Raw genomic sequence first — 57,671 nt, 5'->3', positions numbered from 1 at the left:
TATGGTTGGCAACAATTTGACATCTCATATTAAACACCTTGAAAAATTAATGCATGAAGCGGCTGCTGATCTCAACTTTGAAGAAGCAGCGCGACTTCGCGATGAAATCAAACAATTACAAAAGATAGAACTAGAAATCGCTGAGAGCCCCTTAACACATCATAGCGAACAATCCACCCATGAGCCCGTGTTACAACCAAGCCTTTTCTCCAAACCAGACCTTGCACATATGGGACCAACCATAGACACTGGTATTTTGGAAAATCGAAAAGGAAAATCTGGTAAAAACACCCCTAATCAAGCAACAATAAAACGAAAAAAACACAATCAATAAAGGAGCAAAAAATTTCAAACCGCCTAAAATAATCTTCAGCTCTTCTAAAAAACGACTAAAGCTCAAAAGCAAACAGCACTATCCGCAAAACAGACGACCTCAAACATCAAGGAAGCTCCAATTTATCTAAAACACCATGAGAGAGAACATTTTTTCTTGTTAAACCGCGTTATAAAAAATCCCTAAAAATGTAAAAAACTTCTAAACTCTAAAAAAGCAGACAAATTTAAAGAAAATGTTTTATATATATCAAAAAAATCATAAAATGTATTATCTTTATAAAGTTATACTCTGATATCGAACTCAAATATTATTTAGCATCAAAAGAGAATATTCAAACAGGACACTGTTCTATAACACAAATAAAGTAAAACAAGACTTTATCATAGCACCATAAGCTTATGATAAAAAATGATAATTTTTATTCATACGCCTATTATTCAATTCATATTGTATCAAGTGATACAAAAAGTATCCCTAAATAAAGAGTTTATATTCCATAGTAAAAAATCGGGTACTCTCAATACAAACTTATTAATTAACCTCAAGCAGAGTACATTAATTGAAATCAAAATTCTGTCATGATTTTATTTTATCGTATCTTTGATAGGTTTAACTAAATGAATTTTCATTTGTTTTGTCACAATAAAGTCCAAAATTATTCAGGCTCTATTCAGTTTGAAACGTGTAGGATGTGAAAAATACGAATTTACACAAGGAGCATCATTATGAAAAAGGTGATCAGGTTAGCGGTATTATCAGCAATGTCAACTGCAACCGTTTTCATGCCACTAAATGCAACGCTTGCGGATATGGCACGGTATCATAGTTACTATGATACCATGCGTGAAATGAAGAGGGGGGCTGGTTTACCGTCTCGCAATTTTAGCTCCCATTCTTTTCATAGTGAACATCACTCTTTTGATGATCCCCACAAGCGTCATTATTTCAGCCAGACATGGAGAGAACAACATCAGCATCACGTTGAAAGCAAGACATATCATTATGTCGAACGCAAAAAGACAAAACACAGTAATATTCAAGGAAATGCTTTAGCATTGGGCATTCTTGCTCTTGCAGCAGGTGCAGTTCTTAGTAAAGTTTTTAAAAAACCAGAACAGCCACAAATTGTCTATCAAGACGCACCACAAAATCAGGTGATTTATCAAGTGCAGCAAACGGTGGAATATGAGCCAGTACAACAATCATCAGAATCTGATTGGCTTCAATATTGCAAGAAAAAATACCGTTCCTTCAACCCTAAAACAGGGACTTTTCGAGGCAGTGATGGCTTAAATCATGTCTGCTATGCTCCAGTAAATTGAATTAACATTGAGAAAAGCCCGCTCTAAAGCGGGTTTTTGATGCCCACCCCCTTAGATCTTTTGAAGAAAAGGATTCCATTGGCGTTCATAGCCTATGCTACTTTTGGGACCATACCCACAGATAAAATAAACGTCGTCGCCTAAGGGAAAAACCTTTTCTCGAAGGGATTGCATCAATTTTTCATCGAAATAGAATGGGATGCCATGCGCCCACAAACTATTGCCGTCTCTGCAACACCAGGACGCTGGGAAATAGAACAATCTCATGGCACTTTTGCAGAACAAATTATTCGTCCAACAGGGCTCATTGATCCACCAACAGAGGTTCGTCCAGCCAGCAATCAAGTCGATGATGTTGTGAATGAAATTCGTAAAACAATTCAAAAAGGCTACCGTACATTGGTGACAGTTCTCACAAAGCGTATGGCCGAGGACTTAACTGAATATCTCCACGAACAAGATATTCGCGTACGCTATATGCATTCTGACATTGATACATTAGAACGCATTGAAATTCTACGCGATCTGCGGCTTGGCACCTTTGATGTCCTCATCGGTATCAACTTGCTCCGAGAAGGCTTAGATATTCCAGAATGTGGTTTTGTTGCCATTCTAGATGCCGATAAAGAGAGCTTTTTGCGCTCTGAAACTTCCCTCATACAAACAATCGGACGTGCTGCACGTAATGTAGATGGCCACGTTATCCTCTATGCAGATACAATCACAGGCTCCATAGAACGAGCCTTACAGGAAACACAAAGACGTCGACAAAAACAAATAGCCTATAATGAAGAACACCATATCACACCCAAAAGTATCAAAAAAAATATGGTTGGCAACAATTTAGCATCTCATATTAAACACCTCGAAAAATTAATGCATGAAGCTGCTGCTGATCTTAATTTTGAAGAAGCAGCACAACTTCGCGATGAAATCAAACAATTACAAAAGATAGAATTAGAAATCGCTGAGAACCCCTTAACACATCATAACGAACAATCCACCCATGAGCCCGTGTTACAACCAAATCTTTTCTCCAAACCAGACCTTGCACACATGGGACCAACCATGGACACTGGTATTTTGGAAAATCGAAAAGGAAAATCTGGTAAAAACACCCCTAATCAAGCAACAATAAAACGAAAAAAACACAATCAATAAAGGAGCAAAAAATTTCAAACCGCCTAAAATAATCTTCAGCTCTTCTAAAAAACGACTAAAGCTCAAAAGCAAACAGCACTATCCGCAAAACAGACGACCTCAAACATCAAGGAAGCTCCAATTTATCTAAAACACCATGAGAGAGAACATTTTTTCTTGTTAAACCGCGTTATAAAAAATCCCTAAAAATGTAAAAAACTTCTAAACTTTAAAAAAGAAGACAAATTTAAAGAAAATATTTTATATATATATCAAAAAAATCATAAAATGTATTATCTTTATAAAGTTATACTATGATATAGAACTCAAATATTATTTAGCCTTACAAGAGAATATTCAAACAGGATACTGTTCTATAACACAAATAAAGTAAAACAAGAATTTATCATAGCACCATAAGCTTATGATAAAAAATGATATAACTTTTATTCATACACCTATTATTCAATTTATATTGTATCAAGTGATACAAAAAGTATCCCTAAATAAAGAGTTTATATTCCATAGTAAAAAATCGTGGACTCTTAATACAAACTTATTAATTAACCTCAAGCAGAGTACATTAATTGAAATCAAAATTCTGTCATGATTTTATTTTACTGTATCTCCGATAGGTTTAACTAAATGAATTTTCATTTGTTTTGCCACAATAAAGTCCAAAATTATTCAGGCTCTATTCAGTTTGAAACGTGTAGGATGTGAAAAATACGAATTTACACAAGGAGCATCATTATGAAAAAGGTGATCAAGCTAGCGGTATTATCAGCAATGTCAACTGCAACCGTTTTCATGCCGCTAAATGCAACGCTTGCGGATATGGCATGGGACTTTACTCACCCTCTCACGAGAGAAATAGATGATATGAAGAGGAAGATGCGTAAAGAAAGAGATGATGCGACAAGGGAAATTGATAAGAAAATTGATGATATCTGGCGTTCCCGTTTTTCTAGCTCCCATTGTTCTGATAGCAAAAATGTCTGTCATTCTGATGATTTCCAAAAGTTTGTTGATGATTTCCGCAAGCTTTCTGAAGAAAACTCTAGAAGATTTAAAGCCAAACATAATAGGACGGAACAACAACATCAACATCATCATCAACATCATCATCAACATCATCATTATTATCATCATGTTGAAAACAAAACATATCATCACATTGAGCGTAAAAAGACAAAACACAGTAATATTCATATAGACAACTCAGGAGATGCTTTAGCGGTGGGTATTCTTGGTACAATTTTAAAAAAACCAGAACAGCCACAAGTGGTTTATCAAATAGTACCACAAAATCAGGTAATTTATCAAAAAGTTCCGCAAAATCAAAGAGTTTATCAGGTGCAGCAAACGGTGGAATATGAGCCACTCCAGCAATCATTAGAATCTGATTGGCTTAACTATTGCAAGAAAAAATACCGTTCCTTCAACCCTAAAACAGGGACTTTTCGAGACCGTAATGGTTTGGAACACATTTGTTATGCCCCAATAAATTAACTTCTGTTCTACTAAAAAAGTCTTAAATGGCACAAAAAAACGCTTCAAAGCGTTTTTTTGTTTGCTCATATATTAAAATCTTGAAGAAAAGAATTATTTTGGCGCTCATAGCCTATGCTACTTTTAGGACCATGCCCACAGATAAAACAAACATCATCGCCTAAGGGTAAAACTTTTTCTCGAAGAGAGTGCATCAATTTTTCATGAGAACAGAAGGGGAAATCAGTGCGTCCAATAGAACCACGAAAGAGCACATCACCCAAGAGAGCTAAGCGTTCTTTTTCATTGAAATAAATAACATGACCAGGAGAATGTCCTGGGGTGTGAAAAACCTTAAACACATGTCCAGCAAAATGAACGCACTCACCATCTTCTAACCATTGGTCAGGAATACAGATGCACGCATCAGTGATGCCGTAATTTCTTGCGCTTTCGCTCACGGCATCCATCACAGGCTTATCATCGCGATGTGAACCGATAATTTTTACATTAAGCGCCTCTTTCGCTTGCATTGCTGCTCCCACATGATCAAAATGACCATGTGTTATCCAAATAGCCTCAACGATAACGCCATTCTTTTCGATTACGTCTTGAATCCGCGGCCAATCACCACCGGGATCAACGAGAACCCCCGTTTTACATTCACTATCAAAAAGCAAAGTGCAATTTTGTTGGAATGTCGTAACTGGAATAATATGTGCACTAAGATTCCCCATGACGTCCTTTTCAAAAGTAAAATTTTACTAAGTTTATAAGGAGCATTCCTCTCCCTCTACAAAAAATAGTCTGCTCGACAGCTTTATACAACTTATGTAAACTTGCATTTTATGTAAACTAAATTTTTATCAAGGTTTTTAAGAATGTCCGATCATGTTCAAGTTTTGTGTGATGACGCACCTCACCTTCTTGTGATTGATGACGACACTCGTATCCGCAATCTTTTATTTCAGTTTCTCATTAAAAATGGATTTCGTGTTTCAGTTTCAGCCAATGCTAATGAAGCAAGACGACTGTTGGCAAGTTTAGATTTTGATCTTCTTATTGTTGATGTCATGATGCCTGGTGAAAACGGTATTGATCTTACTCATTCACTCCGCCAAACAAAGGATGTTCCTATCTTCATGCTAACAGCTTTATCAGAAATAGACAATCGTATCCGTGGCTTAGAAGCGGGTGCAGATGATTATCTTGCTAAGCCTTTTGACCCTCGTGAGCTTCTCCTTCGTATCAATGCCATTTTACGGCGTGGCTTTCCCCCTCACCAACCCAAAATTGAGCAGATCGTTTTTGGACCTTATATATTTTCAATTTCACGACGCGAACTCAAAAAAGGAGGAGAAATTATTAAATTAACAGATAAAGAACAAGAAATGATGGTCATTTTTGCCGAAAATGCAGGCGATACAATTCCGCGCCATAAATTCGCGGCCGATGACAGCAATATAAGTGAACGTGCCATTGATGTACAGATCAACCGCCTTCGTCGTAAAATCGAAAAAAACCCAGCACTGCCTATATGGCTCCAAACCGTGCGAGGAATAGGGTACAAACTCTCTATTGAATAGGCACAAGAATGATCAAACCTTTAAGATTTTTTCTTCGATGGTTAACGAAAAAAATGCCTAAACGGCTTTATGCTCGCTCTTTGATCATTATTATCGCTCCAATGGTACTGCTGCAAACAGTCATTGCTTATGTCTTTATGGAACGCCATTGGCAAATGGTAACCGAGCGTCTTTCAATGGCTGTCGTGCATGACATTTCAGCCATTATTGATATTCTTGAAACATATCCACAACAAGATAACTATGGAGATATCAAGCGTATTGCACAACAACGCATGGGATTAAACATTTCTATTCTATCTCCTACCTCCTTACCCCCTCCAGGACCTAAGCCATTTTTTGCAATTCTTGACTATTTTTTAAGTGAAGAAATCACCCGCCAAATTAACCGTCCCTTCTGGATCGATACCGTAGGAGATTCTGATCTTGTTGAAATCCGTATCCACCTTGGTCACAATATCTTACGCGTCTTTGCTCCACGCAGCCAAGCCTACGCTTCCAATACTGCTATTTTTTTAAGCTGGATGGTAGGAACAGCTCTTGTTTTATTACTGATAGCAATTTACTTTTTGCGCAATCAAATTAAACCTATTCAACAATTGGCTGAAGCAGCAGAAAGCTTTGGACGCGGTCGTCCTTTACCAAAAGGATTTCAACCACAAGGAGCTGATGAAGTCCGTCGTGCTGGCATTGCTTTTTTACGTATGCGAGAACGTATTGAACGCCAAATCGAACAACGCACCATGATGCTCTCAGGAGTAAGCCATGATTTAAGAACCATTCTTACACGCTTTAAACTTCAGCTAGCATTAGTAAATACTGACTTTGATACTAAACCGCTTGAGCAAGATGTAAGTGACATGCAAAATATATTAGAAGATTATCTTGCTTTTGCTCGTGGTGAAGGAAGTGAAAGTGTCAAGACTTTTGATTTAAATGCTCTTATGCAAAAATTCTCCGCCGATGCTCATCTTCACAAACGTCAATTTTTTTACACCATTGAAGGTCCTACAGAAATACAAGTACGTCCCCGTGCTTTCACACGCTTGGTCAGCAATCTTGTATCAAATGCATTTTGTTACGGCACAACCGTTAAACTAACAGCTAACTCTCAACAAGAATCTTTTATATTGATAATCGATGATAATGGACCTGGAATTCATGAAAATATGCGTACAGAAGTTTTTAAGCCATTCTTTCGACTTGATAAAGCACGAAATCAAGATGCAAGTGGAACAGGACTTGGTCTTTCTATTGCTCAAGACATAGCACGCAGCCATGGTGGCAATATACAATTAGATGAAAGCCCACTTGGGGGATTACGCGCTATTCTTGATATCCCCCTATGAGCAATATTTCAGCAAACCATCTGTAAAAATAACAGACTGTGTATTTTAGGCATTCCCTACAGTTTCAAACAAAGTGTACTGCAGTGCCTTGTAAGCACTTTCTCCCGACAAAGCAACCATCTGAAATGCAACATAATGGCTTTCACAGACTTTAAGTGCATGTATCAACAATGTTTCAACCTGTATATGAGATGGATGCATCCCACCAGCCAAAAGAAGACCTTGCCGATAAATAACTGAATTATTCCTTTGCCAGTAATCAAAATGTCCCAACAACAACTTTTCATTAATTGCTAGCAATAAGCGCTGTATTTCAGCTGTTCGAGCATTTTTAATAGAGAGATCAAACGAACAAGCCAAATGAAGTGCTTCATGCTCTTCCATCCATGAAAAAGCAAGACGATAATTTGCGCGCTTTCCTTCCACACAAACGCTAATTTCATCTTGCGCATCCCGCTCAAACGACCAATCATATTCACAGGCAATCTGTTCGATAAAGTCAACAGGGTGCTCTTTTCTCTCTGTGGCGCAAAATGCAAGCCTCATCACAATCCTCAATCATCTTAAAAACATTGTCAACAGAATATAAACCGCCTAAACTGTAACAATATTTTGCTACAATCAGAACCTTTACACCAAACAAATACACATAAAAACATCGACAGTACACAAACACCCAGAACACAATCGCGCTGTTTAGGGCAACCTGATAGTCATAAAACGAATCATCAAGTCTTTTCAGTGTATTGATACAATTTCATAGCGCCAGCCCCCCTGATTCAAAAAAATGTATTTTACCCAAAAAAAAATCAAAAATAAACAAATGCTCCACTCTAACAGACTCAAGATTAAGCATTTTTTAGTTTCACGCATCATATTGAAAAATTGGGGATATTTTTTTGAAGATTCTTTTTTTTAAGAAACTATCTTACTTTTTTGTGTCTGCGTTTTTTAAATCATCTTTTTTTAAATCATCAAGGCGCCTTTTCAAATCAGCATTATCAGCATGGATTTTCAGCACCATCTCCTTAAAAGTCTCAAACTCTTCGCGAGAAACAAGATCAAGTTTGTTTGCTATCTTTTCAGCCTGCACACGAAAAGCTGTTCCAGCTTCACGTCGTATACCTTGCGCGACGTCAGCAGCATCTGTTGCTAATTTTGCTAATTCATCAAGAATACGATTTGATCCATTACGCATAACATTTTTCCTTAAATTTTAATTATTGACGCACGCATTATAGCGTATTCTCATAACATTTAGATACTGTAATTTGTTCCTTTTACCCTATATTTTACATACTGTGCAGATTTTTCGTGACGATCTTTTTAAGATTTTTTAATATTTCTTTTATCACCATTTTTTTTACCGCGATAAACCAGTGGAAATCTATCCCCCTTTCTGACTAGCCTCCCTACTGACTTGACCATTGCGCATTCATCTGTCATTTCTGACCATTAGAGTCACTTCATATTCATCTCGTATAATGTAAGATGCTTAATTCATGAATAATCTGTCTTGTCCAGCCATTGCTTTTCCGTCTTTTCTTGATCCTGTCATTATCCAGCTAGGTCCCATAGCACTTCATTGGTATGGACTTGGTTACGTGGTGGGTATTCTTTTTGCTTGGTGGTATGCGCAAAAATTATTAAAAAAAACATCTCTATGGTATAGAGACCACCCTCCTATGGATAAAGAAAAGATCGGAGATTTTGTTGTCTGGTCTGCCATAAGTGTTGTTGTCGGAGGGCGTTTAGGACAAGTTCTTGTATGGGATCCCATTTACTATTTTAACCATCCAAGTGCTATCATTGCCGTATGGGATGGGGGAATGTCCTTTCATGGCGGACTTATTGGTATTATCATTGCTATGATCTGGTTTGCCCGTAAAAATCATATTAACATACGAGCCATGTTTGATATCATTGCTGCAGGTGCTCCTATCGGTATCGGCATTGTACGAATTTGCAACTTCATTAACCAAGAGTTATGGGGCAATATTACTACACGTCCTTGGGCTGTTTGTTTTCCTCTCGATCCTCACTATCTACCGCGCCATCCAAGCCAACTTTACGAAGCTTTCATGGAAGGATTTCTTCTCTTCATCATCTTATGCCTTATCATTTTTGCCTTTAAAGCATTAAAGCGCCCTGGAGCTGTTGCAGGAACATTTATTATAGGCTACGCAGTAGCGCGCAGCATTTCTGAAGTTTACCGTGCGCCTCAAGAAGATCCAGAATGGTTTTCAACTCTTTTCCATTCTACTGGTTTTACCTATGGCATGGCTTTATCTCTTCCCATGCTTCTTTTAGGGTTTTATCTTCTTCTCCATGCCTTTAAATATAAATCGACAGAAAATGGCCAATCTAAAAGAAAAAATTAAAGAAATTATTGCCCTTAATGGACCAATCACTGTTAGCCAATATATGACGTTGGCACTTACCGATCCTCAATTTGGTTATTATCAAACACAAACACCTTTTGGACGTACCGGTGATTTCATTACAGCACCTGAAATAAGCCAATTATTTGGAGAAATGATTGGGATTTGGGTTCTCGCAAGCTGGAACGCTCATGGTTTTCCTCGCCCTTTTATCCTCGCTGAAATAGGTCCAGGACGTGGAACTCTCATGGATGATGTTTTGCGTACCATTCAAAAATTATCCACGACAGCATTTGAATCTTCTGAAGTTTTTCTCCTTGAAATAAGTAAAAAGCTTGCAAAAGAACAAAAAAAGCGCCTTTGCTCTTATCAAAAACAAATCCATAGCATTGAAAATTTTAATCAAATTCCTTCAAAACCTCTCTTCCTCATAGCTAATGAATTTCTCGATACACTCCCTATCAACCAATATATTAAAGTCAATGGAGAATGGAAAGAGCGCTGCATTACAGTAAATCAAGATGGAGATCTCATCTTTATTGCTGCCCCGCATAAACTTCCCTCTTCTTATCTACAAACCTATTGTTCTAAAGTGCCTGACGGAACAATTTTTGAATATGCCCCCTTACGGCATCAATTCATGCAACAAATCAGCCACCATTTAGTGCAAGTGACAGGTTCTGCTTTGCTCATTGATTATGGTGCTGCTGATCTTGCATTTGGCGATACCTTGCAAGCACTGTCAAAACATAGATTTCGTGATATTTTTGATGCCCCTGGTGAACATGATTTAACATCCCATGTTGGTTTTTCTTTTTTAAAAAACATAGCCCTTGAACAAGGTTGTTTTGCTGAAATCTTCGAGCAAGGAGATTTTCTTTTAAAAATGGGGCTACTGGAGCGCGCAAAACAGCTTGGAGTTGGCAAAAGTGCTCCTTTGCAAGACAAAATCCGCCAAGACATCGAACGGCTCGCTGGTCAAGATCAAATGGGAAAATTATTTAAAGTTTTACATTTCAGTGATAAAAACATCTCCATACCTCCCCAATTTTGATGATCGGCGCTTGTGTCAATAAGCACATCATTATCTGAAATATTCATTGATAAATATGAACATCTCCACCCTCACTTCAAATAATCTCCATAAGGAACTTTTATGAAATCTATCCCTCATCCCATTCTTGTAAAAAATCTTTCTACTTTACACACCCATGGGATAGAACATGGTTTTTTTACTCGTCAAGGTGGTGTTTCAAAAAGCCTTTACCAAAGCCTTAATGTTGGACAAAGCTCAAATGATCACCCTGAACATATTACACAAAACCGCACTTTGGTCGCTCATTATTTTGATGTTGAGATACAAAATTTAGTCACTGTCAATCAAATACACTCTTGTGAAGTCATTGTCGTTGATAAAGCTTTTATCGGCTCCCCTCCTAGAGCCGATGCTCTCGTTACCACCACACAAGAACTCGTAATCGGCATTCTTACAGCAGATTGTGGACCCATTCTGCTTGCTGATCCACAAGCAGGTGTCATCGCTGCAACTCATGCTGGCTGGCGCGGAAGCTTAAATGGAATTATCGAGAAAACAATTGCTGTTATGGAAAAACAAGGTGCCAAAAGACAATCAATAACAGCAGTCCTTGGACCTTGTATTGGTCCTTGTCACTACGAAGTAACAAGTGAATTTTACGACCAATTTATTGATTGCCACTGCAAATACCAAAAATATTTTATAAAAACAGACAAAATAAATCACTTTTACTTTAATCTGTGGGCATTCATTATGAATCAACTCATCAAAGCAGGCGTTAATGCTTCTTGTGTGGAGCTTTGTACCTACAAAGATGAAAAGCGTTTTTTCTCCTATCGCCGTGCAATCCACCGCAGCGAACCTGATTACGGACGGCAAATTTCTGCTATTATGCTAAAAAATAAAAAATGATCCTCTTTTATGCTTTAAAACAATACCAAAACTGCAAAACTAAACTTTTTACTCAAATGTAAAAATAAATCCCATTGTATTTTGCTTTGCTTTTTTTACAAAATTATTTACCAGCCCATAAAATATGATAGCTTTTGCTCTGAATCATTTTCAATGTTTGGTTATAATGATTGAAGGCAAGATGATACTCCTCTTTTTTACTCCTCTTCATTCATCTTAAATATGAAACATTCCCCATATTGAAAGCATTTTTTTATAAAGTAATAACCAAAAAGCTTAATCAATACGTATTTCTTTGTCACATGGAGAAAAAACTTTGCTCTAAAAGAAACAAACTTTTGGAAAAAGAGAAAACATACCGCATAGCTCTTTAACAATAATCGATAAAATTGTAAGGCTTTTGTAATTGTTCTCTTGCAATTTAATAAAAAGAAATTAAAAACCGTGTCGCATTCCCACCATAATAATTCAGAGGTTCTACTATGAAACTTTTCTGCGGAAATTCTAATCCACGCCTAGCTGAAGATGTTGCAAATTATTTGAACATCCCCTTAGGAAAAGCCACCGTAAAACGTTTCGCTGATCAAGAGATTTTCGTAGAATTGCATGAAAATGTGCGTGGACAGGACGTGTTTGTTTTGCAATCTACATCCTATCCAGCCAATGATCACTTGATGGAATTACTCATCATGATTGATGCGCTTCGTCGTTCTTCGGCACGTCGCATCACAGCTGTTATCCCTTATTTTGGCTATGCCCGCCAAGACCGTAAACCTGGTCCGCGTACTCCCATTTCCGCAAAACTTGTTGCCAACCTGATTACTGAAGCAGGGGCCCATCGTGTTTTAACATTGGACCTTCATGCAGGACAAATTCAAGGTTTTTTTGATATCCCTACGGATAATCTCTATGCTGTTCCTGTTATTTCTCGCGATGTCAAAGTACATTATTCTCTTGAAAATGTTATTGTTGTTTCACCTGATGTGGGTGGTGTTGTACGCGCACGCTCGCTCGCCAAGCGTTTGAATAGTTTGCTTGCTATTGTAGATAAACGTCGTGAACGTCCCGGTGAATCAGAGGTTATGAATATCATTGGAGATGTATCGGGAAAAGATTGCCTTTTGCTTGATGATATTGTTGATTCAGGTGGAACTTTATGCAATGCAGCAAGTGCTCTGCTTAAACATGGTGCCAATAGTGTCACGGCTTATATCACGCACGGCGTTCTTTCTGGTAATGCAATCGAACGAATTACCAATTCAGAGATGAAAGAATTGGTTATTACAGATTCAATTATGCCAACACAAACTATTGAGAAAGCCCATAATATTCGTGTTTTGCCCATTGCCGACCTTATTGGGGAAGCAATTGCAAGGACAGCAGCAGAACAATCGGTTTCCAGCTTATTTGGTTAAAGGGGTTCCTTGGGGTCTCCTGGTGCTGTTTCAACACCAAGATCAGGAAATGCAACAATACGTTGGCCACTAAAATGCGTATGAATAACAATAAGACCACGCTCTTCAAAGTAGGTTAAAAGTCGGCGTGCACGGCTTAAAGAATGAGTCCCATAAAGACGTGCTAAAAATGCATCGGATGGACATGGCTTTCCCCCTAATGCAGCCTGTGCTACATTCAAGAAGACTCCTTGGACATCTTCTTCTAAACTTTCTGATATCTGCAAAATATGTTTCCAATGTTCACTGACAGCCGTTTGTTCATCAACAAAAGCCTGAGCAATAGCCAATTTACGCCGAAATTGTGAAAGATTAAAAGGAACCTTTGACATACCATGGATACGACAACGAACTGAAAAATCTTGATAAAGCACCGCTGTTGAACGATAAAAAGCCTCAGAATCCTCAAGAATTTCCCGAATAATATGTTCTGCTTGGCCGTCATGCTCAACATCAGAAAGTTCAGGAAATAAACTCGGGGTTTCTTCCAACAACTCTTGTTTTTTATGCACTACCTCCTCTAACATCTCGTGCATTGATTTTTCCCTCATCGGCTCTCGTGTTTGTTTAAATGGCTTTAAAATTTCCTCTGGTGAAGCAGTAAAAACGAGCTCTTGCACATCATCCCGCTCTGTTGGAAGTGGCATTAATTTAGGGCTAGAAGAGCGTGCCAAAGTTTCAACAGAACCGATAATGATTGGTAAGGGACGTCGTGATAAAGCGGGGCCTAAAGCTATAAAATTCCCCCGCTCAAGATCTCTAAACATTTCCGCTTGGCGGCGCTCCATTCCCAAAAGATCAGCAGCGCGCACCATATCAATATCTAAAAAAGTCCGCCCTATTAAAAAGTTTGAAGCTTCAGCAGCAACATTTTTGGCCAACTTAGCCAAACGTTGTGTCGCAATAACACCAGCAAGACCACGTTTACGCCCTCGACACATAAGATTGGTCATAGCACTAAGAGAAATCTTACGTGCTTCATCAGAAACTTCTCCTGCCGCAGTTGGAGCAAACAATTGTGCTTCATCGACAACGACAAGCATAGGATACCAATAATCACGTTCCACATCAAACAGTGCCCCAAGGAAAGCCCCTACAGCACGCATCTGTTGTTCAGTATCCAAACCTTCAAGATTAAATACCACTGAAACCCGATGTTGTCGAATGCGATGGGCAATACGAGTCAATTCTAATTCACTACGTTGAGCCTCTACAATAACATGACCAAATTTATCTGCCAAAGTTACAAAATCGCCTTCTGGATCAATTACACAATGCTGAACCCACTTAGCACTTTGCTCCAAAAGACGGCGTAAAAGATGTGATTTCCCTGAACCGGAATTACCTTGTACAAGAAGACGTGTCGCCAATAACTCTTCCAGATCAAGAAGTGCTGGCATCGATTTATGCAAAGCACGACTCTCTGACATCTCACCCAAGGCAATCTCAACCTTCATAACATCTCCAGTGTTTGATTTTGAACATATCAGTGCCAGCGCATATTGGCTGATTCTCCATCCACACCGTAATTTGTAACATTTCCTCCTTTTTAACGGTAGAAATCATCGATTTTTCCCACAACTCTTGCATCTATGAATAGTTTGAATTATAGAACAAACTTCTGTGTAGACACCCTTGGAGGCAACGCAGAATGGAGCGATCGCTGTTGGTTAGCGCATATCTTCATATCCATGCAAAAACTATTACTGTTTTTGAAGGATCTCCAATCATGTAAAAAGGACTTAAATTATGAGCAAAAGCTACACTCTTAAGGCCGAAAAACGCGAGCGGGTTGGTAAGGGGTCCTCCCGTGAACTTCGCCGCAACGGTCTTATTCCTGCTGTCATTTATGGTGAAAAACAACCTCCTTTGGCAATAACAGTTCCCTATAAAGAAATTTTCTACAAAATTCATGCCGGTGGCTTTCGTACCACCATTGCAACGATTATTCTTGACAAGCAAAAAATTATGGTTTTGCCAAAAGATTATCAATTAGATCCCGTGCGTGACTTTCCCCTCCATGTAGATTTCTTACGCATTTCAGCAAAATCCGTTGTAGAAGTGAATATTCCTGTCCACTTCCTCAATGAAGATACAGCACCTGGACTTAAAAAGGGTGGTGTCCTCAATATTGTTCGGCACGAAATTGAATGTACGGCTCCAGCAAGTGCTATTCCTGAAGCTATTGAAATTGATCTCGCCAGCTACTCTATTGGTGACTCTATTCACATTTCAGCAGTGCAACTGCCAAAAGATGTGACTCCCATCATCCAAGATCGAGATTTTACCATTGCAACCATTGCAGCTCCTGCTGGCATGGATGTCAGTGATGAAACTTCTGAACAAGAAGATGAAGAAGAAGACACGCAAACTTCATAAAACTCAAAAGGCGGGAATTTTTTCCGCCTTAATTTATGAGACATTACCCTTACTCATACTTTGACTGAAGATACACATGTGGCTTATTGCTGGTCTTGGCAATCCTGGTTTACAATATCAAAATAACCGCCATAATATCGGTTTTATGGCTGTTGATGCCATCTATCAGTCCTTCTCTTTTTCTCCATGGTCGAAGAAGTTTCAAGCAGAAATCTCTAATGGTTTCATAAATAATGAGAAAATTTTTCTTATAAAACCGCAAACTTTCATGAATCTCTCTGGTCAAGCTATCGGTGAAGCTTTGCGATTTTATAAATTAGATCTGAAGAATTTGATCATCATTTATGATGAGTTAGACCTGTCACCGGGAAAAGTTCGTATAAAAATTGGTGGAGGAAATAATGGGCATAATGGTATTAAGTCTATTGATGCCCATTGTGGCACTGACTATTGTCGTATACGCATAGGAATTGGTCATCCTGGAAGCAAAGAACTTGTTCATCAGCATGTTCTGGGAAATTTTACCAAATCTGATCAAGAATGGTTATCCCCTCTCTTAGAGACAATTGCAAAAAATATCGCTCTCCTTATAAAAGATGACAAATCCCTCTTTATGAATGAAATTTCACAAACGATAAAAAACAATCAAAACCATTGACTTGCGTGTCACAGTCGCGTGAAGCATATGGATAAGAACTCTTGAAAAAAATGTCTCTTATACACACTTTTGAAAAAGAAAGGCTTATATTCTCTTTTGAGAGAAAGAGAAGATTGAACAGCAAACCAAAATACTCAAACAGTTCTCTTCAATTTTCTCCCCCAAATTAAAAAAATTCATTTGGCTGAATGGTCGACTGTAGCGGATCATAGCCATTTGATTGTTGACTATAAACTGTAGGAATACTCCTATTGTTTTGTAAGACCACAACACGCGAACCAACGGGAACACGATTATAAAGATCAATAATATCTTGATTAAGCAAACGAATACACCCACTTGAAATAGCACGCCCAATTGACCACGATTCGTGTGAGCCATGAATACGGAAAAGTGTATCTTTCCCATTTTTGAACAAATAAAGTGCCCGCGCACCTAATGGATTATCGGGTCCTGGTGGCATTCCTTTCCCAAGATGACCATAACGTTCTGGTTCTCGAGCCATCATAGCTGCAGTAGGAGCCCAATTTGGCCAACGACGCTTGCGCTGTACAACCCCTTCACCTTCAAATGCTAAACCTTCCTTACCGACCCCAATCCCATAACGTAAAGCCTTTCCATTTTCACCAATAAGGTAAAGAAAACACTCTTGCGTATCTACAACCAATGTTCCAGGTGGATAAGATGTATAATAAATCACTTCTTGTCGCCAAAACTTTGGATCAATTGTCGCAAGATCAACAGCAGGTAACAAATAGGTCTCATTCGTTACAGGACCGTACAAAGCCTGTATTTCTGGTGGAATGTATCGAACTTGTTGAAAAGGAACTGATGACATATCTGACTGATGTGTAGCACATCCAGCTAAAGCCAAAAGTGCTGCAATTAAAAAGACACAACGAGATAACACTCTTCTATTTTCTCCGATTAATTATTTATGCAGATTTGCATACCATGAAAAACTTAGCACATTATTAACATTAATTCGAAGTTTTCTTATCCTTGAGACTAAGGAGAGCATTAAGATAAGAAGAACTAAGGTAAAAAAAGCAAATTATCTGTTACTTTAGACTTTTTTCTCACTTATCGCAACACAAAGACTATAACTCTTCTAAAAATATGCTATAAAAAAGAAGCTTTATCTTGACTATAAAATCAAAAGAAAAGAAAGACTCTCATGGGCTTTAAATGCGGTATTGTCGGATTACCTAATGTTGGGAAATCAACTCTTTTTAATGCATTAACAAAAACAGCCACTGCACAGGCTGCCAATTATCCTTTTTGTACCATTGAACCCAATACCGGTGAAGTTGCTGTTCCAGATTTACGAATGGAAAAAATTGCATCAATCGCTGGTTCAAAAGAAATAATTCCTACACGCATTAACTTCGTCGATATTGCGGGGCTTGTACGAGGAGCTTCAAAAGGCGAAGGTTTAGGAAACAAATTTTTAGCCAATATTCGCGAAGTCGATGCCATTGTCCACGTTTTACGCTGTTTTCAAAATGAAGATATTACCCATGTAGAAGGACGTATTGATCCTGTTTCTGATGCCACAACCGTTGAAACCGAACTCATGCTTGCCGATCTTGAGAGCCTTGAGCGACGAATCGTACAAATCCGTAAACGTGCGACCGGAAAAGACAAAGAAGCTCTCACAATTTTACCCATTATGGAAAAAGCATTAAACATACTGCAACAGGGAACCCCTGTCCGGTTATTACTCAAAGATATCTCTTCCGATGAACACCACATTCTTAAGAGTTTGAATCTTTTAACCTCCAAGCCTGTACTTTATGTTTGTAACGTAAGCGAAAATGACGCCGCTCATGGAAATAGCTTTACCCAAACAGTTGAAAAAATGGCAACAGAGCAAAATGCGCAAAGCATTATCATTTCTGCTTCTATCGAAGCGGAAATTACACAACTGAGTGATGCTGAAGCATCAGAATATCTCAATGCTCTAGGACTCTTTGAACCAAGTTTAAATCGCCTTATTCGTGCTGGTTACCATTTACTTGATCTCATTACTTACTTCACCTGTGGGCCTAAGGAAACACGAGCATGGACAATTACGCGTGGTACAAAAGCTCCCCAAGCAGCTGGCGTTATTCACTCAGATTTTGAGCGCGGTTTCATTCGTGCCCAAACCATCAGCTACAATGACTATATTGCTCTGGGTGGAGAAAGCGGTGCAAAAGAAGCAGGAAAAGCCCGCGATGAAGGAAAAGAATACATTGTGCAAGATGGCGATGTCATGTTATTTAAACATAATACTTAAATCTTCACTCTGTCTTAATAGTTTATCTTGAAAACTTTGTAATAGGTCCTTGGAATCTTGTCGCAAAAGCTCCCAAGAATTTTTTGAACAAAAAAAACGTTGCTAGCATATTATTATGATAGCAACAGTTTTATCCATTAAAGAATGGGAATATAAAATTAGCGCGTCCAACGCCCTTCGTATTTAAATGTTGGAGCGTCCTTTAAAGAATCCTTTGTCGCATTTGTAATGAGTTTCCATTTACCATAATCATTTGTCATCTGGATTGTTTCTGGAGAAACGACCACATAACTCTCACCTATGCCAAGAAAACCACCAACAGCAACAACAAACCCTGCAATATTATTTTCACGTAAAATAATATCTTTTACTTCACCAATATTTTCATCTTCTATATTATATACATTGGCGCCTATAAGGCTGGAAGCAACAAAATCCGTTGCTAAAGGTGTCACATAACGCACAGACTTATCTACCCCCACCTGTACAATACCCGTCGAAGAGATCATTTCAGGTTTTGAAGGCACTTCAAAAGACTGGGCGTAAGTACTAGAAACCATCAAAATTGACATAAGAGTAGTACATGCAATTTTTTTCATTTTAACATCTCCGTTTTTACTTTATAAAACCTCAATGCATCATAAACAGATTTGTTCCTTATGCTCTTTATACTCTATACTCTTTCAAGCCTTGTCGCTTTATCATTTTCTCTTTATTTCGTCTTTTGTTTCTTTCTCTAACTCTTCTTCTAAACCACACCAAATACGATTTTTTAAAATATAAACAAGCCCAGCAAAAATGATTAAAAATAAAATAACACGAAAACCGGTTTTTTTACGAATTTCCATATGAGGATCGGCAGCCCACATCAAAAAAGCAGAAACATCGCGCGCGTAGTGTTCAATGATTTCTGGGGTTCCATCTTCATAAACAACCATACCATCACTCAAAGGAGGAGCCATAGTTAAAGAATTACCGGCAATAAAATAAGGATTATACCAATAACCATCCGCAATTTTTATCTCCTTCGGTGCCTTCTGATATCCTGTTAAAAGAGCTGTAATATAATCTGGACCAGCTGCATCATAATGAGCCAATACATCAGTAATTAAAGCAGGAAACGGCAAAGATACACCACGTGCACGTGCCATCAATGACAAATCTGGAGGATAAGCACTATTCAAAATAAATCTTGCTTCTTCTTCATGTGCAAAGGGAGAAGGAAAATAATCCGTTGCAACCCCAGCACGTTTAAAAAATTTTCCTTCTCGATTAGGACCATCGCGCACTTCATATTGCCGCGCCAAAGCTTTAATCTGTTCTTGATCATACCCAAGAGCTTTTAAATTGCGAAAAGCCACATATTTTAGTCCATGGCAGCTGGAACAAACTTGTTTATAAACCTTTAATCCACGCCTCAATTGCGCCTTATCATAAAGCCCAAATGGACCTGAAAAACTCCATTCTTGTTTTTTAGGAATCCTTAAAGGAAAAGAAATAAATTCCTCCTCCTGATCAGAGGCATCCCTCGCTAAACTCTGAGCAGAAAAGCTCATAGCAACGATAACAATCAGTCCGACAAAAACTTTTACCATAGTCTCTTTTTTTTCTGTTTTAAATCTTGCATAATTGAAGAAGGAAGAGAACAATTTTTTTCAAACGCTGGCAAAGTCGGCAAAATAACCAAAAAAAATATAAAATAATAAACCGTAGCCAATTGCGTCCATAAAAGGATTTTGTCATTTATTTCTCTTGATCCCAACCAACCAAGAAAAACGACATCAATAACCAACGCCCAAAAGAAAATTTTATAAACAGGTCGATATCTTGCTGAACATATTTTAGAGCGGTCTAACCATGGCACAAAAATTAAAATGCAAATCGAACTGACGAATAAAACAAAGCCCACAAAAGTTGAAGGGAAAATACCAATATCAAAAGTTATAGCACGAAGTATCGCATAAAAAGGCAAAAAATACCATTCTGGAACCACACGAAGAGGTGCCTTTAAAGGATCTGCCACACTATAATTTTCAGCCTGCCCCATATAATCGGGCATATAAAACAAAAACCAGGCAAAGAAGATCAAAAAAACAGTAATAGCAAAAATATCTTTGATAAGCGCATAAGGTGAAAATGGAACCGTTTCCTTATCTGATTGTATAGCAAGACCCGTTGGATTGCCTTGCCCAACACAATGGATTGCCCAAATATGCAGCCCCACAAAAAGAAGCAAAACAAATGATAAAACATAATGGAAAACATAAAAACGATTCAACGTTGGTTGTCCTATGCCATAACCACCCAGAAGTGTCTCATGCAACCATGTCCCCACCAAAGGTATCGTTTTTAAAAGCCCTGCAATCACTGAAGCCGCTGAAATAGACATCATCCCCCAAACAAGCACATAACCAAAAAATGCTATTGTCATCATGATGATATAAATAAAAATACCTGTAACCCACACCATTTCTCGCATATTTTTATAAGAACCATAATAAAGTCCACGTGCCAAATGGATATAAACAGCAATAAAAAAAAACGAAGAGCCTACAGAATGCCATGGACGAAAAAGCCAACCAAACTGCCCTTCACGCCGAAATCGTTCACTAGTTTCAAAAGCCAAATGAATATCTGGAACATAATGCATAGCCAAGACAATACCAGTCAAGAGCTGTGATAAAAGCATAATGGTCAAAATACCGCCAAATGTGTAAAAGTAATTAAGATTACGCGGAACAGGAAAAATCACAAATGTATTATAAAAAAAACGAGGAAGAGGAAAACGCTTATCAAACCAACGAGCAAGAGCATTTTTAGGACAATAAGGAGGAAACCTTGTCATAACCTTATCCTATTTTGAGCAAAGTATCAGAAAGAAATTGGTAAGGTGGAATAGCCAAATTATAGTTAGCTGGACCTGACCGCACTCTTCCAGCGGTATCATAAACAGACCCATGACAGGGACACAACCATCCTCCAAATTTACCCGACTGCCCAAGTGTTACACAGCCTAGATGCGTACAAAGATTAATAACAATAAGCCAATTTTCACGTCCTTTACCTGCTGAACGCGCAAAATCTGTTGCTTCTTTTTCACCTTCAAGATTAGGATTGCGCGCTTGACGATCTTTTAGAAGACTCAATTCAGTAGCGCGCGCATCAGCAATTTCTTTTGTCGTACGGTTTCGAATAACAACAGGCTGTCCTCGCCACTTTACCGTCACCGACATCCCCTCTTCAATACCAGAAAGATCAACCTCAACAGAGGAAGATGCCAAAACAGCTTGATCTGGACGCAACTGACGGATAAAAGGCCACGCAACCGCTCCCATTCCAACTGCTCCTGCAACAGCTGTTACCAAAAACAGAAAATCCCGCCTCGTTTGCTCACCCATGGACTTAACTTAAAGAGACTATTTGCTAAAACATTCTTCTACCATACCCTCTCCCATTGTACAATGCTTGATCACTCAGTTGCATCAACCATAAAAACATCCCCGTAAAAAACTTCTGCCATTTGTATGGTCTATACAAAAAACTGTTTTATAATGATAATTCATCGTTTTACAGAGTGAATGAAATCCTGAAACACCGTAAGTTTCTTTCATTTCAAACCTATTCATATTAATCAATCAAAATTACTCCCCCGCCTGTGAAAAACGGAGATAGCGTGTAAATAAACACTCCTAAAGAAAGAAACATAGTCTTATTATGACCAGATCTCAGTAAATAAGTTGAGCTTATCGGTTATTTCTTTAACACATTTACAGCATCTCTCCCTCCCTCAATTCCAACTGGTTGAATGAGTATTTTTTCCGCTTCTGCTTTTGCATAAAAAGCATATTTTGTTGATTTTCATTAAAATGGATGATCTAACCTCATTAAATATCCCGCTTTTCAACATAAGGAAGTCCCTAATAGGGAGATTCTCTCTTATCCCAAACAAACCTATGTACATAACTTTTTCCCTGAAATTTAAAGTGAATAAAAATAAAACATAAAAAACATGTATTTCTCAAAGCATATTTTTCGAATAAATTGTAACGCTTCTTTACAAAGTTGAAAGAAAAATCATATTACAGAGAACATGACACTTCATATAGCTCTTTTCCAACCTGATATCGCTGGTAATACTGGAACGATTTTACGTCTTAGCGCTTGTTTTGGTTTACATGTGCACATTATTGAACCCGCAGGCTTTAATCTGTCGGATCGTAATCTCAAACGCGCAGGATTGGATTATCTCGAATACGCTTCCTTAGAACGACACATTGATTGGCAACATTTTATAAGCTCCATGAAACACTTTAACCGCCGTCTGTTGCTTTTAAGTACAAAAGCAAAAACATGCTATACGCAGATATGCTATCAAAAAAATGATGTTTTACTTTTTGGTCGTGAAACAGCTGGCGTTCCCGATTATGTTCATGAAACGGCCGATTACACATTGAAAATTCCCATGCAACCACAGGCACGCTCTCTAAATCTCGCCATGTGCGTAGCCATAACAACGGGAGAAGCATTACGCCAAATTGGTTATCATGAAAGAAACTGTAATCTATAAAAACACAACAATTCCATTAAAATCTTTAATAGAACAATAAAAATACATGAAATATGGTTTTAAATAATTAAAAAAATCTTTTTTATAGAATATAGATAGTAATTAAAAGCGCATAAAGTTCAATAATACTTTTGGAATAACTTATAGAATGCCTATAAAAACTCATAAATTATCACGAAAAACAATATACAACATATCAAGAATAGTTAGAGCGTATAACGCTTATCATTTTCCAACAATCAAGTGCTGATAAAATAACATTTCTTAGTGCCCATCACATCCATTTCATATCACCACTTATGAATGATTAAATACTCCTCATAGTAAAAATCCATTGGACATCCCCCTCTTTATGCTCATACAAAGTGAAAACTACTATCATTATTCTCTTTATCCGTTTTCACTTTCGAGAATCCTTATCTTTGAGATGGTTCATAAGAGACATTTTTTCTCTCTGTAATCATTTTTCCTCACACGGCTTCCCCCACTTGTAACGTGTAAGGCTATAATTTGGATTTATGTAATATGAACAGGTTTGAAATAACCTCACAATATTCGGAGCTCTTGTTTCACATGACGAATAATGAATTATTATTATAAATCAATTTTTTCTAATAATGCATGACGATCCATTAAAAATCCGCTTTCGACCCATATCATTTCTAACTCTTTAAGCTTTTTTCCTAAAAGCACACCTTTAGCAAAACCTTTCTTTATTAAATCGTTACCATTAATGGGAAAAGTTGGAATCTGCCATTTTTTGGCAAGCTGATGAAGCTTGACATAATCCTCTGCTCTTTGCAAAGCATCACTTTTTTCCAGATTATCGAGATGTGATGCAGCGACAGACAACGATAATTGATCTAAAACTGGCTGTCGTCCATGAAAATAAATCAGTTTTTGCACAAAATGATCAGAACAGTTTTGGTTTATTATTTCTAACTCTGCCCATTCTTTTAATCGTGTTGTTTCTTTATGGGAAAAATGCAAGCGCTGTGCCATTTCATGAAGACGTATGGGGTCAGGAGGAAGAAGGCTTTCTAGCCGTAACAATGGATCAACTTTCCAACCAAAAGCGTGTTCTGTCTTCACCAATGCGTGAATTGCATCAATACCCCATCGTTCTGTTTCAGGAAAAATAAGTGCCAAAATTCTGCTTTGTCGCATCCATAAAAGAGCACGCGTTGGATCAAACGCCGCAAGAAGCTTTTTCATTTCTGCCCAAATACGTTCAGAAGAAAGTTTTTTTAAACCGTGTTTTAAACTAACACATGCCTTCAATCCTTGTACATCAGGTCGCCCTGCTCCATACCATGCAAAAAAGCGAAAAAAACGTAAAATACGCAAATAATCTTCGCAAATACGATCTTCTGCAATCCCAATAAAACGAACTGTTCGGCTAGCAATATCACTCAAACCTCCCACATCATCATAAAGATTGCCAGCAGCATCACAATAAAGCGCATTTATCGTAAAATCACGCCGTTCAGCATCTTTTTTCCAATCACGACCAAATGCCACTTTTGCATGACGACCATCTGTTTCAATATCGCAGCGAAGCGTTGTAACCTCATAAGAACATGAATGAGCAACTACTGTTATTGTACCAAAAGCAATCCCTGTAGGAATAGCTTTAAATCCTGCTTCTTCTACACGTGTAATAACCTGTTGCGGCAAACAAGTTGTTGCAATATCAATATCACTAATAGGCTGCCCTAGCAGTTGATTGCGCACTGCTCCCCCTACAATACGCGCCTCTTCTCCCTCCAAAGACAAAACACGAAGAAGTGTTTGGATATCCTTTTGTTGTAACCACGCAACCTGTTTGAAGTCCTGTCTTATATTCACCCTTTAACCTTTCAAAAAAGTTGTCTTCATTGCTTTAAAGAACTCTCTTCATAAAACAAAATTTTTAAGACATCCCTTATAAAACACGTCTATTCCTTCCAAAAAAACTTTTCTCTTCTTGTATACGAATATGAAAAAAATGGCATATGATACTTCATTTCTTCTCATTTTCTGTTACAAACAATAAAATATCCATTATCATGCAGAGAAAATTACCATTTTTGCGACAAACGCCTTAAGGAAGAAATATGAGTCAACATGATCTATCATCCAATTCTGTAAAAAAGGTCAATATCAATCATGAGGCTCAAGTCATTATTGATGATATTGATATGGCACACAAAGAATTGGATATTTTACAACAAGAAATTGACAAAGTTATTTTTGGGCAAAGTCAGGTAATCGAATATGCTTTAATCGCTATTTTTGCTGGTGGTCACGCCCTTCTTGTCGGTGCTCCAGGACTTGCAAAAACACGTCTTGTTGAAACATTGGGAACAGTCTTAGGACTTGATGAAAAACGCATCCAATTTACTCCTGACTTAATGCCATCGGATATTATTGGTTCTGAAATTATGGATTCCGATAAAGACGGTAAACGTTCTTTTCGATACATTCAAGGTCCTATTTTCACGCAACTTCTCATGGCCGATGAAATCAATCGTGCTTCTCCACGGACACAGTCAGCCCTTTTACAAGCTATGCAAGAATATCATGTTACTGTTGCAGGTAACCGTTATGATTTGCCAAAACCTTTTCATGTTCTTGCAACGCAAAATCCTCTCGAACAAGAAGGGACCTATCCACTTCCTGAAGCACAACTGGATCGCTTTTTGATGCAAATCGATATTGACTATCCTGACCTCACAACAGAGCGACGGATCATTTTAGAAACAACAAAAGAAAAGAAATCAAATGCAAAACCAATTTTGTCCGCCAAAAAATTGCAAAAAATTCAAAATATCGTTCGCAAAATGCCTCTTTCAGAAAATGTGATCGAAGCTATTTTAAAAATTGTCCGCTCAACTCGCCCTCATAAAGACAATAGCCTTGCTAATACTTATGTTTCTTGGGGACCTGGTCCACGGGCATCACAAGCCCTTTCACTTTGTGTTCGCGCCCGTGCTCTTTATTATGGACGCTTAGCCCCCTCACTTGATGATGTTGAAGCATTGGCCTATCCCGTATTACAACACCGCATGGCTCTTAATTTTTCTGCCCGTGCTGAAGATGTAACTGTAAGAGATATTATCAATAACCTTGTGAAAGATGTTCTTTGAATGGCTATTGGCAAAAAAGTTTTACAAAAGCCTCCATTGTCGCTGGCAAATGAACTGCATAAGGATACTGGCAAAATGCCATATTTCCTTTTACAAGCACGTCATATCGCTAATACACTGATAACCGGATGGCATGGACAACGCAAACGCGGTAATGGGGAAAACTTTTGGCAATTTCGTCCCTATGTTGAAGGAGAATCCATTACCCGCATTGATTGGCGTCGCTCAGCGCGTGATGAAAATACATATCTCCGCGAACACGAATGGCAAATGACACAAACCGTTTGGCTCTGTCCTGATCAAAGCGCGTCAATGCATTACTGTTCGCGCTTTTCTAAAATCTCTAAAGGTAATCATGCCATTATTCTTACCCTTACCCTAGCATCACTTCTTGCTCGCAGTGGCGAACATATTGCTATTCCAAATTTAATGTCCCCCACAATGACATCCAATGTCGTAGAGCGAATAGCCTTTGCTTTAGAAAATCATTCAGATGAAAATTCATTTCCGGATTTTTCAACGATTACACGCTTTTCACATGTCGTTATAATGAGTGATTTTCTCGACTATCCTGAAAAAATCATCCAACATTTAACCGTTTTAACTACAAAACAGGTGACAGCTCATTTAATTGAAATTTCTGATCCCGCAGAAGAAAGCTTTCCCTACGCAGGTCACACAGAATTTTTTGATCCTGAAACGAAAGAGAAACATGTTTCCACAAAAGCAGAAGATCTTCGTAAGAGCTATTGTAAACTATATCACGCAAGGCGACAAGAGTTGGCAAATTTTTGCGCACGTCAAGGATGGTCTTATCACGTTAGTACAACGGATCAACCTTTAACAGAGACCATTTTTCATCTTGCAAATACAATGGGCGACTCTCCATTGCAAAAAAGGAGGGCCCTTTGAGTTTTGCTGCTCCCTTTCTGTTACTAGGGCTTTTGTTCCTACCGGTTATTTGGTGGCTGTTGCGGGTAACTCCTCCATCTCCGCGTAAAGAGCTTTTTCCTCCGTTACGCTTCTTACCCAAACCAACTCATCAGCAGGAAACAGCAAAACATACACCTTGGTGGTTGCTCTTGTTGCGTTTAACCATAGCGGCACTTGTTATCATAGCGTTAGCACGCCCCACGTGGGATCAAAAACCAATCAGCTTTTCCGGATCTCAACCCCTTGCACTCATTATTGATAATGGTTGGGCTTCTGTAAAAGAATGGAAAAAACGCATCTCTATCGCTGAAATGCTCCTTGCTCAGGCAGAAAAACAGCAAAAAAATATTTATCTTATTGCAACGGCTGAAAATGATATCTCCAATATAGAGCCGCAACCCGCCAAGATTATAAAACAGCATTTAATGCATTTGCAACCGCGTCCTTGGCCTGTCAACCGTGTGCACGCACTGAAAAAACTCAGAAAAATAACCAAAGGAAAACCTCTTGATGTTGCTTATTTAAGTGATGGATTACAAACAAATGAAGATGAGCAAGCTTTTGCTTTGCTTGAAGAATTAAAACCTGAAAAACTCTTATGGTATTTGGCTGATATTTCCGATTTAATCGGCATAACATCCGTAGAAAATAACGATGGAAGCATGGTCGCGCGTATTATCCGCTCAACAACACACGGCAAAACTTCCGCTACACTCAACCTCTACGATTCAAACAATCAACTTCTCGGTCAATTTACGAAAAATTTCTCTGAAGGAGAAACAACAGCTCTTGTTCCTTTTGATGTACCACTTGAACTACGCAATGATATCGCTTGGATAAAAATGAATAATCAAAACCATGCTGCTGCAACCTTCTTGGTAGACAGCCATAACAAGATAAGCCGTGTTGCTCTTCTATCACCCGATACCAATGAAATGGCACAGCCTTTACTTTCTCCATTTTATTACATTATCAAAGCATTACAGGAATATACACAGCTTATAACCGCCGGTGGAAGAGAGCTTTCAACGGATATTGATTATTTGCTTAAACAAAATCCATCTGTTTTCATTATGAGCGACATGGTTAACATGCCTGAAAAGGCAGAAAAAAAACTTTCTGATTTTGTGAATAAAGGGGGAACACTCATCCGCTTTGCAGGAGAAAAACTCAGTAGTGCAGAACATTATGATAGTCTCCTTCCGATACCGCTACGTCAGGGGCAACGTTTCCTTGGAAGTATTATGTCTTGGACGAAACCACAAAAGCTTGCCCCTTTTGCAAAAAATAGCTTTTTCTTTGATCTTCCTTTTCCAGAAGATGTCACTGTCTCGCGCCAAATCCTCGCAGAACCAACCCCAGATCTTTTTGAAAAAACGTGGCTTAGCCTTTCGGATGGAACCCCTCTTATTACCGCAGCAAAACGTGGTAAAGGAACCCTCATTCTCATTCATGTTGCTCCTGACCCCACATGGTCTAATCTTCCTCTTTCTGGCTTTTTTGCACAAATGTTGCAAAAACTAATCACATTAGGGTCTAACGAAAACACAAACCTAACACACAGAGAAAAAAGAACAATGGTACAAAACCCGTGGCGAACCATAACCGCTGACGGACAATTACAAGTACCGCCCTCTCATGTTGTTCCACTGGTCTTTGACTCTCAAAATCCACCCCATCCTTCCTATAATACTCCCCCAGGACTTTATGGTGTTAAAAGCGATTTTTATGCACTCAATCTCTTAACTCATTCGTCGCACTTGATGAAACAATCATCATTGCCAACTTCTCTTAATAAAAGCCCTTTATCTTACGATACAAAAGAAAAAAATCTTATCGGTCCACTTTTAGGATTAGCCATCTTATTATTCGCCTTTGACAATTTTCTCATTTTATGGATGGGAGATATTTTTTCTTTCATGAAACGGCGTAATATGTTTCTCCTCCCTTTTATAAGTCTTATTGCCTTGTTTTCATATGATCCAACTCTTCATGCACAAACGAAAGAAAATCATCATGATAGTGTACAAGCTGCTGGTGCAACACATCTTGCCTATGTTATAACCAATAATCATGAAATTGATACAACGAGTAAACGTGGTCTAGAAGCGTTAAGTCAATTTATCGCAGAGCGCACAATGCTTACCCCAGGCTCTGTTACAGCACTTGATCTCGATAAAGATGAACTCTCTTTTTATCCTCTTATTTACTGGCCAATTGATGTTAAGAGTCCTATACCTACCCCCAAAAGTCTTGAAAAAATAAATAACTTTATGAAACATGGGGGAACAATTTTATTTGACACACGCGATCAGATAAAGAGTAATCTTAATCTTGAAGGAGATGCCACTCCAGAAACGCAACGATTACGAGATATCTTAAAAGAGTTAAATATTCCATCCATTGAGCCAGCATCAACGGATCATGTTGTTGCACGTTCTTTTTATATTATGCCAGATTTTCCTGGTCTCTACCGTGGTTCACCTTTATGGATTGAATCCTCATCAACAAACAAAAAAAATAAAAATTCTCTTGCTAGCGGTGATAATGTAAGTTCTCTTCTCATCACCGCCAATAACTTTGCCGGTGCTTGGGCACTCGATGAAAAAGGGACATGGAAATATCCCCTTGTTCCCAATGATCCAATGCAACGTCTATGGGCATTTCGTGCAGGTTTAAATATTGTCCTTTATGTTCTTACAGGAAACTATAAAGCGGACCAAGTTCATGTTCCAGCACTCTTGGAACGCTTTAAAAGAGAAAGAAGGCAATGATATCATTTTTCACTTTTCAGCCTTTTTTACCACTCATTTGGATTCTGTTCTTAAGTGGAATATCGATGCTTTTTGTCGTTGTTGGTCTTGTTACGCAACGTCAAGGTTCTTTATTTCGTCTGATGGCATTAAGCGCCCTCATCCTTGCTTTGCTCAATCCAATGATCATAAAAGAACAGCGCGAACCACTGAAAAGCACAGTAGGTATTGTCATTGACCGCAGCAAAAGCCAAACATTTGGAACACGTACAAACGACAGTGATGAAGCGCGCGCGCAATTAACGCAAGCATTGGCGCATTATCCACAATTTGAACCACGCTTTATTGAAGCTGGAAAACTTGCTGATAATCAGTATGCGCCCTCAACGAATTTGTTTGATGCTTTAACACAAGCAGTATCTGATGTGCCGCCCTCTCGTTATGCAGGAACCATTTTTATCACCGATGGACAAGTACATGACATCCCTGACCTATCAGACCTTCATCATAAAGCACCTCTCAATGCTCTGATTACAGGACACTCAGATGAATTTGATCGCCAAATCAAGTTTATTTCTCCTCCACGCTTTGCCCTTGTCAACAAACCACAAACGCTCTCCATTTTGGTAGAAGATAAAGGCCCCGCCAAAAAAACAATACCACAGAAAGCAAATATTACACTAAGCGTCAATGGACAAGACATTGGCCATTATTCTGTAACTCCTGGCGTGATTTTTCAAACTGAAATTACCCTTCCTCATGCTGAAAAAAATATTATCCAAGTGATAACCGATCCACACAAAGGTGAACTAAGCTTTGAAAACAACCGCGCCATAACAATCATTGAAGGAATCAGAGAAAATTTACGCGTTCTTCTTATTTCAGGTGCTCCTTATAATGGAGAACGGACATGGCGAGACCTTTTGAAAGGTGACTCCAATATTGATCTTGTTCACTTTACTATTTTACGTCCTCCCACCAAAGCAGATAATACGCCCTTAAGCCAATTATCCTTGGTGGTCTTTCCGACAAGAAAACTCTTTGTTGAAGAGATTAATAACTTTGATCTCATCATCCTTGATGGCTACCAGCACTCTGCTGCTCTACCCTTAATCTATTATGATTATATCGCCCAATATGTACAAAAGGGAGGGGCATTGCTGATGGTAACAGGACCTGAATTTACAAAAAACAACTCACTTGCGAAAACACCTTTAATCAGCATTCTGCCGGCATTGCCCAATGGAACTATTATTGAAAAGCCTTTTCGCCCCACATTAACCAAAGAAGGTGAGCGCCATCCTGTCACAAGGGGCCTTGCAACACTTAACCTTCCAGCTTCTCAATGGGGGCAATGGTTGCGACAAATTGCTATTCAAAACATAAATAACGGAATCGCCCTCATGAAAGGAGCCGATGAACAACCACTTTTACTTCTCGCGCATGTTGATAAAGGACGTGTAGGCATGTTGCTCTCCGATGAAAGTTGGCTTTGGGCACGAGGTTTCGAAGGCGGCGGTCCTTATGCAGCTCTTTATCGTCGTATTGCCCATTGGCTCATGAAAGAACCAGAGCTTGAGGAAGAAAAATTAAGTGCAACCAGCAGCCATCATCATTTAACAATTCGCCGCCAAACTCTAAAAGACCATCCAGAACCCGCTGAAATAACCTTTCCCTCTGGAAAAAAAGAACATATCACTCTCACCAAAGAGCAAGAAGGTCTCTTCAGCGCAACTGGGACCACTAATGAAACAGGAATTTTTACCATTAAAAATGGCGATTTAACAATACTTTCTTCTGTAGGGATGCTCGATAATCTTGAATTGTTTGACTTAATTTCAACACAAGAAAAACTAGCCCCCATTATTAAACACACCGGTGGTTATATCGGACGGTTACATCCTGAGGGAAAAGAAAACATTCATCTTCCTCCATTCAAGCTGATTCAATCAAAAATAAACCCGTCTTCTTCCCCAGCACATTCAATTATTCTGAAAGAAGCGACAGAAACCCGTTTAATTAATACCTTTTATTTTTCGATATTTTCTGGTTTCTTGGCGCTGCTTGCTTGCCTTTTACTGTTGAGCAGCATGTGGTATCGTGAAAGCCGTTGAAAAATCTGAAATTTCGTATAATAGTCTTAAAATTTAGCTTATTTTTTTGTGTATTTTCTTGTCTTTTACAATTAGATAAAAACATTGATCTATAATGATAATTTATCATTATAGTCATATTGAGTCATTATTCCCTGTAGGATTTTTCTTTTTTGTAATACTTTCTATATTAAATTAATTAAAATCACTCGCTTGCACATCATTAAAAGAGGTCTGTATGAATAAAAACCATTGAAGAAAAGAGTAAAGTACCTCTTATGAATCCTCTTAAAGCAAGGATTTTCACAAAATTGGGAGGGGAATAGTATAATGGTTTTACTTTGCACCTTGTATAAATGTAAAATGGTGGCGCATAATAAGCCTTATAAACGGGGCTTTTCATAGTATTGAGAACTTTCGTGAAATGGAATCAAGCGCACTGGGAAATATCTCTTCAAAATAAATATATGAATGTACAGCACAATGATATTTTATTTGGGATATTCCTCTTGAATCGTTCTGTTTTGCGTGAAAAAATCTCCCATTAAAAGCAATACATGGCAGCCCAAAACCGTAAAAATTCCTGATAAATACAATACATTCTTTTGCATTTTATACTGAATAATTAGATTTTTTATGATAATGTGTAGTCGTATAAAAGCTATTTAAAAGTCTTAAAACTTTATGATCATCATTTTAAAGTCTATCCCATCATACAAAAGACATATCAATTGCCAAGAATGATATGTTGTATTATGTTGCTCTTTTCATAAAAAATACAATACAGCGTTAATTCTTCAAAGAATTTTCTCATATTTTCAACAAGCTATTTTTCATTTTACAATCCTTCTTGCCTTTAAGTATCAACTTATCTTATGCTTATGCTCTAAATCATTTTTAATACTCTACGAGCTTTTATGTTTTATCTTGCCCATATATCGGATGTACATCTTTCCCCTCTCCCGCAACCTTCCCTTTTTGAACTTTCTGGAAAGCGTCTTACCGGTTATCTGAATTGGCAAAGAAAACGTAAGAGTCAAATGGTAACAAATGTCCTAGAAACTTTAATAGATGCCTTAAACAAAAAAAAACCTGATCATCTTGTGATCTCTGGTGATCTTGTGAATCTTGCTCTAGATAAGGAATTTGAACAAGCACATCGTTGGCTACTTAACTTAGGACAACCTCAAGATATTTCCTTGACATTTGGAAATCATGACGCCTATGTCCGCGGTGCTTTCCAAAAAGCATGTACTCTTTTTAAACCTTGGATCACAGGTGACGTCCCTCAAAAAAGCGCCTTTCTTTTTCCTTATATGCGCATTCGCAAAAATGTCGCCATTATAGCAACTTCTTCAGCCATCGCGACACCACCTTTTCAAGCTTCTGGTTATTTTGGTAAAATACAAGCGCAAACTTTACCACTCTTTTTAAAGGAAGCAGCACAGCGTAACCTTTTTCGTGTCGTCATGATTCACCATCCCCCCTTTCCCAAGGCAACATCTTGGCATAAAAAACTACGAGATATAAAACGTTTTCTAGACGTTATCAAATATCACGGTTGCGAACTTATTCTTCACGGACATACTCATTTACCTACATTGAATTACATTGAAGGACCTATAAAAAAAATTCCTATTGTTGGTGTTCCTTCCGCATCACAAGCTTTTGGTGATAAAAAACCACCCGCAGGCTTTAATTTATTTTCCATTGAACGCTTACAAAATCAATGGCACTGCCAATTGCAACGTTATAGCATTATAACCCCCCAAAACGAGATTGCATGTACTGAAACAATTAATCTTTAAACACCTTCATAGTTGCCAAAACAACCAAAAACGAAAGTATTTTTATTTCATATCCCTTTGGAAATCATAATTCTTATTTCTCTTTAAACGACAAAGTTCCACTTTCTCTGTCGATAAATCAATTTCTCTCAGAGAATTCCATCTGCTACCCCTCTTATATGACTGGCTTTACAAACTCATTGGTTTACTTCCTTCCCGTCCTAAAGGACGAAAATTTCTACCACACCTGATCTATAAATAATCCAGATTCTTGTCGCACGGATTCCACCTGCTAATTGTGCATGTGATTTGCTTCACAAAGCTCTACACACAAATCCCGCCTTGAATTTCATCATACACTCCTCCAAAAGCATCTAATGCATAAAATCCTTATATCACTACAGTGATGATATTTTATAGAATAATAGAGAAGCTTATTCAGCTTCTATACCTGAAAATCAATGACTAAAAAATCCCAATAATAACTAAAGTATATAATTTCAATAACCCAACCTATTTGTAATTGATAAACAAACGATGCTGATTGATTTATCGTAAATAGATTTGAAATTATTCTCTCTTATTTCACTCGACATTTATTATCGTACATTTAAAAGATTTATAAAAAATTATAGATTCTATTTCGATAACAGGCATAGGTAACAATGTTTTTTATGTCTCGATAAATTTCTAATTTTCTATCTATTTTTCCTATAAATCACTTTATAATTATTTTATTACTATAAATTATTATTTATAATATTAAATAAAATATTTTACGATAACGAAAAACAGAAAAGTCGATTGTATGAAAGGTATTTCAAATAAAACAAAACGCCATTAAGTTGCCAATTCATGTGTTTGTTAAAAAAGCATCTTTTAAAGCACCCAAATCCATTTCCCCATGGCACCTATGAATAATGTGATGATAAGTCCATTTAGTAGCACCATCTTTACATTTATGAAAAAGCAAACTAGTATCAAATCTCACACTTTGCCACCCCCAATCTAGCGACAGCCTTTGGCACTTGAGATGGTTCATAAGAGGCATTTTTATTCTTTCTTTAATGTTTTTTATCTCACGGCTCTCCCTCCTTTGACGTACAAAAAACATGGTTTTGATTGGTTCAACATGGTATAGGTTAAAAATGAGAAAATCTTATGATACTTGGGGCTCTCACTCAACATAAAAAGGTAAATTATATTTACAAATCAAAGTATTGTTCGAATAAAATAGTAGCTCTTTTGAGTGAAGGATATTTTCCAGCACATATCTAAAAAATAAAAGCCTCATTCGAAAATGAGACTTTTGAATTTTTAATTCTGCAAAAATTTAAAATTTATAAGCTACACCTACGCGGAAATCGTTTGTCTTGTAGCCCATTTCAAATTTATCATGCACGAACTTCTTTTTACCAAAATCTGAATAACGGTATTCTGCACGCACAATAACATTATCAGTCATTGCAAAATCAACACCACCCCCGAGGGTATAACCAATCATGGTCTTTTTTTCGTCATGCAACCAATCAGAAAAATTAACTGCTCTGTTGTTGCTATCAGCAACTAACCCAAAAATATTCTGAAGCTGCGTATAAGCAACCCCTCCAGAAACATAAGGCATCACACGCTCAATCGCAAAACCAACTTTCACCCGCGTAGCACCAGCCCATTTTTGTTTTAAAGTATGGCGTACAGCTTCAATAGGTATTGCCGAATCCTCCTCATGAGAATCTCTTGTTAGATTTGTTTCTTCTGAAGAAGCTTCTTCAGTTTGACTTTTTTTTGGTCGATTAATATCTTTTGTACTCTTTTTATCAGACCACATAATATCCGTATCAATACCTATAATAAAACCATTATCGATATCAATATTGGAACCTGCATAAACTCCCCCTATAAAACCAGAAAGTTTAGGTAAATCCTCCTTTCCAATTGGATTCCATATCCCCGTCTCATCTTTTAAATAACTTGCAGTTGTTTTACCTGAAAAGCTACCAATCTGTCCTCCAAGATAAAATCCTGTCCAAGAAAAAGCAGGAACTGCAATAACAGGAACAGGCTGTTCAGGAGTAATGACATCCGCCGCTTGTACTACAGAAATTGAAATTAAAGAAAAGATAGATGTTGAGACTAAATACTTTGTAATCATAATTGCTCCCCTAAAAGCTAATGTGATACATAAATAATAGTAAATCGTTTCACATTTTTTTTAAAAAATCTATAGCAAAAATGACACAGTTACAAAAAAATAAAAGTAGTTTTAATAAATAATATTATAAAAAACTTTAAATATGCTTTGTATTTCCATTAATTATTACATATTATCTTTTATAGCTTCATATTAATCATTATTATCCATAATTATACAAATAATTATAATGTCATTTTTTTGAAAAAATGAGGTATGTAATCAATAAAGATTTTTATCATATTGATTTCAATATGTTGGTATTATTAGTGTAATGAGACATAATCTCTATAAGTTTTTATATAAATCTGTACGATCAAAATACTCTTGCATATATTCTTGTGTTGAATATCTCTTAATTCATAAATGTATCTGATATACTGCTGCTTAATAAATGACCCATATGCTTTTTCATATACAGGAGATAAGATTCATAAAGAATATCATTCACTAATCTCGTCACTCATCGCTTTTTGTATAAAGAATGACACCTAGAATGGCACATTTAACAGAGAATTTTTTTCATCACACTTGAGAAATCAGTAGAGAACTTCACTCTAACCCTCTCAAGCGTGTAATGAAATAAAAGACAAAAATTAATATATAAAAATGGAATTAATAATTTTTATTATTCTTATAGAATTATTTTAATGTTTCATGATTTTTGTAAAAACTGAACAGACCAATTGCCCAGTTTCTGCAATTAACTTTTCAACACGAAGCAAATCAGGTTCCCCAACACTATTTAACAAAAGGTCACTTAATCCAGGTGGCATATTATTGGGATCAAGAGAATCATTTAAGCAAAGCCGTATAATTTGACTCAAATTTGTATAAAGACGATAGGCATAATGTAAATCAGCAATACATGACTGATTAAGAAAACTGTTTGGTAAGTGATCTAAAATATCAGCTGTTGTTGCTCCAATTTGAAACTCAATGACATGCGTAATAAGAGAAAATTGAGCAATAAACTCCAAATCCATAATGCCACCAGACATCGTTTTTAAATCCCATTGATTTTTTGGCGGCTTTTCTTTTGCAATCAAGGAACGCATTTCACATACTTCTTTTGCAACTTCCTTCTTATCACGAGAAATAGCAATAATTGCACACACTTCATTTTCTAGCTTTTGTAAAAAATCAGGATCTCCTGCAATGCCTCGAGCCCTTGTTAAAGCAAGATATTCCCATATCCATGCTTCTTGGCGATAATACTTTTTAAAAAATGGAAAAGAAACAGCAACAGGTCCTTTATTGCCTAACGGCCGTAACCTTAAATCAACGACATAAAGAACACCTTGGCTTGTAAGAGTGGATAAAGCAGAAATGAGGCGCTGTGCTAAACGCGTATAATATTGAGAGATATAAAGAGGCTTTTCTCCATCAGATATTTCTGCATCATCATCGTGTTCATAAAGCAAAACGAGGTCAACATCGGAATCTGCCGTCAATTCGCGACTTCCAAGCTTCCCCATACCCAATATGCCAACACGCCCCCCTTTAACACTACCATGAAGACGAGAAAATTCCTCTTGAACGGCAGCAAATGTTTTTGTAATCATAAGATCAGCAAGCGCAGTAAAAGCAAAACCCGCTCTTTCTCCTGTAATTGCACCATTCAAAATTCGAATACCAATCAAAAAACGTTGTTCATCTGCAAAAATTCTTAAATGATCGAGAATTTCCTCATAAGGAAAGATATTTTCAAGAAAATATTCAAGCCGTTTTTCTAAATACGTTTTTGTTGGTAATTCTGAAAGAATATTCGGATCTAACATTCCATCAAAAACATGGGATCTGCGTGTAATAATTTCTGCAAGACGTGGAGCAGCGCCCATAATAAGGACAAGCATATCCAAAAGAGAGGGATTAGACTGCAAAAGACTAAAAAGCTGAATTCCTGAAGGTAAGCCCTGTAAAAAACTATCAAAACGCAACATCGCCTCATCAGCTCGTTTTGTCCCACCAAAAGCTTTCAAAAGAGCTGGTGTTAATTCCGTTAATCTCTCGCGTGCTTCGGCTGATTGCGTTGCTTTATAACGACCACAATGGAGAGTACGCATAATACGACAAATATCACTTGCTCTTTCAAAGCCTAAACGGCTTAACGTTATTAATGTCTCCGGATCATCTTCTTCACCTGTAAAAACTAAATTACCAATTTCTAAACCAAGTTCTTGCTCATTCTCAAACAGTGCTGCATAATGTTTTTCAACAACCTGAAGTGTTTTTAATAAATCACGGATAAAACTGCTGCTGTCTTGATAACCCATTAAATAGGCAACACTTGTGAATTGAGCAATATCATTTGGAAGAAGGTGTGTTTGTTCATCGAAAAGCATCTGAATACGATGTTCCACATTTCGAAGAAAAGCATAACTTTTTATAAGGCTATTTCTGGTTTTCTCACTGATCCAACCAAGCGTGTGAAGTTCTGCTAACATTGCAACTGTCTGGCGTCCACGTAATTGAGGAAAACGCCCACCAGCAATGAGCTGTTGTGTCTGAACAAAAAACTCAATCTCACGAATACCACCACGACCTAACTTTATATTATGCCCATAAGCTGCAATTTGACCGTAATTTTTATGCGCATGAATTTGACGTTTGATCGAATGAATATCAGCAATAGCAGCGTAATCTAAATATTTCCGCCACACATAGGGAAAAAGCTCTTTAAGAAAGTTAAAACCTGCCCTCTTATCGCCAGCAACTGGACGTGCTTTAATCATGGCTGCTCGTTCCCAATTTTGCCCACGCCCTTCGTAATACCGCAAGGCAGTCCTTACTGGTAGAGCCAAAGGAGTTGATCCTGGATCTGGACGAAGCCGAAAATCAAGACGAAAAACATATCCTTCCGCAGTGCGTTCTTGAATGATACGGATTAATCGGCGTACCATTTTAGAAAATACGTCAACACTTTCAGAAAGATTACCAATATGAGGTGATGTTTCATCAATGAAAACAATAAGATCAATATCAGAAGAATAATTAAGTTCCCCTGCTCCTAATTTTCCCATCCCTAAAATAATTAAACCACAGTCTTTTTCTGGATTTTCACGGCTTAATAAATTGATCTTACCATGATCATGCGCTTCTCTTAATAGAAAACGCAGCGCTACACTTAATGCTGCTTCGCCCAAACGTGTCAACCAAACACATGAAACTTCGTAAGTAAAAACACCACTCAAATCAGCTAAAGCAATGAGAACATGCGCTTCTCGTTTTTTGCGCCTTAAAGCAGCCATCAATGAAGTTTCATTTATAGATTCATCCTTATCAATAGCCGTAATATCATCTATAATTTCGCTCAGCCTTGTTTCTATATCAACATTTAATAAAGCACTAAGATATGATGGATTGGCAATTAAAACCTCACGCAAAAAAGGAGATAAGGTCATAACCGAACTGATAAAAACTATCTGCGTTCCACTCTCTGAAATAAGGGAAACAAGCGATTCTAAACCTTCTTTCCTTGCTTGTTCTTCCATGTCTTTTAACCATTGGGAACCACTTTTATCGAGAGGGCATAAAGGGAGAAGCTGTGTTTTTAAAAAAGCTTGTTTCGTCTGCGCTCCCTTGAAAAGCATTTTGCCTTCCTTTCTATTGCTTTATACTTTTAAAATAGTTGTTACGTATGAAAAGAGAAAAGTGAAGAAAAATGTCTTTAAGGAAATAACAAAACAGCCCTAAGCCCTGGATTTGCATTTTCAAGTAACAATTCACCCCCGTGAAGCTTCATAACTGCTTTTGCTATACTTAAACCAATCCCAAACCCAGGTTGTGTACGGCTTTCTTCAAGACGAACAAATCGTTCTGTCACTTTTTCAAGTTTATCCTCTGCTATTCCTGGTCCATTATCACTCACAACAACTAACAAATGTTCATCACGATATTCCATTGATAAGCAAACCTCCGCTTTCCTTTTACCTTTAGAAGCATATTTAATGGCATTATCTATAAGGTTAAAAATTGATTGTGCAACAAGCTCACGATTCAACTTAAGCTCTTTATCAAATATATTCCCCAACCGAAGTAAAACACCTGACTCTTCAGCAAAAGGTTCGTAAATCTCAACAGCATCTTCAAGGATCAGTTTCATATTCATCATTTCAAGATGCTCAATTGCACTGCTGGCCTCAATACGCGAAATCATTAAAATCGCATTGAACGTACAAATAAGTTGATCTGATTCTGCAATAACCCTATCAAGGACCTGACGATATTCAAGCTTTGTCTTATTTCCTGAAAGCGCTTCTTCAGCGCGATTTCTAAGACGCGTTAACGGCGTTTTCAGATCATGAGCAATATTATCTGATACTTGACGTAAACCAATATTTAACTCTTCAATGCGGTCTAACATAACATTAAGATTAGTTGACAATCGATCAAACTCATCCCCTACTCCAGAAACAGGTAAACGCCCACTGAAATCACCATCCATCAGGCGCTGTGATGCAGCCGTTACATGATCAATCCTTTGTAAAGCTCTCCTGCCAACAAAAAACCATATGAGTAAAGCGCCTCCAACCATTGCAGCAAGTGCAATGATCACAGCTTTACGAATAACCACTGCAAAACGTTCTGGCTCATCCAAATCGCGTCCTATAAGAATCTTCATAGCATTAGGTAAATCAACAATAACCGCCAAAGCGCGATGTTCACTTGTTTTGCCATGTTCTCCAAAACGAGAATACAAAAAAGAGGTAGAAATAAAACCACTCTGATTCAAAAGACCTAATTCAATACGTGCTACATTTCCTGCTAAAATACGCCCCATAGAATCCGTGACAAGATAAAGAAATGCTCCTGGTTGTCTTGAACGATAATCAATAGTGCGCATTAATAAGGATAATCCCCCATAATTATAAGCATTTTCAATATACTTTAATTCTTCATGTAAAGCCTGTTCAGTTTGCTCTGTTAACAATGAAGCAGAAAATGCCGTCATATAAATAGAAAGCCCTGTTGCCACCAAGCCAAACAATAAAATATAAAGTGCTGAAAGCCTTAGCGCCGTCGTGCGCATTATATTAATCAAACGATTCATGCTTTGTTATCTGGTGCTTTCAGCATATATCCAGCTCCACGCACGGTATGGAGAAGGGGAACATCAAAATCTTTTTCAATTTTGGCTCTCAAACGGGAGATATGGACATCAATGACATTCGTTTGTGGATCAAAATGGTAATCCCAAACATTTTCCAAAAGCATAGTGCGTGTAACAACCTGCCCCGCATAGCGCATCAAATATTCAAGTAAACGAAACTCTCGTGGTTGCAATAGGATGTTTCTATCACCCCGTTTTACCGTATGTGCTAGCCGATCAAGTTCAAGATTACCTACACAATAAACAGTTTCTGCTTCTTTAGGATTTTTCCGCCGTTGTAAAACTTCAACACGCGCAAGAAGTTCAGAAAAAGCATAAGGCTTTGTCAAATAATCATCTCCCCCTGCACGCAACCCCGTTACACGATCATTAACTTGCCCTAAAGCCGAAAGGATAAGAACCGGTGTTTCATTGCCTTTAGCGCGCAATTCAGCAATAATAGAAAGGCCATCACGATGCAAAAGCATTCGGTCAACAACCATAACGTCATAATTTTCCGTGGTCGCTAAAGCGTATCCCGTATCCCCATCATAAGCAACATCAACAGAATGCCCTACTTCCAAAAAAGCCTTTTCGAGATAATGCCCCGTCTCATGATCATCTTCAATAACGAGTATCTTCATAAAACGTATCTCCATTATTTTATTATGTTGTAGGACAAACATTTAATAAACATTTGTCCTACAACTAAAGCCTTATTTTTTCAAAATTGGAAGAGCAACAAAACGATTTTGATCATTTGTTCGCACTTGTAAGAGTATAGCCTTTCGTCCTAACTGCTGAGCATTTTTGATTGTGCTAACAATATCAGAGACTTTTTTAACCGGTTTATTATTTACTGTCACAATGATATCTCCAGGGCGTATCCCTTTATCTGCAGCATCTGAATCGGTATCGACATCCGTTACCACAACCCCTACACCATCATCAGAAGGTATAACAATCAGACCATAATCTTCCAATGTTTCATCTAAATCACCCCGTTCATTTGAATGTTTTGAAGCCTCTTTCTTACTTTCATCTTCAGACATTGAAGCGAGTTTAACCTTGATACTTTCCTCCTTACCTGATCTCCAAATCCCTATGGTTACCGTTTCTCCTGGTTTAATATTTGCAATACGTTTCGCCAGATCACGCGCATCAGCAACCTTTTCATTATTCACGGAAATAATTACATCACCCGCTTTAATACCAGCCTTTTCTGCCGGCCCTTTTAACGGATCAGTGACCAAAGCACCTTTGGCTTCTTTCAAACCTATTGAATCGGAAATCTCCTTTGTTACCGGCTGAATCTGAACACCTAACCAACCACGTTGAACTGAACCTTTTTCAATAAGTTGTTGTACAACCTGTTTTACAGTCGCTGCCGGAATAGCAAAAGCAATCCCAACATTTCCTCCAGAAGGAGAAAAAATTGCTGTATTAACCCCAACAACCTTTCCATTAAGATCAAATGTTGGGCCACCAGAGTTTCCTCTATTAACAGCAGCATCAATCTGAATAAAATCATCATACACACCAGTGCCAATATCACGTCCACGTGCAGAAACAATACCTGCTGTCACAGTTCCACCAAGACCAAATGGATTCCCAATGGCAACAACCCAATCCCCAACACGAAGCTTTGAATCATCACCAAAATCAACATAGGAAAATTTTCTTTTATCACTTACTTTTAATACGGCAAGGTCGGTTTTGGGGTCTTTCCCAATAAGCTTTGCGTTCAATTCTGTACCATCATCAAGAACAACAGTATAACTTGTTCCGTCAGAAATCACATGATCATTGGTTACAATGTAACCATCAGACGAAATAAAAAAACCCGATCCAAAAGCAATAGGACGGAGTCTCCGTGATTGGTGGGGAAATTTATTTTTAGGTTTATCAAAATCATAAAACTCTTTAAAAAATCTTTTCAAAGGATGTTGGTCTGGTAATTGATCAAATCCTGGACCACTAAAAAAGTTGCTAAAGAACCTATCTTCTTTCTTTTTATTGCTCTTTACTTGTACTGCTACAACTGCTGGTTTCACTTGAGCAACAATATCGGCAAATCCCTGTTGTTGCATTAACGAAGTAAATACAGAACTTGCATGAGCCTTTGTCATCAACAAGCTTGATGTACATCCACTAAAAAACAGTGCACTTTCCAATATCGCAGAAAAACTCACTGCGACAAACGTTTTAAAGAAAGCCTTTTTAATCATTTACTCTATGCTCCTATTCAATTATACCTTTATTCCAATTGCGATCACTTATAAAATACTAGACCTTACCGTTTTCTGTCTAAATTATTAAAGTTTTGTAAGGTTTCAGTATCCCCTAATATAATTATAATAAGATTGTATGCTCATTGCAGATGAGCCGATTTTTTCTTTTATGTAACATCTTTTTTAATGCAATGGCATTTTTGACTGTCTTTTTCATTCAGATAACTCATTATTTTCTCATGATTATTCCGTTTTAAGTGGAAAAATATGATATTTGTGCCAATGATGATGATGATCAAAGGCGAAAACCATAAAAACCAAGTTATTTTATTCAATGGTGGTTTCAAGAGAATAAATTCACCATATCGTTCAACAAGAAAGTCAGTGACTTGCTGGTTACTATAGCCCATTTTTAGCCTTTCCCGAATTAAAAGCCGTAAATCACGTGCTAGAGCAGCATCTGAATCATCAATTGATTGATTTTGACAAACCGGACAACGTAAATGTGATGAAATATGGCGTGCTCGCGCTTCAAGAACCTTATCCTTTAAAATCTCATCCGGCTCTACTGCTATTGCTAATCGAAAAGGAAACGTTGCAATTAAAAAAAATAAAATCCAAAGATTTTTTTTCATCTCAATGTCTTTTCCAAAAATTTAAAGCAAGCAGTACCCTATTGTACATGCCAATGCGAAACCAATACCCCAGAAGAGAAAGACATCCGCCTACAGCCATCATGAATGCCCCTAACCAAATACATATTACATAAGGCTTCCACCATATGTGTACAACAAGACCCCGATTATCGGTATGCCCTGGTACAATATATAGCTGCGATAAGCCATGATTTTGAAGACCAACTTCTGTTGTTGATGTATTTTGGCTTGAATAAAATCGCTTTGAGGCTGTTACATGACCCACAATGTTTTTATTTTCATATATTTTAAAATAAAACTCCATTGCCGAATAATTCGAACCAACACCTTCATACACTGCATCAAAATGAAGCGTTTTATCCGCTATCGTCACCCTATCCCCTACGTTCATGATTAAAATACGTTCTTGCCCAAAACTTGCCACACAAACAATACCAAATAATGTAACACCTAATCCCATATGTGCTATTGCTGCACCAAAAGTAGACCATGGCAATCCAAGAAATCTCTTAACGCGTATTGAAAAAGCTCTCTTGCCATATCCACTCTTTCCCCATAGATCCGCTAAACTGCCTAGAAAAACAAACGCTGAAAGCCCAATCCCTAAAACTGCAAAGATATCACGCAAAGATGTCGCATAAAATATTATAAAACAGACGATAGCAGCCAATACAAAAACAAACCATAACCGTTCAAAAACTGCAAGAAAATCACCGCGTTTCCATGCCGTCATTGTTCCAAACGGAACAAACAACAACAGCAAAATCATTAGCGGTCCACAGGTAAGGTTAAAAAAAGCAGCCCCTACAGAAATTTTTTGTCCTGTTAATATCTCAATAAAATAAGGATAAAGCGTACCAATCAATACTGTTGCTGTTATTGTTGTAAGTAACAAGTTATTTAAAACAATAAACCCTTCACGTGAAATTGGTTGAAAAAATCTTTCTGTTTTTAAAATAGGGGTGCGCAAAGCAAAAAGAAGAAAAGCCGCTCCCGTAAAAAAAAATAAAAGCGCAAGAATTGCTTGCCCCCGTGCTGGATCAACAGCAAAACTATGAACAGAAACTAAAAGCCCCGAACGCACAAGAAAAGTTCCCATCAGAGAAAGAGAAAAAGTAAGCAGCGCTAAAAACAAAGTCCAACTTTTCAATATTTCTCGTTTTTCGAGAACAAGAGCAGAATGTAAAAGAGCCGTTCCTGAAAGCCAAGGCATAAACGAAACATTTTCAACAGGATCCCAAAACCAATAGCCCCCCCATCCTAGCTCATAATAAGCCCAATAGGAGCCAACCATAATACCCAATGTTAAAAAACACCAAGAAAGTAAAAGCCACGGACGAATCCCACGCGCCCAAACTCTATCAACATGTCCCATAATCAATGCCGCAACGGCAAAAGAAAAACAGAGTGAAAAACCAACATAACCTAAATAAAGTAGCGGTGGATGAATTGCTAATGCGATATCTTGTAAAAGAGGATTGAGACCATTTCCCTGCAATGCTGGTGGATTCACACGTAAAAATGGATTGGATACAAAAAGAATAAATAAAAGAAAAGCACTTGTAATCCAACTTTGGCAAATTAAAACAAGCGTCTTAAAATCTTCTGGCAAATGTTGGCTAAAAAAGGCCATCAATGCACTAAAAAAAGCAAGACTTAAAACCCATAACAACATAGAGCCTTCGTGGTTGCTCCAAACACCGGTAATTTTATAGAGCATCGGTTTTTCTGAATGAGAATTCTCAACAACGTTCAAAACAGAAAAATCAGATACAACATAAGCATAAATTATCACTAAAAAAGATAAAAGCAGTAATGTAAAAGTGATATATGTTAGAGGAACAGCTGTTTGCATTAACAAACGCTCTCTCCACCAAAAACCTAAAGCAGGTAAGAACGCCCCTAATAAGCTTACTGAAAATGCTGCAGCTAAAAAAATATGACCCAGTTCGACAAGCACACTCGAATTATTTCTCCATAATGTAATGTTTTTTTAAACGATCAGCTGTTTCTTTAGGCATATAAGTTTCATCATGTTTTGCTAAAATACGCGTCCCTACAAAAAAACCCTGTTTATCGAAATGCCCTTCTACAATCACCCCCTGACCTTCACGAAAAAGATCCGGTAAGGCACCGTTGAAAACCACTTTTTCATGTTTTTTGTTATCCGTTACAAAAAAAATAACGCCTCTCTCTCCAACATATTGAACAGTCTCCTTTTCAACAAAGCCACCCAAACGCAAAGGGCGCCCCGTTAAAATATCTTCTCTTGTAATTTCAGAGGGCATTCTAAAAAAACTGACCGCATGACGCATTGCATACACTATAAGACTTGCTGCAACTGTCATAACCAAACAACATAATAATATGATCAGCAAGCGCTTTTTTTTTCGCTGCTCTAAAATAACCTTCAACGAAGAAGAATTCTTTAAAGATTGACTTTTCATAGACACTCTACGAAAAAATTAAATATGTTATAATGAGTATCGATATTTCATTTTTTAAGAGCTTTGCACATCTTCTACATAGGTGCAACTTTTTATCCAATACCTCACCTTTGCTAACAAGCTTATCAATATCTTTCTTCCTTTTTTAGTTTTACAACCAATTTTTATTTAACCTATAACCACTTATATCACGCTCTTTACATTCTTCATTTCTGTTCTTCAATCTTCTTCACAAACACCTACTTCTAAGAGATTACTTCTCTTGTCTTTCTAAACAGCATTTCTCTTTATATTTCATCATCTCAATTGGCGATGATTGCTTTTCTTTGTATGCTCACTCGATAAATCATGTAACTGAATCATCATTTTTTTAACACGTGATTGTCCTGAAAAATTTTCAGGCATTGTATCAAGAAAGCTTTGTAAAAATTGCACTGCCTGCGCAGTTTTTCCTGCTTGATGCAATGCATCGGCCAACAATAAACGTGGATAAAAATCTGTTGGCGCTAAATCTGCTGCTTTTTGAAAAGCATTTTGTGCTTCTTGTGTTATCACTCCCCCTTCATAACCAACCAATGCTAAACCATATCCTACAAGCCTTGGAGCTGTTTCTCCATTCAAACGAAGTGCGTCTAAATAAGTATTCACAGCCTCTTGAAAAAGGCTTTCTTCGAGATACCCTACCGCTAACGCATCTGCTAGCTTGCCATCATGAGGTGCACGGAAAAAAAGCACTTGTAAACGAATAAGCTTTTCTTGCTTACTAAGAGTTTTAGGATCCTTATCCATTAATTCGCTAAAAAAATAACTTTTCACTTCTGGACTGCCTGTCAGCCCATAAATATTCCATGTCATAAGAAGAACAAATAAAATACTTAAAGCCTTAAGAATATTTCTTTTTTTATAATGCATATAAAGCTTGTTAAACTCAATCGTATGCTTATGACTTCTATAACCATCCACGGTTTGAACTTTCCATTCTTTCTTTATCTCATCGTCAAAACGTAGTGAACGAAAAAGAATACTTGCCAGAAAAGTCAGAAAAAATGCTGCAAAAATTAATAAGAGCATATCACTTTTTTCCAATACGAACAGAGAATGTCTCGCTTACATTTTACCCTCTTCATGAGAAGAGTGATGTGAATTGATAAAAATTCATTTTTTCATGGAAAATATTATAAAATCTATTGTCCATTTTTCTTGTATATATCAACTAAACAAAGAAACTAAAAACAATGTTTCCCTACTCTTTATGTATTATCTGAAAATACTGCTTTACAAACTTTATAGACATTTCTTGCTTAAGGAGAAAATATGTTATTCTCCCATCTTAGGTAATAAAACTTTTGCATACAACCCACCCAAATCAGAACGTGATAAAAAGAGCTTGCCACCATATTCACTGACCATATCTGAAACAATTGCTAGCCCTAAGCCTGCCCCTAGTTTACTTTCATTAAACCGCCGCCCTCTTTTTAATGCTTCCTCCATTTTGTCTTCTGTTAAACCAGGGCCATCATCTTCTACAAAGATACTAAAATATTCTGTTTCTTCAACATTTTCTTCTAAACAACAAGAGATCAAAACCTTTGCTCGAGACCACTGAGTAGCATTTTCAATCAAATTCCCTATAATTTCTTCTAAATCTTCCTTCTCTCCAGAAAAAACAATATCATCAACATCCATAATAAATTGAATTTGTTTTTCAGGATTAAGCTTTTTCATAACCCGCACCAAACGTTCAAGCACACTGCGAACAGACGTATGATAGACAATACTATCGCATTGTGCTGCAATCCGCGCACGCTGAAGATAATGATTGATTTGAGCTTGCATTATTTGCGTTTGCTCTCTCAACAAACAAGCCTTTTCTCCGCGCATCTTATCTGTCTCATTCATAATCACGGATAGAGGCGTTTTCAATGAATGCGCAAGATTACCAACCTGTGTGCGAAATCGCTCAATAATACGCTGATTATTATTAATGAGAGCATTCATCTCTTGTACAAGCGGCATCACTTCGCTTACTAAATTCGTATTCACATAGTGAACTCTTCCTTCGCGAATATCATTCAATGCGCGTCGAATAAGCTTCAACGGTTGAAAACTAAAGAAAATAATAGCAATATTAATAAGAACACTCCCGATACCAAAACTCCAAAGAAAAATTTGCAAAGTTCGCTTAAATTCCTTTACTTGGGCATGAGCTTCATCGATATTCCCAACAAGCCGAAAACGTGCAATATGATTTTCATTATCAAGAACAACATCACTCTCAATCACTTGTAGCTTTTGACCATTGTTCCCCTTTATCCGATAAGAGCGAAAGAACTTATTGTCAAAAGGTATATCAACATCACTTGGTGTAAATATCTCGCCTGTTCCCAATGAGGGGGATGTCAATCTTCCTTTTAAATTATGAGATATCGCAACAACTTCCCAATACCATCCTGTTGTTGGATCAGAATAACGAATATCATCAATCCCAGCCCCTCCTCTCAAAGTACCTTCCGATGACACCGTCACTGTTGCAATAAGACTGTAGAGTTGAGCAGAAAGAATACGCTCTAGGCTTTGTTCAGTTGAACGTTTATAAAATAAAATACTTACTGCAGAAATCGATAAAAGAGAAATAACAACCCATAATGTTGATAAGACCATAACACGTAAACTGAGAGATCGAGTAATTACAAAAAAGAACCTCCTACACCAATTATTCTTTTCGAAAGTATTCATTAATCACCTAGCGTTCTCACGCGATACCCCATTCCTCGAATAGTTTCAATCAAATCCACTCCAAGCTTTTTCCGTAACCGACCTACAAAGACTTCCACCGTATTCGAATCCTTATCAAAATCCTGATCATAAAGATGTTCAGTAAGTTCTGTTCTTGAAATGACCCTGTCACAATGATGCATGAGATACGAAAGCAGTCTGAATTCATAAGATGTTAGTTTAATCAACTGACCATCCACAAAAACACGGGACGTCTTCGTATCCAACAAAACATTTCCGCAACATAATGCACTTGTCGCATGTCCCGTAGCGCGACGAATTAATGCTCGTAAACGCGCCATCACTTCCTCCAAATGAAATGGCTTCACAACATAATCGTCAGCCCCAGCATCAATACCGTGCACCTTATCAGACCAACGGTCTCGCGCCGTTAGCATTAAAACAGGCATGGAGTGCCCTTCTTGACGCCATTTTTCAACAACACGAATACCATCAATATACGGTAAACCTATATCAAGTATCACCGCGTCGTAAGACTCTGTGCTCCCTAAAAAATAAGCCTCTTCACCATCGAAAGCACTATCGGAAACATATCCTGCACGTCTTACAGCTTCTGCTAATTGATGATGAAGATTCCGATCATCTTCAACGATTAAGATACGCATCACAACACCATCTGCCAAAGACTAATCAGCAGGAACAAAAAACTCAACACGACGTAACTTTTCCCCATTACGGGCTGGTACAACAATCACAATTGCACACATGCCCTTTCCATCCTGAACAACTGGGTTTGAACGGACGAGAACCCCGCTCTCTTGCGCAGCAACCTTCTTACCTACTTCAGCACACCCAGAAGCTAGAACAGAATCTGCTCCTAAAAAAGCTGCTATTATTACGAACAAGAATTTTTTTTTCATCATAAATATTTCACTAACCCACCTCTTCTCTTCCTTGATAAAGGATAAAAGAAATAATGGCTTTTTTGGGTCGATTTAAAAATCACAAATGGAAATAATTTATCCTCTATCTTACAGAAGAATGCATTAACATTACTTTAAATTTTTAAAAACTCAAAATAAAATATTTTTAATAATGAGAATAAAATTTATTAGATAAAATAATAAAATCTTAATACACTATCTTACGAAAAATGAATAATTCTAAAATAAACTCTTTCTCTGTTAGCACTATAGCAAAAAAATACTTCTACTCCATATAATTATCGTAGATTTGTTTGGTTGTATTTCTTTGCCATAGGCTCTCTTTAAATGTTTGATTTTTTTAAAAAAAAGAAAAGGCAACACCGTAAGCCATTTCACAGTCCTGCTCTCATTGAATTAGACGCACGATTAGATACAGCGCTTTATCACATTCGTTCTGCTAACAGTTTTTTCTGGAAAAAGGCAAAAATCATCTCACAAAATTTTCATCTTCAAGGATGGAAACGTTTTATCGTTGAAGTTCTCGATGAAATACTGACATTAGGGTTGATGGGATTTACTCTTTTCACTATTTTGGGCATTTCTGTTTTTGAACTGACCAAAACAGATTGGTCTTCTCCTAAAAACTTTTCCATTCTTTTTCTAGATCGCTATGGAAATTCCATTGGGCACCGTGGTGCACTGCCGGCAATCTCTGTCCCCGTTGAAGAAATGCCTGACACTGTCATTAAAGCGGTTCTTGCTACAGAAGACCGTCGTTTTTTCGATCATTGGGGTATTGATTTTCAAGGACTTACACGGGCAATTTCACAAAATATGCAAGCTAAAGGTGTAGTGCAAGGTGGTTCAACTCTCACACAACAATTGGCTAAAAATTTATTCTTAACAAACGAGAGAACCATAACACGTAAAATCAAAGAAGCTTATCTTGCTCTTTGGCTAGAAGCAAATTTTAGCAAAAAACAGATTTTGCAACTTTATCTTGACCGCGCCTATATGGGAGGAAACAATTTTGGTATTGCAGCAGCTGCAAAATTTTATTTTGGAAAAAACATACGTCATGTATCTTTAAGTGAATCTGCTATGTTAGCAGGACTCTTTAAAGCTCCAACAAAATATGCTCCTCATAGTCATCTCTTTGCAGCTCAAACACGTGCCAATGTAGTCCTTTCTAATCTTGTTAATAGTGGCTTTATGACGAAGAGCCAGATTATCAATGCGCATCGCCACCCTGCTAGGGCACTTCCCCAAATAGAAAATAATCAGGCTGATTATTTTCTTGATTGGGCATTCGAGGAAGTCAAAAAAATGCGTAATCAACTTCCAAGCCATAGTTTAATTATTCAAACGACCCTTGATCCGAATATTCAAAAAGCAGCAGAAGAATCAATTGCATATCATTTACATCAATATGGTCAACAATATCGCGTAACACAAGCTGCCACTGTTATACTCGATAATAACGGTGCCGTATGCGCAATTGTTGGAGGACTAGATTATAAAAAGAGCCAATTTAACAGAGCGACACAAGGCGGACGGCAAACTGGTTCTTCATTCAAACCTTATGTTTACGCAACCGCACTGGAACACGGACTTTCTCCCTCAACAATCGTTTTAGATTCTCCTATTAATTGGGGAGGTTGGACACCCAAAAATAATTCTGGTCGTTATTTGGGGAAAATTGATTTAGCAACAGCTTTAGCTTTTTCCATTAATACAGTCCCTGTGTATCTCACCTATCAATATCTTCACCGCGATACCAAACCCATTATAGATCTCATCAAGAATATGGGGATTAACGCGCATATTTTATCACACAAAACGATGGTTCTTGGCACTTCCAACATGACCCCCATGGATCAAGCAACTGGCTTTAATGTCTTTGCGAATGGCGGGATAGCTGGTAATCGGCATGGGTTCATGCAAATCAGAACAATCGATGGGCATGTGGTATGGGATTTCGAGCATAACGGAAATAAGTTACACCGAGTTCTCAGCAGACAATCAGCTGCCTATATGAACCAAATGATGGTAGGTGTCACAACACGAGGGTCTGGTAAGCGTGCTGCTCTGCCCATGACTCTTGTCGCTGGGAAAACTGGAACATCACAATCCTATCGTGATGCTTGGTTTGTTGGCTTTACAGGCAATTATACTGGAGCGGTATGGATGGGAAATGATAACTTTTCACCGATGAATCGTGCTTTTGGGGGTGGCGTTCCTGCCATGATATGGCATCGCATCATGCTTGCTGCACATCAAAATATCATGCTCAAACAGCTCTATGGTGTTAAAGATTCTCTCCTTTCTTATCAGCCCCCAGTACTTTCTTCCCATGCAGATTCTGAATTTTTTCCCCCGATACCCTCTACGCTTTCTCCTGAAACATTAAATATCGTGCGATTGATTAACAAAGATCTGAAAAAACCATCTGCAATTTCTTTGAAGATGAAAACAACTGGAGATTCAACATTTTGAATTCAAAATATTCTATGATGTTTTTTAATATCACCATTTTCTTTTTTATCTTCGCTTTTTCTATTTTATGTGGAAAATTGAGTGTCGATTATGTACTCAATTCCTTTCATCATTTTGGACTCTTTAGAATTGGAAAATGGAGTGCTTATCCACAAATGGGAACCGCCAATATGGATCCTTATACCCGCGCCCGCACCGCTAAACAAGGCATTGTTTCACTCGGACGTACTGAAGGTATTCAATTCCAGATTTGGCAAGATAACCAAGGGCGTCCACTCCACCCTCGCTGTCATTATTTGCTCAAAGGCACCATCCCTGAAACCCGTTTTTCTACCCTTTATACAGCTGACAAATCCCTAAAGCCCTATACTTCATCCAAAGAAATACCTTTTGAACTCCATACGAACGCTGTTACTTATGAGCGTGATGGCTCATTACACATCAATATTTCACCTACACCGCAAGCCGGCAATTGGCTTGCAACAGTTAGTCAAAAAGAATTCGGGCTTATTCTTACCTTATACGATACCTCAATCATCTCTGCAACGGCGTTACAAAAGCTTACAATGCCATCAATAGAACAAATTCCATCAGGACAAATAAATTGTGACTAGATTCATTTATATCGCACTTCTTGCAATCATTGGCGCTATTATCGTTCATATTTTCGTTCTCTTTCTAATCCCCTATTGGGCACAAAATAATATATGGACAGCACTTAAAAAATCCGGCGCCCCTTATCAATTTGTTGCTTTTACTCCCGATAATCCTATTCAACAATCTGCTGATCCACTCTTTCTTCTTAAAGTCTGCAGATTTAATCTTGAAAATGGACCTGTTCATTTAAGAGCTTTGAAAACACGACAATTTTGGTCACTCGCTGCTTACACACACAACGGAATTATTTTCTATAGCCTTAATGACCGAACAGCCCCTGATAATACACTCGATCTTATTATTGGAAAACCAATACAAATAATAGAACTCAAAAAATCAAAACCTAAAAAAAATGCCAATTCAGTTTTGGTTGCTAAAAATTTGAATGAAGGTTTTGTCATTTTACGTATTTTTGCCCCTTCTTCACTTGCAAAAAAGGAAAGTGAATTTTTCCTTTCATCTGCAACCTGCCGCATATTTTATGAATAAAAACGGTCTAACCTCTCATTTGTACAACACCTTACTTTCTATACAAAATAAACGAAGCCTATCAAAATGGTTATCTTTTTCCTCTATTAATCGAATATTCGAATTCAGGTTTGTCTGATTGTAGATCCCTAAATTTTTTATTGAGATAGAATGAAATCTCTATTGCACATCATCATATCCTATTTGATACGCATCATCTGACAGAAAAAACTCCCCGCAATCAGAAGAGAAAAATCAAAATTCTAAATAAATATGCTGCTAACAACCGTAAAACTTGTTATTTGAGTTTATTTCTTTTTATTTACAAACATTCCCATAAAGTTCGCATCAATGACATGATAAACTATAGAAAAAATACTGATTACCTTCAATGAAGTGCCAAAATAATCGCTGGAAACTTATAAGACATTACGCATCCTTGACCTCAAAAATAAGTGCTTTATTTTTGTTTTATGAGCATAAGCTTTTTGTAAGATATACACTCTGAAAAAACTTGGCTTATAGTTTACAATTGAGGGGAAAAAACTTCATGAAGAAGAGATATGTTCGGTTCGTTTCAAGAGCAGCAGTATGGTCCCCTCGATTTGGTGGATTGGCGTTCTTTATTTTATTATTTTCAGTCATTTTACAACGTTTTTCCGTCATTAACGTAACCGACTTCATAATTTTGATAGGTATCTCTACTGGCTGTGTGATTATTTCTCTTTTTCTTGCTGTAAAAACACTTTACAGCTTATGGGTCTATGGAGCCCTAGGGGGAATGAAAGCTTTAAAAGGGATCATTTATTCATTAATAACTGCTACACCATTGATGTTATTTTTTGGACTTTGGTTTACCTTACCGGCTCTTTACGATATTTCTACCGACACACAAAGCCCGCCAGCTTTTTTTCGCACAATACGTCCCAGCGATGCTTTACCGCTCAAAATTGTTTTGACTGAACAAGCAGCAATACAGATCTCACAATGGCCAGAAATGTCAGGGCGCCGTTATGATGGTTCACCTGATCGTATTCGCGAATCTGTTCTCAATGTTTTAGCAGCCTATGATTGGCCTGTTGTGGCACAACGAGAGTTTAAAGGTGAAGAAAATGCGCTTTATATTGAAACAATGGCAAAAACTTTTTACCTTGGTTTCATTTCAGACATTATCATTCGTTTAACTGATGAAGGGGATACTACTTTTGTTGATATGCGTTCTGCTTCTCGTTATTTGCCAAGAGATTTGGGGAAAAATGCTGCTTTTATTATCGATTTTATGGATGCACTTGATACAGAAATCGCCTCACTTCCTCTTTCTGAAGATAATGAGTAGAGGTTAGAAGTATAGTAAGTTACATTTACTAAATTAGCTTATTTCAAAAATAAATTTTGAGACGTGCGGAAACGCACAAAACAGTTATCGTCTCTCGACGGCCATAAGCATTACTGACAAGTTCTTTAAACACCCAAAAGCAACTTATAGCCTCTTTTTAGCGCGTGACATATAGATAAAATATTTGAATTCAAATTCTAAACTTAAATACTATAATTGATTTTACATATATTTTTTATGCTCAGAAATCGCATCATAAGAGTAGTCAAGAAGACTTCTCTAATAAGGAAATTAAGCATTTCTTACAGGCTTATTTTTCCAATGAAAATAGAAAAATACACCCTCATCAAGAAAGATGAAATACATTTATCATAAAATATGATGCATATGTAATATAGTTACAGAAAAAATCAACAATAAAATACACCTAAATTCATCTATATTTTAAAATAAATTATTATTGCAATTTCATAAAAATTTATAATTACAAATAATAGAAACTTATTTAAATGAAAATCATTTTTTATAAAACATAATTTAAATATAAATGCTAATATCTAATATATTTAAACGCAACATAAATAAAACAAAACGTCAAAAATAACAAAAAGAACCACCCAAATGTCTTAATCGCTTCCTTTATACTATTTTTCCAACTGTCACCACTGTATCTATAAATTAATAAAAATGAAAATATAAAAACAAATACTGAAAATAAAATATCAAAAACATTATTATATAAAGATAATAAATAATCATTTTTCATATAAATAACGTATACAAATAAAAAATGTTATAGAAAGTAATATAATAAATATAATGAACAAAAATGTGCTTAATAACATTTTTTTCACAATTTCTTTGTTACTATAACCTTTAAATTTATACCGTAAAAACATGGCATAGAAAAATATAAAGAAAGCACATGTAGAAGATAATAATTCTGCAATAATACGAATAATATCACTCATAAAAAATCCAAATTAAAAATATAGATAACAAATAAAATTTCAAAATTAACCTATAATTATAAATTAATAATCATTGTTCATAGAAATAACGTATATAAATAAAAAATGTCATAGAAAATAATATAACGAACAAAAATATTCTTAACAAAATTTTTTTCCAAATTTCTTTTTTACTATAACCTTTAGATTTATAATATGAAAACAATGTATAGAAAAATATAAATAAAGCACCTATAGAAAATAATAATTCTACAATAATACGAATAAGATCATTCATAAAAAAATCCAAATTAAATATATAATTTTGTAAAATTATGCACCTAAACCTTCCTGTCAAGTTTGTAGACACATAATTATGCCTACAAGCTTGTTCATTTTAGAAATATCTGCTGATTTTTATATTAGCGATAACATCCATAGGCTGTATTTCCTATACCTGTGGCAAATCCTACTGTAGAGCCAACTCCTCCTCCTAATGATAGACCTTCCAAAGCGCCTATTGGTCCTCCAACTGACCACCCCATAAGTCCACCAACTACCACTCCCATATCATGTCCCCTATGTCCCATTGAAAATCCTGCAGAGAGATAATCTCCAACAGTACACCCAGGTCGTGATCCACTGCTTGAAAAATTCATTGATGAAATATTTGACCACGTATTAGAAACATGAGACCAACCATTAGAAAAACTAGAACCAAATGGACGAAACATATAAAACCTCTTTAATTATTGTTAAAAATAACTGTATCACAACGATACAGTGGAAAATTTATTATTGTTCATTTTAGCAAATGTAAAATATAATTTGTATAAATAACAATAAAAATACTGTACAAATAATAAATACATTATGTTTATATTATATTTATAAAAAATGTATATTTTGTATAAATATAATACTATTTACAATACTGTTTAAATATGCGACATCCATCGCTCTTTCTCTTAAACAAAATCATAACTTCAAATGAGTCATTCACAAGAAAAACCAGTATCATTCTCTTGGTTTACAAAAACAACAAAGAAATATATTTATTATGTCATCGAACTCAGTTGCGTTGCTGTTGTTTTGCGTTTGCTGGGCTTGGTGAATCCTTTTATTTTTCAAGCGATTATCGACCGTATTCTCCCTTTTCAGCGTATTGAAAGTCTCTATGCTATTGTGGTCTTGATGGTTGCTATCATGCTGTTTAGCACTGCTCTTAGCACTCTATCAGGCTACTTAGGAGCTTATTTAGCCAATCGGCTTACGCTAGAATTTGGACGGCGCATTTACACCCATCTTTTAAGTCTCTCCTTGCCCACTTTACGCCGTTGGCAAGTGGGAGAATTGTTTTCACGTATTGGAGAGGTTGATACAATTCGCGGGTTTCTAACAGGAACCATCGCCACAACTGTTCTAAATGTTCTCTTTGCCATTATTTATATTGCTGCACTCTTTTCCATTAGTCCAAAACTGACCTTTATTGTCCTTATCATTTTACCTTTACAAATGGGTTCTTTAGCGCTAGTCGGTCCCTTCTTGCGCCGCCAATTACGCCGTGCTTTCACTCTGCAAGCTGTCCATAAATCGCGCCTTATTGAAAGTTTTACCAATCTTGAAGCCATTAAAGCACACGTAAAAGAATCTGCTCATACGATACGCATGCAAGAAACTCTAGCCCGTAGTTTAGATCAAAGCCTTACAACCAGTAAATTGCATCTTCTCAATGGAGCCATGAGTCATATTTTTGGTGATCTTTTCACTATTTTTATTATCTTTTTTGGTGCTCAAGCAGTTCTTCAAAACCAGATTACGCTAGGGCAACTTATTGCCTTTCATCTCCTCGCTGGAAATGTTTCTGGTCCTATCTTAAGCCTTGCATCCCTATGGGA

Annotated in this window: 46 protein-coding genes and 2 pseudogenes (1 of these 48 running past the window's edge); 24 read left to right on the top strand and 24 right to left on the bottom strand. The window is 37.2% G+C overall.

What is annotated here, in order from left to right; all coding sequences use genetic code 11:
- On the top strand, positions 1-334 hold the final stretch of the coding sequence (uvrB, locus tag ACFIJ7_RS06635; protein ID WP_375644872.1) for an excinuclease ABC subunit UvrB. It extends 1,976 nt beyond the left edge of the window; only the last 334 of its 2,310 coding nucleotides appear in the window; its start codon lies beyond the left edge, outside the window; it ends in the stop codon at positions 332-334.
- 728 nt (positions 335-1,062) lie between these two features.
- A complete protein-coding gene (locus tag ACFIJ7_RS06630; RefSeq protein WP_375644871.1) occupies positions 1,063-1,659 on the top strand; it encodes a BA14K family protein in 597 nt (198 codons plus the stop codon).
- A gap of 51 nt (positions 1,660-1,710) precedes the next feature.
- Here the strand turns inward: ACFIJ7_RS06630 and ACFIJ7_RS06625 are convergent.
- Positions 1,711-1,857: pseudogene (locus ACFIJ7_RS06625) on the bottom strand (MBL fold metallo-hydrolase); the annotation flags it as partial.
- Here ACFIJ7_RS06625 and ACFIJ7_RS06620 point away from each other — a divergent pair.
- Positions 1,852-2,820 (top strand): annotated as a pseudogene (locus ACFIJ7_RS06620) (helicase-related protein); the annotation flags it as partial. The pseudogenes ACFIJ7_RS06625 and ACFIJ7_RS06620 overlap by 6 nt on opposite strands.
- 732 nt (positions 2,821-3,552) lie before the next feature.
- Positions 3,553-4,311: a BA14K family protein gene (locus tag ACFIJ7_RS06615; protein WP_375644870.1), complete on the top strand. Its 759-nt coding sequence runs from the start codon at positions 3,553-3,555 to the stop codon at positions 4,309-4,311.
- Between the two features lie 65 nt (positions 4,312-4,376).
- On the opposite strand, the gene ACFIJ7_RS06610 is transcribed toward ACFIJ7_RS06615, so the two are convergent.
- Complete coding sequence (locus tag ACFIJ7_RS06610; protein ID WP_375635713.1) at positions 4,377-5,027, bottom strand: MBL fold metallo-hydrolase; 651 nt, start codon at positions 5,025-5,027, stop codon at positions 4,377-4,379.
- 144 nt (positions 5,028-5,171) lie between these two features.
- On the opposite strand from ACFIJ7_RS06610, the gene ACFIJ7_RS06605 reads away from it, so the two are divergent.
- Positions 5,172-5,876 (top strand): response regulator, encoded by a 705-nt coding sequence (locus ACFIJ7_RS06605; protein WP_375644869.1) that lies wholly within the window; start codon positions 5,172-5,174, stop codon positions 5,874-5,876.
- An 8-nt stretch (positions 5,877-5,884) separates the two neighbouring features.
- Positions 5,885-7,225: an ATP-binding protein gene (locus ACFIJ7_RS06600; RefSeq protein WP_375644868.1), complete on the top strand. Its 1,341-nt coding sequence runs from the start codon at positions 5,885-5,887 to the stop codon at positions 7,223-7,225.
- Positions 7,226-7,270: 45 nt separating this feature from the next.
- Here ACFIJ7_RS06600 and ACFIJ7_RS06595 read toward each other — a convergent pair whose 3' ends face one another.
- Positions 7,271-7,771: a YbjN domain-containing protein gene (locus tag ACFIJ7_RS06595; RefSeq protein WP_012754893.1), complete on the bottom strand. Its 501-nt coding sequence runs from the start codon at positions 7,769-7,771 to the stop codon at positions 7,271-7,273.
- A gap of 382 nt (positions 7,772-8,153) precedes the next feature.
- Complete coding sequence (locus ACFIJ7_RS06590) at positions 8,154-8,423, bottom strand: accessory factor UbiK family protein (protein WP_012754892.1); 270 nt, start codon at positions 8,421-8,423, stop codon at positions 8,154-8,156.
- Positions 8,424-8,727: 304 nt separating this feature from the next.
- On the opposite strand from ACFIJ7_RS06590, the gene lgt reads away from it, so the two are divergent.
- The 4 genes from lgt to ACFIJ7_RS06570 all read left to right on the top strand — a co-directional run bounded on the left by lgt (position 8,728) and on the right by ACFIJ7_RS06570 (position 12,969).
- The gene (gene lgt, locus ACFIJ7_RS06585; RefSeq protein ID WP_375628150.1) at positions 8,728-9,606 is read left to right on the top strand and encodes a prolipoprotein diacylglyceryl transferase; all 879 of its coding nucleotides are present in this window, start codon (positions 8,728-8,730) and stop codon (positions 9,604-9,606) included.
- Complete coding sequence (locus tag ACFIJ7_RS06580; RefSeq protein WP_375644867.1) at positions 9,581-10,660, top strand: class I SAM-dependent methyltransferase; 1,080 nt, start codon at positions 9,581-9,583, stop codon at positions 10,658-10,660. The genes lgt and ACFIJ7_RS06580 overlap by 26 nt, the downstream gene beginning before the upstream one ends.
- Positions 10,661-10,762: 102 nt before the next feature.
- Complete coding sequence (gene pgeF, locus ACFIJ7_RS06575; protein WP_375644866.1) at positions 10,763-11,554, top strand: peptidoglycan editing factor PgeF; 792 nt, start codon at positions 10,763-10,765, stop codon at positions 11,552-11,554.
- Positions 11,555-12,036: 482 nt separating this feature from the next.
- On the top strand, positions 12,037-12,969 hold the full coding sequence (locus tag ACFIJ7_RS06570) for a ribose-phosphate pyrophosphokinase (RefSeq protein ID WP_375635718.1): 933 nt from the start codon (positions 12,037-12,039) through the stop codon (positions 12,967-12,969).
- Here ACFIJ7_RS06570 and ACFIJ7_RS06565 read toward each other — a convergent pair.
- Positions 12,966-14,465, bottom strand: a complete 1,500-nt coding sequence (locus tag ACFIJ7_RS06565; protein ID WP_375635719.1) for a helicase HerA domain-containing protein — start codon at positions 14,463-14,465, stop codon at positions 12,966-12,968. The two genes, ACFIJ7_RS06570 and ACFIJ7_RS06565, sit on opposite strands and share 4 nt — an antisense overlap.
- Positions 14,466-14,757: 292 nt before the next feature.
- Between ACFIJ7_RS06565 and ACFIJ7_RS06560 the strand changes: the two genes are divergently transcribed.
- Positions 14,758-15,387 carry a 50S ribosomal protein L25/general stress protein Ctc gene (locus tag ACFIJ7_RS06560; RefSeq protein WP_012754886.1) on the top strand — a complete coding sequence of 210 codons (630 nt, stop codon included), beginning with the start codon at positions 14,758-14,760 and terminating at the stop codon, positions 15,385-15,387.
- A gap of 76 nt (positions 15,388-15,463) precedes the next feature.
- Positions 15,464-16,045: an aminoacyl-tRNA hydrolase gene (gene pth / locus ACFIJ7_RS06555; RefSeq protein WP_375635720.1), complete on the top strand. Its 582-nt coding sequence runs from the start codon at positions 15,464-15,466 to the stop codon at positions 16,043-16,045.
- Between the two features lie 166 nt (positions 16,046-16,211).
- Here pth and ACFIJ7_RS06550 read toward each other — a convergent pair whose 3' ends face one another.
- A complete protein-coding gene (locus ACFIJ7_RS06550) occupies positions 16,212-16,955 on the bottom strand; it encodes a L,D-transpeptidase (protein ID WP_375635721.1) in 744 nt (247 codons plus the stop codon).
- A 267-nt stretch (positions 16,956-17,222) separates the two neighbouring features.
- On the opposite strand from ACFIJ7_RS06550, the gene ychF reads away from it, so the two are divergent.
- On the top strand, positions 17,223-18,326 hold the full coding sequence (gene ychF, locus ACFIJ7_RS06545; protein ID WP_375644865.1) for a redox-regulated ATPase YchF: 1,104 nt from the start codon (positions 17,223-17,225) through the stop codon (positions 18,324-18,326).
- Positions 18,327-18,484: 158 nt separating this feature from the next.
- Here ychF and ACFIJ7_RS06540 read toward each other — a convergent pair whose 3' ends face one another.
- The 4 genes from ACFIJ7_RS06540 to petA form a co-directional block, all read right to left on the bottom strand.
- Complete coding sequence (locus ACFIJ7_RS06540) at positions 18,485-18,925, bottom strand: PRC-barrel domain-containing protein (RefSeq protein ID WP_012754882.1); 441 nt, start codon at positions 18,923-18,925, stop codon at positions 18,485-18,487.
- 102 nt (positions 18,926-19,027) lie between these two features.
- The gene (locus tag ACFIJ7_RS06535; RefSeq protein ID WP_375644864.1) at positions 19,028-19,921 is read right to left on the bottom strand and encodes a cytochrome c1; all 894 of its coding nucleotides are present in this window, start codon (positions 19,919-19,921) and stop codon (positions 19,028-19,030) included.
- Complete coding sequence (locus ACFIJ7_RS06530; RefSeq protein WP_375644863.1) at positions 19,915-21,171, bottom strand: cytochrome bc complex cytochrome b subunit; 1,257 nt, start codon at positions 21,169-21,171, stop codon at positions 19,915-19,917. Before ACFIJ7_RS06530 ends, ACFIJ7_RS06535 begins: the two co-directional genes overlap by 7 nt.
- A gap of 4 nt (positions 21,172-21,175) precedes the next feature.
- Complete coding sequence (petA, locus tag ACFIJ7_RS06525; protein WP_375644862.1) at positions 21,176-21,724, bottom strand: ubiquinol-cytochrome c reductase iron-sulfur subunit; 549 nt, start codon at positions 21,722-21,724, stop codon at positions 21,176-21,178.
- Between the two features lie 692 nt (positions 21,725-22,416).
- Between petA and ACFIJ7_RS06520 the strand changes: the two genes are divergently transcribed.
- Complete coding sequence (locus tag ACFIJ7_RS06520; RefSeq protein WP_375635724.1) at positions 22,417-22,893, top strand: tRNA (cytidine(34)-2'-O)-methyltransferase; 477 nt, start codon at positions 22,417-22,419, stop codon at positions 22,891-22,893.
- A 594-nt stretch (positions 22,894-23,487) separates the two neighbouring features.
- On the opposite strand, the gene ACFIJ7_RS06515 is transcribed toward ACFIJ7_RS06520, so the two are convergent.
- Complete coding sequence (locus ACFIJ7_RS06515) at positions 23,488-24,741, bottom strand: CCA tRNA nucleotidyltransferase (RefSeq protein WP_375635725.1); 1,254 nt, start codon at positions 24,739-24,741, stop codon at positions 23,488-23,490.
- 248 nt (positions 24,742-24,989) lie between these two features.
- Here ACFIJ7_RS06515 and ACFIJ7_RS06510 point away from each other — a divergent pair, with 248 nt between their 5' ends.
- From ACFIJ7_RS06510 to ACFIJ7_RS06490, 5 genes are all read left to right on the top strand, one after another.
- Positions 24,990-26,021, top strand: a complete 1,032-nt coding sequence (locus ACFIJ7_RS06510; RefSeq protein WP_375644861.1) for an AAA family ATPase — start codon at positions 24,990-24,992, stop codon at positions 26,019-26,021.
- Positions 26,022-26,933 carry a DUF58 domain-containing protein gene (locus ACFIJ7_RS06505; RefSeq protein ID WP_375628164.1) on the top strand — a complete coding sequence of 304 codons (912 nt, stop codon included), beginning with the start codon at positions 26,022-26,024 and terminating at the stop codon, positions 26,931-26,933.
- A complete protein-coding gene (locus ACFIJ7_RS06500) occupies positions 26,930-29,728 on the top strand; it encodes a DUF4159 domain-containing protein (RefSeq protein WP_375644860.1) in 2,799 nt (932 codons plus the stop codon). Before ACFIJ7_RS06505 ends, ACFIJ7_RS06500 begins: the two co-directional genes overlap by 4 nt.
- Entirely contained in the window at positions 29,725-31,821 is a 2,097-nt protein-coding gene (locus ACFIJ7_RS06495; protein WP_375644859.1) for a glutamine amidotransferase, read from the top strand. The genes ACFIJ7_RS06500 and ACFIJ7_RS06495 overlap by 4 nt, the downstream gene beginning before the upstream one ends.
- A gap of 896 nt (positions 31,822-32,717) precedes the next feature.
- A complete protein-coding gene (locus ACFIJ7_RS06490) occupies positions 32,718-33,608 on the top strand; it encodes a metallophosphoesterase family protein (RefSeq protein ID WP_375635730.1) in 891 nt (296 codons plus the stop codon).
- A gap of 1,312 nt (positions 33,609-34,920) precedes the next feature.
- On the opposite strand, the gene ACFIJ7_RS06485 is transcribed toward ACFIJ7_RS06490, so the two are convergent.
- The 12 genes from ACFIJ7_RS06485 to ACFIJ7_RS06430 form a co-directional block, all read right to left on the bottom strand.
- The gene (locus tag ACFIJ7_RS06485) at positions 34,921-35,739 is read right to left on the bottom strand and encodes an outer membrane protein (protein ID WP_375644858.1); all 819 of its coding nucleotides are present in this window, start codon (positions 35,737-35,739) and stop codon (positions 34,921-34,923) included.
- A 686-nt stretch (positions 35,740-36,425) separates the two neighbouring features.
- Positions 36,426-39,371: a bifunctional [glutamine synthetase] adenylyltransferase/[glutamine synthetase]-adenylyl-L-tyrosine phosphorylase gene (locus ACFIJ7_RS06480; RefSeq protein WP_375635732.1), complete on the bottom strand. Its 2,946-nt coding sequence runs from the start codon at positions 39,369-39,371 to the stop codon at positions 36,426-36,428.
- A 77-nt stretch (positions 39,372-39,448) separates the two neighbouring features.
- Positions 39,449-40,831, bottom strand: coding sequence for an ATP-binding protein (locus ACFIJ7_RS06475; protein ID WP_375635733.1), 1,383 nt, complete (start codon positions 40,829-40,831; stop codon positions 39,449-39,451).
- Positions 40,828-41,514, bottom strand: a complete 687-nt coding sequence (locus ACFIJ7_RS06470) for a response regulator transcription factor (protein ID WP_012754868.1) — start codon at positions 41,512-41,514, stop codon at positions 40,828-40,830. The genes ACFIJ7_RS06475 and ACFIJ7_RS06470 overlap by 4 nt, the downstream gene beginning before the upstream one ends.
- Positions 41,515-41,586: 72 nt before the next feature.
- Positions 41,587-43,098, bottom strand: coding sequence for a Do family serine endopeptidase (locus tag ACFIJ7_RS06465; RefSeq protein WP_375635734.1), 1,512 nt, complete (start codon positions 43,096-43,098; stop codon positions 41,587-41,589).
- A 170-nt stretch (positions 43,099-43,268) separates the two neighbouring features.
- On the bottom strand, positions 43,269-43,736 hold the full coding sequence (locus ACFIJ7_RS06460) for a cytochrome c-type biogenesis protein CcmH (RefSeq protein WP_375635735.1): 468 nt from the start codon (positions 43,734-43,736) through the stop codon (positions 43,269-43,271).
- Between the two features lies 1 nt (position 43,737).
- Entirely contained in the window at positions 43,738-45,717 is a 1,980-nt protein-coding gene (locus tag ACFIJ7_RS06455) for a heme lyase CcmF/NrfE family subunit (protein ID WP_375644857.1), read from the bottom strand.
- Positions 45,718-45,724: 7 nt separating this feature from the next.
- The gene (ccmE, locus tag ACFIJ7_RS06450; protein WP_375635737.1) at positions 45,725-46,204 is read right to left on the bottom strand and encodes a cytochrome c maturation protein CcmE; all 480 of its coding nucleotides are present in this window, start codon (positions 46,202-46,204) and stop codon (positions 45,725-45,727) included.
- Between the two features lie 297 nt (positions 46,205-46,501).
- Positions 46,502-47,275, bottom strand: a complete 774-nt coding sequence (locus tag ACFIJ7_RS06445; RefSeq protein WP_375635738.1) for a tetratricopeptide repeat protein — start codon at positions 47,273-47,275, stop codon at positions 46,502-46,504.
- Positions 47,276-47,521: 246 nt separating this feature from the next.
- On the bottom strand, positions 47,522-48,940 hold the full coding sequence (locus ACFIJ7_RS06440; RefSeq protein ID WP_375635739.1) for an ATP-binding protein: 1,419 nt from the start codon (positions 48,938-48,940) through the stop codon (positions 47,522-47,524).
- Entirely contained in the window at positions 48,940-49,605 is a 666-nt protein-coding gene (locus ACFIJ7_RS06435; protein WP_012754861.1) for a response regulator transcription factor, read from the bottom strand. The genes ACFIJ7_RS06440 and ACFIJ7_RS06435 overlap by 1 nt, the downstream gene beginning before the upstream one ends.
- A 21-nt stretch (positions 49,606-49,626) precedes the next feature.
- The gene (locus ACFIJ7_RS06430; RefSeq protein ID WP_375628179.1) at positions 49,627-49,863 is read right to left on the bottom strand and encodes a hypothetical protein; all 237 of its coding nucleotides are present in this window, start codon (positions 49,861-49,863) and stop codon (positions 49,627-49,629) included.
- A gap of 348 nt (positions 49,864-50,211) precedes the next feature.
- On the opposite strand from ACFIJ7_RS06430, the gene ACFIJ7_RS06425 reads away from it, so the two are divergent.
- From ACFIJ7_RS06425 to ACFIJ7_RS06410, 4 genes are all read left to right on the top strand, one after another.
- Complete coding sequence (locus ACFIJ7_RS06425) at positions 50,212-52,362, top strand: transglycosylase domain-containing protein (RefSeq protein ID WP_375644856.1); 2,151 nt, start codon at positions 50,212-50,214, stop codon at positions 52,360-52,362.
- 17 nt (positions 52,363-52,379) lie between these two features.
- The gene (locus ACFIJ7_RS06420) at positions 52,380-52,976 is read left to right on the top strand and encodes a DUF1214 domain-containing protein (protein ID WP_375644891.1); all 597 of its coding nucleotides are present in this window, start codon (positions 52,380-52,382) and stop codon (positions 52,974-52,976) included.
- Complete coding sequence (locus ACFIJ7_RS06415) at positions 52,969-53,508, top strand: hypothetical protein (protein ID WP_375644855.1); 540 nt, start codon at positions 52,969-52,971, stop codon at positions 53,506-53,508. The genes ACFIJ7_RS06420 and ACFIJ7_RS06415 overlap by 8 nt, the downstream gene beginning before the upstream one ends.
- A gap of 529 nt (positions 53,509-54,037) precedes the next feature.
- The gene (locus ACFIJ7_RS06410; protein ID WP_375644854.1) at positions 54,038-54,823 is read left to right on the top strand and encodes a DUF1499 domain-containing protein; all 786 of its coding nucleotides are present in this window, start codon (positions 54,038-54,040) and stop codon (positions 54,821-54,823) included.
- Positions 54,824-56,195: 1,372 nt separating this feature from the next.
- Here the strand turns inward: ACFIJ7_RS06410 and ACFIJ7_RS06405 are convergent.
- Complete coding sequence (locus ACFIJ7_RS06405) at positions 56,196-56,507, bottom strand: hypothetical protein (protein WP_375644853.1); 312 nt, start codon at positions 56,505-56,507, stop codon at positions 56,196-56,198.
- 256 nt (positions 56,508-56,763) lie between these two features.
- Here ACFIJ7_RS06405 and ACFIJ7_RS06400 point away from each other — a divergent pair.
- On the top strand, positions 56,764-57,671 hold a 908-nt coding region (locus ACFIJ7_RS06400), incomplete at its 3' end, for an ABC transporter transmembrane domain-containing protein (RefSeq protein WP_375644852.1).

Source organism: Bartonella sp. MR100HLJHH (genome assembly GCF_042194215.1).
Lineage (GTDB): Bacteria > Pseudomonadota > Alphaproteobacteria > Rhizobiales > Rhizobiaceae > Bartonella > Bartonella grahamii.
Note: the sequence above shows the minus strand (reverse complement) of the source record. Positions and strands in the feature narration are given on the sequence as shown.

Excerpts from the sequence above, each read along its gene's own strand:
- ACFIJ7_RS06495 (WP_375644859.1), top strand. The coding sequence starts at position 29,725 with ATGATATCATTTTTCACTTTTCAGCCTTTTTTACCACTCATTTGGATT.
- ACFIJ7_RS06630 (WP_375644871.1), top strand. The coding sequence starts at position 1,063 with ATGAAAAAGGTGATCAGGTTAGCGGTATTATCAGCAATGTCAACTGCA.
- petA (WP_375644862.1), bottom strand. The coding sequence starts at position 21,724 with ATGGGTGAGCAAACGAGGCGGGATTTTCTGTTTTTGGTAACAGCTGTT.
- ACFIJ7_RS06530 (WP_375644863.1), bottom strand. The coding sequence starts at position 21,171 with ATGACAAGGTTTCCTCCTTATTGTCCTAAAAATGCTCTTGCTCGTTGG.
- ACFIJ7_RS06430 (WP_375628179.1), bottom strand. The coding sequence starts at position 49,863 with ATGATGAAAAAAAAATTCTTGTTCGTAATAATAGCAGCTTTTTTAGGA.
- ACFIJ7_RS06460 (WP_375635735.1), bottom strand. The coding sequence starts at position 43,736 with ATGAAAAAAAATCTTTGGATTTTATTTTTTTTAATTGCAACGTTTCCT.
- ACFIJ7_RS06440 (WP_375635739.1), bottom strand. The coding sequence starts at position 48,940 with ATGAATACTTTCGAAAAGAATAATTGGTGTAGGAGGTTCTTTTTTGTA.
- ACFIJ7_RS06580 (WP_375644867.1), top strand. The coding sequence starts at position 9,581 with ATGGCCAATCTAAAAGAAAAAATTAAAGAAATTATTGCCCTTAATGGA.
- ACFIJ7_RS06560 (WP_012754886.1), top strand. The coding sequence starts at position 14,758 with ATGAGCAAAAGCTACACTCTTAAGGCCGAAAAACGCGAGCGGGTTGGT.
- ACFIJ7_RS06485 (WP_375644858.1), bottom strand. The coding sequence starts at position 35,739 with ATGATTACAAAGTATTTAGTCTCAACATCTATCTTTTCTTTAATTTCA.
- ACFIJ7_RS06475 (WP_375635733.1), bottom strand. The coding sequence starts at position 40,831 with ATGAATCGTTTGATTAATATAATGCGCACGACGGCGCTAAGGCTTTCA.
- pth (WP_375635720.1), top strand. The coding sequence starts at position 15,464 with ATGTGGCTTATTGCTGGTCTTGGCAATCCTGGTTTACAATATCAAAAT.
- ACFIJ7_RS06405 (WP_375644853.1), bottom strand. The coding sequence starts at position 56,507 with ATGTTTCGTCCATTTGGTTCTAGTTTTTCTAATGGTTGGTCTCATGTT.
- ccmE (WP_375635737.1), bottom strand. The coding sequence starts at position 46,204 with ATGAAAAGTCAATCTTTAAAGAATTCTTCTTCGTTGAAGGTTATTTTA.
- pgeF (WP_375644866.1), top strand. The coding sequence starts at position 10,763 with ATGAAATCTATCCCTCATCCCATTCTTGTAAAAAATCTTTCTACTTTA.
- ACFIJ7_RS06520 (WP_375635724.1), top strand. The coding sequence starts at position 22,417 with ATGACACTTCATATAGCTCTTTTCCAACCTGATATCGCTGGTAATACT.
- ACFIJ7_RS06510 (WP_375644861.1), top strand. The coding sequence starts at position 24,990 with ATGAGTCAACATGATCTATCATCCAATTCTGTAAAAAAGGTCAATATC.
- lgt (WP_375628150.1), top strand. The coding sequence starts at position 8,728 with ATGAATAATCTGTCTTGTCCAGCCATTGCTTTTCCGTCTTTTCTTGAT.
- ACFIJ7_RS06565 (WP_375635719.1), bottom strand. The coding sequence starts at position 14,465 with ATGAAGGTTGAGATTGCCTTGGGTGAGATGTCAGAGAGTCGTGCTTTG.
- ACFIJ7_RS06590 (WP_012754892.1), bottom strand. The coding sequence starts at position 8,423 with ATGCGTAATGGATCAAATCGTATTCTTGATGAATTAGCAAAATTAGCA.
- ACFIJ7_RS06490 (WP_375635730.1), top strand. The coding sequence starts at position 32,718 with ATGTTTTATCTTGCCCATATATCGGATGTACATCTTTCCCCTCTCCCG.
- ACFIJ7_RS06410 (WP_375644854.1), top strand. The coding sequence starts at position 54,038 with ATGAAGAAGAGATATGTTCGGTTCGTTTCAAGAGCAGCAGTATGGTCC.
- ACFIJ7_RS06445 (WP_375635738.1), bottom strand. The coding sequence starts at position 47,275 with ATGCTCTTATTAATTTTTGCAGCATTTTTTCTGACTTTTCTGGCAAGT.
- ACFIJ7_RS06465 (WP_375635734.1), bottom strand. The coding sequence starts at position 43,098 with ATGATTAAAAAGGCTTTCTTTAAAACGTTTGTCGCAGTGAGTTTTTCT.
- ACFIJ7_RS06480 (WP_375635732.1), bottom strand. The coding sequence starts at position 39,371 with ATGCTTTTCAAGGGAGCGCAGACGAAACAAGCTTTTTTAAAAACACAG.
- ACFIJ7_RS06435 (WP_012754861.1), bottom strand. The coding sequence starts at position 49,605 with ATGCGTATCTTAATCGTTGAAGATGATCGGAATCTTCATCATCAATTA.
- ACFIJ7_RS06540 (WP_012754882.1), bottom strand. The coding sequence starts at position 18,925 with ATGAAAAAAATTGCATGTACTACTCTTATGTCAATTTTGATGGTTTCT.
- ACFIJ7_RS06610 (WP_375635713.1), bottom strand. The coding sequence starts at position 5,027 with ATGGGGAATCTTAGTGCACATATTATTCCAGTTACGACATTCCAACAA.
- ACFIJ7_RS06600 (WP_375644868.1), top strand. The coding sequence starts at position 5,885 with ATGATCAAACCTTTAAGATTTTTTCTTCGATGGTTAACGAAAAAAATG.
- ACFIJ7_RS06420 (WP_375644891.1), top strand. The coding sequence starts at position 52,380 with ATGTTTTTTAATATCACCATTTTCTTTTTTATCTTCGCTTTTTCTATT.
- ACFIJ7_RS06535 (WP_375644864.1), bottom strand. The coding sequence starts at position 19,921 with ATGGTAAAAGTTTTTGTCGGACTGATTGTTATCGTTGCTATGAGCTTT.
- ACFIJ7_RS06470 (WP_012754868.1), bottom strand. The coding sequence starts at position 41,514 with ATGAAGATACTCGTTATTGAAGATGATCATGAGACGGGGCATTATCTC.
- ACFIJ7_RS06615 (WP_375644870.1), top strand. The coding sequence starts at position 3,553 with ATGAAAAAGGTGATCAAGCTAGCGGTATTATCAGCAATGTCAACTGCA.
- ACFIJ7_RS06595 (WP_012754893.1), bottom strand. The coding sequence starts at position 7,771 with ATGAGGCTTGCATTTTGCGCCACAGAGAGAAAAGAGCACCCTGTTGAC.
- ACFIJ7_RS06605 (WP_375644869.1), top strand. The coding sequence starts at position 5,172 with ATGTCCGATCATGTTCAAGTTTTGTGTGATGACGCACCTCACCTTCTT.
- ACFIJ7_RS06570 (WP_375635718.1), top strand. The coding sequence starts at position 12,037 with ATGAAACTTTTCTGCGGAAATTCTAATCCACGCCTAGCTGAAGATGTT.
- ychF (WP_375644865.1), top strand. The coding sequence starts at position 17,223 with ATGGGCTTTAAATGCGGTATTGTCGGATTACCTAATGTTGGGAAATCA.
- ACFIJ7_RS06505 (WP_375628164.1), top strand. The coding sequence starts at position 26,022 with ATGGCTATTGGCAAAAAAGTTTTACAAAAGCCTCCATTGTCGCTGGCA.
- ACFIJ7_RS06425 (WP_375644856.1), top strand. The coding sequence starts at position 50,212 with ATGTTTGATTTTTTTAAAAAAAAGAAAAGGCAACACCGTAAGCCATTT.